This is a genomic window from Kitasatospora sp. NPDC101157 (assembly GCF_044768255.1).
Taxonomy (GTDB): Bacteria; Actinomycetota; Actinomycetes; order Streptomycetales; family Streptomycetaceae; genus Kitasatospora.
Window position 1 is genome coordinate 461 of sequence record NZ_JBIWPL010000040.1, and the last position, 53,709, is coordinate 54,169.

Genomic DNA, 53,709 nt, shown 5'->3' on the forward strand with positions numbered 1-53,709 from the left:
GGGGGGGGGGGGGGGGGGGGGGGCGGCCCCCGGGGGGGGGGGGGGGGGGCCGGGGGGGCCGGGGGGGGGGGCCCCCCCCCCCCCCCCCGGGGGGGGGGGGGGGGCCGGCGAGGGGGTGGGGAGAGGGGGCGGATCAGGCGTGCTTGACCAGGAGGAGGCGGTGCATGGGGGTGTCGAGCAGGGCGACGCGGCGCAGGCCGGCGTCGGCGAGCCACTGGTCGTAGTCCTGGACGGTGAAGGCGTCGCCACCGCCGGTGGCGAGCATGGAGGCGGCGAAGAGGCGGAAGAAGCGGTTCTGGGTGTTGCCGTCGGTGCTGTCCTCGTCGACGATGTGGTCGGCGATGGCGATCACGCCGTCCTCGGTGAGGGCCTTGGCGGAGCGGAGGAGGAGCTCGCGGGCGGACTCCGGGGTCTGCAGGTGGAAGATGTTGACGAAGAGGGCGACGTCGACACCGGTGCCCCAGTCGTCGGCCCAGAAGTCGACGACCTCGGGGCTGAAGCGGTCGGCCACGCCGAGGCGGTGGGCCTGGGCGTTGGCGATCGGGATGATCCGCTCGGCGTCCAGGGCGCGGGCGTTGAGGCCGCTGAACTCCTGGAGGAGGAGCTGGCTGTAGATGCCGGTGCCGCAGCCGACGTCCAGCAGAGTGCGGCCGGTGCCGTCGGTCCAGCCCTGCTCGCGCAGGGCCGTGGCGAGGGTGGAGGCGATCGGCGGGGCCCAGAAGTTGATGCCGCGGACGAGGGAGGTGTAGTCCTCCTCGGAGATCTGGTTGAGCTGCTGGGAGCCCTCGGAGTTGCGGGCGCCGGTGCGGACGTTGGTGGCGAGGTTGCGCCAGGCGTTCCAGGCGACGTTGCGGTCGTGCCGGATCTTGCCGACCAGGCTGTACAGGCCCTCGGGGGCGAATATGTCGTGCATCTCCGGGGGCAGGGTGTAGACGGCCTGGCCGTCCGCCGCGCGGCTGCGCTCGACCACGTCGTAGGCGGCCAGGCCGTCGAGCAGGACGCGGGTGGCGCGCAGGTCGGTGCCGAGCTTGCTGGACAGCTCGCCGGCGGTGGCCGGGCCGCTGATCAGGGCGGTGAAGGCGCCGAGGTCGTGGGCGGCCTCGATGACGCCGGTGGCCCAGATGCCGATGAGGTGCTCGTACATCCGGTGGGCGGCGTTGACGCCGGTGCCGCGGCCGGGGAGCAGCTCGGTGTCGACGAGCGGGGTGTGGTTGTCGAAGGTGCGCACGGCGGGAATGGTCATGGTCGTTTCTCCTAGTCGAAGTTGACGGCACGTCTGGTGCGTCGGATCACAGGACGATGCCGCCGTCGATCTGCAGGACCGAGCCGGTGAAGTAGGCGGACTGCGGGCCCGCCAGGAAGGCGACCGAGTCGGCCACCTCGTCCGCCGTGCCGAACCGGCCGAGCGGGATGTTCTTGAGGGCCTCGGTGCGCTGGGCGTCGGTGAGCACCGAGGTCATGTCGGTCTCGATCATGCCAGGGGCCACCGCGTTGACCCGGACGCCGTAGCGGCCGACCTCCTTGGCCAGGGCGCGGGTGAGCGCGATGATGCCGGCCTTGGAGGCCGCGTAGTTGCTCTGGCCGGGGTTCCCGTAGACACCGGAGACCGAGGAGAGCGTGATGATCGAGCCCGCGCGGCGCTTGACCATCGGGAAGGCCACCGCACGGCAGACGTTGGCGGTGCCGGTGAGGTTGGTGTCGGTGACGGCCCGCCAGTCCTCGTCGGCCATCAGGAGGAGCGGCTTGTCGCGGGTGATCCCGGCGCTGGCGACGGCGACGGTGATCGGGCCGAGTTCCTGCTCGGTGCGGGCGACCCAGGCGCGGACGGCGGGGGCGTCGGTGACGTCCACCCGTTCGGCCAGGGCGCCCACGCCGAGGGCGTCGAGCTCCTTGGTGAGGAGGTCGGCGGCCTGCTGGTCGGACTGGTAGCAGAAGCTGATCGCGTAGCCCTCGGCGGCCAGCCGCAGGGCGGCCGCCTTGCCGATGCCGCGGGAGCCGCCGCTGATCAGGGCGGTGCCGGGGGCGCTCATCGGTCACCGCCGGTGAGGCGCAGGACGGCGCAGGCGGCCAGGCCCTGGTGGTCCAGCGAGGCGATCACGGCGACCCGGCCGGTAGCGGTGGGGTCGTTCTCGGCCAGGGACAGCACGGTGGTGAGGGAGAAGACGGTCCCGGCGGAGCCGGTGTCGCCGAGCAGGGCGGGGACCCGGTCGACGGCCTCGGCGCCGACCAGCTCGGCGAGCCGGTCGCGGGCCGGCTGCCCGGTGACGGCCGCGGCCCAGACCTCGTCGGGGGTCGCGCCGGCCTGGTCGAGGGCCTCGCGGACGACGTCGGCGAGGGCCTGTGCCGGGTCGTCGTCGAGGTCCAGCCGGACGTCCAGGGAGAGCAGTTCGGCCAGTACCCGGCGGCCGGGCGGCAGCGTCCTGGCGGTCTCCATCAGCAGGACGACGCTGCCCTCGCCGAGGGGCTGCGCGGTGTCGCCGGCCAGCCACTCGCGGGTGGTCGACTGCTCCTCCACCGCGCCGACCACGGCGCGTTCGGCGCGGTCGGCCGCCAGCAGGCGGCGGGCGTAGCCGAGGGCGAGCAGGCCACCCGCGGCGCCTCCGGCCAGGGTGGTGTTGGGGCCCTTGAGGTCGAAGCGGATGGCGGTGGCCGCGGCCGGTCCGTTCATCAGCACGTTCGGCATCAGCTGGGCCGGCACGTCGTAGGGCTTGTCGCCCTCGAAGGAGGCCCGGCTGAACCCGGCGGAGCTGTGGGCGCTGCCGAGGGTGGTGCCGAGGACGAGGGCGGTGCCGCCGCCGGTGGCGATCGGGCTCTGCGCGGCCTCGGCCTCGTCGAGCAGCTCGCGGACGGCGGTGACGGCCAGGCCGGTGGCCCGGTCGAAGGTACGGGTGCCGGCCTTGCCGAGCACCTTGCGGGTGTCGAAGTCGGGCACCTCGTGGGCCGGCTCCCCCCGGCCGACCCCGGCCGCGAACGCGTCGCGGCCGAGGCCGAACGGGGAGACGGCGGACCACGCGGTGATCAGCGGCGCATCCCGGTGGATGGTGCTGGGACTCATGCGCCCGCCTCGCTGTGCTCGGCGAGGGCATTCGCCCACGCGCTCCTCTTGATGATTCGCTCGCTGCGCTCGCTCATGCGCCCGCCTCGCTGTGCTCGGCGAGGGCATTCGCCCGCGCGCTCCTCTTGATGACTCGCTCGCTCATCGGCTGTGCTCCTCGTCGTGGCGCCCCAGGACGACGGAGGCGTTGTTGCCGCCGAAGGCCAGGCCGTTGTTGACCACCACCCGGAGGTCCGCGGGGACGGAGTGGTTGGGCACGCAGTCGATCTGGCACTGGGGGTCGGTGGTGCGGTGGTTGACCGTGGGCGGGATGAACCCGTGGGCCAGCGCGAGCGCCGAGGCGGCCGCGCCGAGCGCGCTCGCCGCGCCCATCGAGTGGCCGAGCATCGCCTTGAGGGCGACGGTGCGCGGCGGGGTGTCGCCGAAGACCTCGCGGATGGCGCGGGTCTCGGTGATGTCGTTGGTGGGGGTGCCGGTGCCGTGGGCGGAGACCAGGTCCACCTCGTTCGCCTTGACCCCGGCGTCGGCGAGCGCCAGCTCCATGCAGCGGGCGACGCTGGCCTGGTCGGGTGCGGTCGGGTGGTGGGCGTCGCAGTTGAGCCCGTAGCCGAGCAGCTCGGCGTAGATGCGGGCGCCGCGGCGCCGGGCGGACTCCAGGGTCTCCAGGACGAGGACCCCCGCGCCCTCGGCCGTGAGCAGTCCCTCCCGGTCGGCGTCGAACGGACGGCAGAAGTCGGAGGAGACCAGGCCGAGCCGGCTGAACCCGGCGAAGGTGCGGCGGCAGATCGCGTCCGCGCCGCCGACGACGGCGATGTCCGCCTCGCCGCCGCGGACGGCGTCGAAGCCGTCGCCGATCGCGTAGTTGCCGGCCGCGCAGGCGGTCCCCAGGACGGTCGGGACCGCCCGGGGGAGCCGGAGCTCCCGGGCGATGGCCAGGGCCAGCTGGTGGGACGGCAGTCGACCGGCCATCAGCTGGTCCGCCGGGTGGTCCGGTCCCTTCCCCACCGACTCGGCCATCATCTTGTCGAGTTCGGCGGCCTCGCCGTCGGTGGTGCCGACGGTGACCTGGGCGCGCAGCCCGGCGAGCTCCTGCTCGCCGAGGCCGGCGTCCTGGACGGCCATCCGGGCCGCCGCGACGGCGAACTGGGTGGCGCGGCCGAGCTGTTCGACCGGGAGGTGGTGGATCCACTTCTCCGGCTCGAAGCCGTCGACCTCGTGGCCGAAGGTCCGCAGGAAGCCGGTGGTGTCGAAGCTGGTGATCGGCCCGGCGCCGCAGCGGCCTTCGCGCAGGGCCGAGGTGAACTCCTCGACGCCGTTGCCGATGCTCGACAGGACGCCGATGCCGGTCACCACCACGCGCTGGGGCTCGGTCATCGCGCGTTCGCCCGGGACAGGACCTCCAGCACGGCGGACAGGTTGACCATGTTGGCCAGCTCCTCCTGCGGGATGGTGACGTTGAACTCCTTCTCCAGGCGGGCGAGGACCTCGATGGCGTTCAGCGAGTCGGCGCCGTAGTGGTCGATGAAGTGGTCGGTCAGGGTCAGCTCCTCGACTTCGAGGTCGAGGCAGTCGGCGACGATCTCGCGGACCTTGGCCTCGTCGATGGCGACAGCGCTCATGGTGTGCTCCTCAGTGGTGTTGGGTGGGTGGTGCTCAGGCGGTTGCGTCGATCAGGCTCTGCGGCCGCAGGTCGGTCCAGGTGCGCTCGATGTGGTCGAGCGCCTCCTGCCGGGTGCTCGCGCCCTTCACGGTCCGCCAGCCGGCCGGGACCTCGGCGAAGGCGGGCCACAGGCTGTGCTGGTTCTCGTGGTTGGCGAGCACGATGAAGGTGCCCTGCTCGTCGTCGAACGGGTTGCTCATGATTCTGGTCCTTTCGGAATTCCCGGGAATTGGCTTCTCGCCGGGCGCGGCGGCCCCGGGGCGGAATTGTCCGGGGCGGTCGCCGCCTGTTTTCAGTCCGACTTTCGCAGGGTGGCCGACAGGGTCTTTCCGATGAATGCGGCCGGGGCCGGTTCGAGCATCGAGTCGTGGTCGCTGTCGACCGGGTGCCGGAATATCCGGCCGGTCACGTGCTCCCGCCAGGACTCCTCGTCCGGGTCGCCCGGGGCGACGCCGCGGGTGGCCGCGAACAGGAGCAGGTCGCCCTGGTAGCGGCCGGGGCGGTGGGCCTCGCCCAGCAGGCTGTGGGTGCGGATCACCCCGAGCAGCCTGGTCAGCTCGGTCTCGTCCAGCTCCGCGAGCGCGTTGCCGGCCTCGGCGAGGCGCTCGCGGGCGGCGCCCGGGTCGACCGGGCCCTCGCCGGGGAGGCCGGCCCGCTGGAGCAGTTCGGCCAGGACGGCCCGGTCGTCCGGCACGTCCTCGGCGGGCGAGCCGCTGCCGGGGTAGCCGTCCAGGTCGGCGAGCAGTTCGACCTGTTCGCCGCGGGCCTGCAGCTGGACCGCGATCTCGTGGGCGACGAGCCCTCCGAACGACCAGCCGAGAATACGATAGGGCCCCTGCGGCTGGATTTCCAGCATTTCGCCGAGGTATTTTCCGGCGATTTCCCGGACGGACTCCGGGAGCTTTTCCGGGGAGCGCACGCCGCCCGACTGGAAAGCGTACACGGGAATGTCCGCGTCAATTTCCGCGGCGAGGGTCAGGAAGGGCCAGCCGAGCCCGACCGCGCCGTGCACGCAGAACAGCGGACGGCGGGTGCCGGTCGGCCGGATCGCCAGGACGGGCGCGAACGGGTCCTCCGGCACGCCGGTGCCCTCGGCGGTGCCGGCCACCAGGGCCAGCCCGGCCACGGTGCGGTGCGCGAAGACGTCGGCCGGGGTGAGCTCCAGCCCGGCCGCGCGGGCCCGGCTGACCAGCTGGATGGACTTCAGGCTGTCGCCGCCCAGCTCGAAGAAGCCGTCCTCGGCACCGACCCGGTCCAGGCCGAGCACCTCGGCGAACACCCGGCTGAGCGCGAGCTCCACCGGTCCGCTGGGCGCGCGGCCGTCCGATCGGGCCACCGCCCGGTCGTCGGCCCCCGGTGCGGGCAGCGCCTTGCGGTCCACCTTGCCGTTCGGGGTGAGCGGCAGGGCCTCCAGCGGGACGTACGCGGCCGGGAGCATGTACTCCGGCAGTACGGCCGCCACGTGGGCGCGCAGCGCCGCGGGTTCGGGCCGCTCGGGGCCGGCGGGCACCAGGTAGGCGACCAGCCGGCGCTCGCCGGGGGAGTCCTCCCGGTCGGTCACCGAGGCGCGTTCGACCAGCGGATGGTCCGTCAGCACCGCCTCGACCTCGCCGAGTTCGATCCGGAAGCCGCGGATCTTCACCTGGTGGTCGACCCGGCCGAGGTAGTCGATCGAGCCGTCCGGCCGCCAGCGGGCGAGGTCCCCGGTGCGGTACATCCGCGAGCCGGGCGGCCCGTACGGGTCGGCGGTGAAGCGTTCGGCGGTCAGGCCGGGGCGGTCCAGGTAGCCCCGGGCGAGGCCTGCGCCGGCCAGGTAGAGCTCGCCGACCACGCCCGGCGGCACCGGGCGCAGCTCGGAGTCCAGCAGCAGGGCCTGGTTGCCGGCCAGCGGGCGGCCGATCGGCGGGGTGCCGGTGTGGTCGGGCGCCAGGTCGACGCCGACCGAGTAGATGGTGGTCTCGGTCGGGCCGTACAGGTTGCTGACCTTCGCCGCGGCGCCGGTCAGCGCCGCCGCCAGGGCCGGGCTGAGGGCCTCGCCGCCGGTCATCACGTGCACCCCGGCCAGCGCGTCGGGCCGGGCGGTGACCAGCGCGTGCCACAGCGTCGGGGTGGCCTGCATGACGTCCGCCCCGGTGGCGAGGGTCAGCTCGGCCAGCAGCTCCGGGTCGCGGACGGTGTCGTGCGGGGCGAGCACCAGCCGGGCGCCGCTGAGCAGCGGGCCGAACAGCTCCAGGTTGGCGATGTCGAACCCGAAGGTCGTGACGGCCAGCAGGGTGCGCCCGGGGGCCAGGCCGACCCGCTCGGTGAGGTCGTACAGGTGGTTGACCAGGGCTCCGCGCGGGACCACGACGCCCTTGGGGCGGCCGGTGGAGCCCGAGGTGTAGATGACGTACCCGCTGTGCTCGGGCCTTACCGGCGCGGCCAGTTCGGCCGGGCGCAGGTGGTCCGCGGCCTGGCCGTCGACCAGCGCTCGGGTGGCCGGGTCGTCCAGCAGCAGGAGTCGGCCGTTGTCGAGGCCGGGGACGGCCGCGGCCACCCCGGTCAGGGTCACGGTCAGTACCGGCCGGGCGTCCTTGGCCATCCCGGCGATCCGGTCGGCCGGGTAGGACGGGTCGATCGGCAGGTAGGCGGCCCCGGACTTGACCGCCGCGAGGGCGGCCACCACCAGGTCGACCGAGCGCGGCAGCGCGATCGCCACGAGCCGGTCCGGCGCCGCGCCCTGGTCGACCAGGACGCGGGCGAGCCGGTTGGCCCGGCGGTGCAGCTCGGCGAAGTCGAGCCGCTGGTCGGCGTGTTCGAGCGCGGTCGCGTCCGGGTGGGCGTCCGCGGTGGCCTCCAGCAGGGCGGCGAGCGGCTGCCCGTCGCCCCGGGCGGGGGCGCCGGCCCCGAGGGCCAGCAGCTCCTCCTGCTCGCCGGGCAGCAGCACCGGGGCGGTGCCGATCGGCCGGTCCGGCTGGTCGACCAGGACGCCCAGCAGGTGCACCAGCCGGTCGGCGAGCCGCTGGGCGCCGGCCGCGCTGAACAGGTCGGTGCTGTACTCCAGCCGCCCCTCCAGCCCGCCGGGGCCGTCCGGTCCGGAGACCTCGGCGAGTTCGAAGCAGAGGTCGAGCCGGGCCACGCCCAGCTCGGCAGCGCCCGCCTCGGCGGTGATCCCGGGCAGCTCCAGCCGGGCGGAGGCGTTGTTGTGCAGCGCCAGCAGGGTCTGGAACAGCGGGTTGCGGGCCGGGGCGCGCTCGGGGCCGAGGGCGTCGACCAGCTTCTCGAACGGCAGGTCCTGGTGGGCGTACGCGGCCAGGTCGGTGGCCTTGACCCGGTCCAGCAGTTCGCGGAAGGTCGGCGCGCCGGACAGGTCGGTGCGCAGCACCAGGGTGTTGACGAACATGCCGACCAGGTCGTCCAGCGCGTCGTCGGTGCGACCGGCGATCGGGGTGCCGAGCGGGATGTCCTCGCCCGCGCCGAGCTTGCCGTACAGGGTGGCCAGAGCGGCCTGGAGCACCATGAACAGGCTCGCCCCGCTCTGCCGGGCCAGCGCGACCGCCCGGTGGTGCAGTTCGGCCGGGACGGCGAAGCGGACGCTGTCGCCGCGGTAGCCGGCGGTGGCCCGCCGGGGGCTCTCCACCGGCAGCTGCAGCTCCTCCGGCAGACCGGCCAACTGCTCCTTCCAGTAGGTGATCTGGCGCGCGATGACGGACTCCTGGTCGCCCTCCTCGCCGAGCAGCTCGCGCTGCCAGAGCGCGTAGTCGGCGTACTGCACGGGCAGCGGCGTCCAGGCGGGCGCGCGGCCGGCCAGCCGGGCGGCGTAGGCGGTGGAGAGGTCGCGGGCGAGCGGGCCGTTGGACCAGCCGTCACCGGCGATGTGGTGGATCACCACGACCAGCAGGTGGTCCTCCGGGCCGGCCGCGAGCAGCGTGGCCCGGATCGGCGGCCGGTTCGCCAGGTCGAAGCTGCCGGTGGCGAACTCCTCCGCGGCAGAGGTGAGTTCGGACTCGTCGAGCTCGCGGACCGGCAGTCCGACGGCGGCCTGCTCGACCGGCAGGACCTGCTGGTACGGCAGTCCGTCGCGGTCCGGGAAGACGGTGCGCAGGCTCTCGTGCCGCTCGACCACGTCGGTCAGCGCGGCGGTCAGCGCCGCACGGTCCAGCGGGCCGCGCAGCCGCAGCGTCCAGGGCAGGTTGTAGGTGGCGGACGGGCCCTCCAGCCGGTCCAGGAACCAGAGCCGCTGCTGGGCGTAGGACAGCGGCAGCAGCTCCGGGCGCTCCCCGGCGGTCAGCGCGGGGCGGTCGGCGTCCTGGGTGAGCCGCCCGGCCAGCGCGGCCACGGTGGGCGCGTCGAACAGGGCGCGGATCGGCAGTTCGGCGCCGAGCAGCGTGCGCACCCGGCTGACCAGCCGGGTGGCGAGCAGCGAGTGGCCGCCGAGCTGGAAGAAGTCCTCGTCGATGCCGACCTTCGGAAGGTCCAGCACCTCGGCGAAGGCGGCGCACAGCACCTCCTCCTGCGGCGTCCGCGGGCCCCGGCCGGACGACGCGGCGAGGTCGACCTCGGGCAGCGCCTTGCGGTCCACCTTGCCGTTGGGGGTCAGCGGCAGGGCGTCCAGCACCACCAGGGCGGAGGGCACCATGTACTCGGGCAGGATCGCGGCGGCCGCCGCCCGGCCCCAGGCCGGGTCGAGGTCGCCGGTGACGTAGCCGACCAGCCGGGCGTCGCCGGCCCCGCCGTGGCGGACCACCACCACCGCGTCGCCGATCCGCTCGATCGAGCGCAGCGCGGCCTCGACCTCGCCGGGCTCGATCCGGTGGCCGCGGATCTTGACCTGGTGGTCGACCCGCTCCAGGAACTCCAGCTGGCCGTCCGGCCGGCGGATCACCCGGTCGCCGGTGCGGTACATCCGGGCGCCCGGCAGCGGGCTGAACGGGTCGGCGACGAACACCGAGGCGGTGCGGCCGGGCTGGTCCAGGTAGCCGCGGCCGACGCCGCGCCCGCCCACGTACAGCTCGCCGGGGACGCCGTCCGGCACCGGGCGCAGCGCGTCGTCCAGGACGTACAGTCCGGTGCCGCGCACCGCCCGGCCGATCGGGGCGCGCACCGAGTCCAGCTCCGCGGGGGAGCCGATCACGGCGTGCGTCACGTCGTCCGAGCACTCGGTCGGGCCGTACGCGTTGACCAGCGGGATCGCCGGGTAGCGGGCGAACCAGCGGTGGGCCAGATCGGCGGGCAGTGCCTCGCCGGTGACCACCAGCTTGCGCAGGCCGTCCAGCACGGGCGGCTCGGCGCCGTCGTCCCAGCTGTCCAGGGCGGCCCGGAGCAGCGAGGGGACGACCTCCAGCACGGTGACGCCCTCGGGGGCGACCAGGCCGAAGAGCGCCTGCGGGTCGGCGGCGAGCTCCCGGCCGGTGACCCGCAGCCGTCCGCCGACGACCAGTGCGGAGAGCATCTGCCAGACCGAGATGTCGAAGGTGACCGGGGCGTTGTGGACCAGCACGGTCCGCCCGTCCAGCTCCAGGTCGTCGATCTTGGCGAACAGGTGGTTGACCATGCCCGCCCGGTGCACCATGGCGCCCTTGGGGCGGCCGGTGGAGCCCGAGGTGAAGATGACGTACGCCAGGTCGTCGCCGGCGCCGCGCGGGGCCGGAGGCTCCTCGGCGACGGCCGTGCCCAGCTCCAGCACCGGGACGTCCAGCCCGGCCCCGGCCAGCAGCTCGGCGGCCGTGGCGCGCTCGTCCGGGCCGACCAGCAGGGCGCTGACGTGCGCCTCGGCGGCCAGCACGGCACCGCGCCTGACCGGCGCGGCGACGTCCAGCGGCAGCCAGGCCGCGCCCGCGCCGAGCACGCCGAGGACGGCGGTGACGAAGCCGCAGCCGGGCCGGGCCAGCACGCCGACCGGTCCGGTCCCGGCGCCCGCGTCGAGCAGCGCCCGGGACACGGCGCCGGCCCGGCCGGCCAGCTCGCGGTAGGTCAGCCGCTCCGTGCCGTCGGAGACGGCGACGGCGTCCGGGACGGTGCGGGCGAACTCCTGGACCCGCGCCACCACGTCCGTCCAGGGGTCGGTCTCGGCCGGCTCCGGGGCGGTGACGGCCAGCCGGCTGCGCTCGCCGGGCAGCAGCAGGTCCAGCTGCCCGAGCGGGCGGTCCGGCTCGGCCTGGGCGGTGCGCAGCACGTGCAGCAGCCGCTCGGCGACGACGGCGGCCTCGGCCGGGGTGAACCGGGCGGTGTCGTAGCCGACCTGGAGCCGCAGCCGCTCGCCGGGCAGGGCCATCAGGCTGAGCGGGTAGTGGTTGGCGTCGCCGGCCCGCAGGCCGGTCAGCCGCAGCCCGGCGACCTCGCCGGCCAGCGCCTTCGGGTCGAGCGGGTAGTTCTCGAAGACCAGCACGCTGTCGAAGAGGTCGCCGACCCCGGCCAGGCGCTGGATGGTGTTGAGGCCCAGGTGCTGGTGCGGCAGCAGGACGGACTGGCGGTCCTGCAGGGCGGACAGCAGCTCGGTGAAGCTCTGCGCCGGGTTCAGGTCGACCCGCACCGGGAGGGTGTTGATGAACAGCCCGACCATGCCCTCGACCCCGGGCAGCTCCGGGGGGCGGCCCGAGACGGTGCCGCCGAAGACGATGTCGCGCAGTCCGGTCAGGGTGCCCAGCACGGTGGCCCAGGCGCCCTGCACCACGGTGTTGACGGTCAGGCCGCGGCTGCGGGCCCAGCCGGTGAGCGCGGCGAACTCCCGTTCGTCCAGCTCGACGGCGTGCTCACCGGGCATGCCGCGCCGGGCGGACTCGCCGCCGGCGGTCGCGCCGGACAGCCGGGTGGGCTCGGTGAAGCCGTCGAGCGCGGCCGTCCAGGCCGCCTCGGCCGCCGCCTTGTCCTGCCGGGCCAGGTGGGCCAGGTAGGACTTGTACGGGGCGGGGCGCGGCAGCGAGACACCGCGGTCGGCGTAGCAGGCGAACAGCTCGCGCACCACGATCGGCATCGACCAGCCGTCGAAGAGGATCTGGTGGGCGGTCAGCACCAGGCGGTGCTCCCGCTCGCCGAGCCGCAGCAGGCTGAAGCGCAGCAGCGGCGGGCGGGCCAGGTCGAAGGGCCGCAGCCGGTCGTGCTCGGAAAGGGCCTCGCTCTCCCGGGCGGCGTCGGCGGCGTCCCGCAGGTCCAGCTCCCGCCAGTCGAGCGCGACCTCGCGCGGCACGACCTGCACCGGGTCGCCGTTCTTGCGGTAGCGGAAGGCCGCCCGCAGGTTGGGGTGGCGCTCCAGCAGGGCGGTGACCGCGGCGCGCAGCCGCGCCGGGGCCAGCTCTCCGGCCAGGTCCATCACCAACTGCACGGTGTAGACGTCGAGTTCCTCGCGGTGGTACTGCGCGTGGAACATCAGCCCTTCCTGCAGCGGTGCCACCGGCAGGATGTCGCTCAGATTGGAGCTCCGTCCGGGTCGTCGCCCGGCGCGGGGCTCGGCCGAGGCCGTGGTCACAGCTCGTCCCCCCAGTCGTCCATCTCGTCCTCGAATTCGTCGATCTCGTCCTGGCTGAGTGCCACCAGGTCGAGGTCGGACGGCGTCCAGCCGCCGGCGCCGGGCTCCCGGGTGTGCCGCACCAGGGCCCGCAGGGCCTGGAACCAGCTCTCGGCCAGGTCCTCGGCGTCGGCCTGCGCCAGCGCCTGGCCGGCCCAGGTCCAGCGGGCGCTGAGCCGCGGGCCGTCCGGGCCGTCCTCGGTCACCGCGTTGACGTCCAGGACGTGCGGCAGCGGCATCTCCGGATCGGCCCCGGCGGCCAGGGCGGCGGACTGCTCGGTCAGCGACCAGTCCTCGCCGGTGGGCGCGGGCATCCGGCCCAGGTAGTTGAAGCCCAGCTGCGGCCGGGCCGTCCCGGACAGCGTCTCCGCGCCGGCCAGGTACCGCAGTTGGCCCCAGCCGAGCCCGTGCGCGGGCACCATCCGCAGGTGCTCCTTGACCAGCTTGAGGCTGTGTCCGGCGGCCGGGCCGCCGGCCAGTGCCTCGGCCAGGTCCACCGGGCCGGGGTGCAGCCGCAGCGGGTAGGCGGTGGTGAACCAGCCGACCGTGCGGGACAGGTCCACGCCGGGCGCGAACTCCTCGCGCCCGTGGCCCTCCAGCTCGACCGGCACCGGCCCCTGCGGCCGTCCGGTGCGCCGCCGCCAGTCCGCGACGGCGAGGGCCAGGGCGGTCAGCAGTACGTCGTTCACCTCGGCGTGGAACGCCCCGGTGACCTCGGTGAGCAGCGCCGCCGTGGTGTCGCCGTCCAGGGTGCGGTGCAGCGTACGGGCGGTGGCGAAGGTGTCCACCGCCGGGTCGGCGGGCCGGTGGCCCAACGGGGCCTCCTCGCCGGCCGACTCGGTGCGCCACCAGTCGAGTTGGGCCTGCAGTTCGGGCGTGCCCGCGGTCCGCTCCAGCAGTCCGGACCAGTGCCGCAGCGAGGTGCCGACCGGCTGCAGCCGGACCGGCTCGCCCGCCAGGACGGACGCGTGCGCCGCGGCCAGGTCGGGCAGCAGCACCCGCCAGGACACCCCGTCCACCACCAGGTGGTGCAGGGTGAGCAGCAGCTCGCTGCCGGCGGGGTGCCACAACGCCTGGACCATGACCCCCTCGCCGGGCGCCAGCCGCTGCCGGGCGGCGACCGCTTCGGCGGGCCAGTCGGCGGCCGGGCCGTCGAGGGTCCGCAGCAGCGCCGCGGCCTCGACCGTGCCGGGCTCGGTGACCAGCAGCGACCAGTCCGGCAGCAGCCGCATCCGCAGCCCGTCGTGGTGGTCCAGCAGCGCCTGGAGGGCCGCGGTGAGCGATTCCCGGGTGGCGTCGGCCGGGGTGCGGACCAGGACGGCCTGGTGGAAGCCGTCCACCGGTCCGCCGAGTTCGCGCAGCCAGTGCCCGATCGGCAGCTGCCCCATCGGGCCGACGCCGTCCTCGGTGCCGACCGTGGCGACGCCCCCCTCGTCCCCGCCGTCGCGGGCCACCACGGCCAGCGCCGCCGGGGTCCGGTGGGTGAAGACGTCCTGCGCGGTGACCACCAGCCCGGCCGCGCGGGCCCGGCTGACCAGCTGGATGGAGACGATGCTGTCGCCGCCCAGGTCGAAGAACCCGTTGTCGGCGCCGACCTCCGGCAGTCCGAGCACCTCGGCGAAGACCGCGCAGAACGCGGCCTCCCGGGCGTCGGCCGGGGCCCGGCCGGTGGAGGCGGCGGCGTAGTCGGGCGCGGGCAGCGCCCGGCGGTCCAGCTTGCCGTTGCCGGTCAGCGGCAGGGTCTCCAGCGGGACGAACGCGGAGGGCACCAGGTAGTCGGGCAGCTCCGCCGCGAGCGCCGCCCGCAGCTCGCCGACCGGCAGGTCGGCCGGGGTCACGTAGGCGACCAGCCGCTTGTCGCCGGGGCGGTCCTCGCGGACCACCGCGGCGGCCTGCTCCACGCCGGGCCGGGCGAGCAGCGCGGTCTCGATCTCGCCGAGCTCGATCCGGAAGCCGCGCAGCTTGACCTGCTCGTCGACCCGGCCCACGTAGTCCAGCTGGCCGTCGGCCGTCCAGCGCACCAGGTCGCCGGTGCGGTACATCCGGTCGTCCTCGGCGCCGTACGGGTCGGCGGTGAAGCGCTGGGCGGTGAGCTCCGGCCGGTGCAGGTAGCCCAGGGCCACCCCGGCGCCGGCCACGTACAGCTCGCCGGTCACGCCGGGCGGGGTGGGCCGCAGCGCCTCGTCCAACACGTACACCCGGGCGCCGGCCAGCGGCCGGCCGATCGGCGGCTTGACCGCTCCGGCCAGCGGCTCGCTGACCGTGGCGCAGACCGTGGTCTCGGTCGGGCCGTACGCGTTGAGCATCCGACGGCCCGCGGACCAGCGCTCCACCAGCTCGGGCGGGCAGGCCTCGCCGGCCGTGATGAGGGTCAGCCCCTCGGGCATCGGCAGCCCGACCGGCCAGGCGGCGAGCACCGTCGGCGGCAGGCAGACCACCTCGATGCCGGCCTCGGCGACCAGCTGGGCGAGCGGCTCGCCGGGCGCCCGGTCGGCCTCCGCGGCCAGCACCAGGACGGCGCCGTTGAGCAGCGCGGTGAGCAGCTCCCAGGCGGCGGCGTCGAAGCTGAACGAGGCGAACTGGAGCAGCCGGGTGCCCTCGCCGACGCCGAAGCGGTCGTGCTCGGCGGCCAGCGCCGCCACCGCCCGGTGCGGCACCAGCACGCCCTTGGGGCGGCCGGTGGAGCCCGAGGTGTAGATCACGTACGCCGGGTGGTCCGGGCCCAGCGGGGTGGTCCGCTCGGCGTCCTCGGGGTCGTGCGCGGGGGCGTCGGCGATCGCGGCGGCGGTCGCCGGGTCGTCCAGCAGCAGCACCGGCGCGGTCGCCTGCTCCGGAAGCCGTCCGGCCACCGAGCCGTGGCTGAGCACCGCCAGCGGACCGGAGTCCTCCAGCAGGTAGGCGATCCGCTCGCGCGGGTACGCCGGGTCGACGGGCAGGTAGGCCGCGCCCGTCTTGAGGACCGCGAGCACCGCGACGACCGCGTCGACCGTGCGCGGCAGCGCCAGGGCGACGATCCGTCCGGGGCCCGCGCCCAGGGCGATCAGGTGGTGGGCGAGCCGGTTGGCGCGCTCGTTCAGCTCGCCGTAGCCGACCTCGGCGCGCACCGCGCCGTCCTCGAACCAGCGCAGCGCGGGCCGCTCGGGCGCGCGGTGCGCCTGGGCCTGGAACAGCGCGGGCAGCTGGACGGCACCGACGGTGGTCGGCGTCGCGGCCCCGCTCCAGGAGCCGAGCAGCAGCTCGCGCTCCTCGGGCAGCAGGGCGTCGAGCCCGCTGAGCGGCCGGTCGGGCCGGCCGGTGAGCAGGCCGATCAGGTGGGCCAGCCGGTCCGCCAGGCCGCGGGCGGTCCGCTCGGTGAACAGGTCGGTGCTGTACTCCAGGGTGCCGGTGAGGCCGTCCGGCTCACCCGAACCGTCGTACTGCTCGACGAGTTCGAAGGCCAGGTCGAACTTGGCCGTCCCGGTGCCGACCGGGCTGACCTCGGCGGTCAGGCCGGGCAGCTCGGGGCGGGCCCCGGCGTTGTTCTGGAAGGCCAGCATCACCTGGAAGAGCGGCTGGCGGGCCAGCGAGCGGCCTGCGCCGAGCCGGTCGACCAGCTTCTCGAACGGCACGTCCTGGTGGGCCAGTGCGGCCAGGACGGTCTCCCGGGCCCGGCCGACCAGGGTGCGGAAGGACGGGTCGCCGGAGAGGTCGGTGCGCAGCACCAGGGTGTTGACGAAGAAGCCGACCAGGCTGTCCAGGGCCTGGGCGGTGCGCCCGGCGACCGGGGTGCCGAGCGGGATGTCCGTACCGGCGCCGAGCTTGCCGAGCAGCACGGCCAGCGCCGCCTGCACCACCATGAACGGACTGGCGCCGGACTCCCGGGCCAGCGCGGCCAGGGCGCGGTGCGCCCGGGCGTCCAGCCGCAGCGGCACGGTGGCGCCCCGGTAGCTGGGCACCGCCGGGCGCGGGAAGTCGACGGGCAGCGCCAGTTCCTCCGGCAGGCCGGCCAACTGGTCGGCCCAGTAGTCGAGCTGGCGTGACATCAGCGATCCGGGGTCGTCCTGCTCGCCGAGCAGTCGGCGCTGCCAGAGGGTGTAGTCGGCGTACTGGACGGGAAGTTCGGCCCAGTCCGGGGCGCCGCCGGCCAGCCGGGCGCGGTAGGCGGCCCGGAGGTCCTCGACCAGCGGGCGCACCGACCAGCCGTCCGCCGCGATGTGGTGCTGCACCAGGAGCAGCACGTGCTCCTCGACGCCGGTCTCGAACAGCACCGCGCGCAGCGGCGGTTCGGAGGCCAGGTCGAAGGGCGTGCCGGCCCGGGCGGCCAGCTCGGCGTCCAGCTCCTCGGCCGGGCGGCCGGCGAACGGCACGACCGGCAGCTCCGGCCCGGCCTCGCCGACCGGCAGCACCCGCTGGTGCGGGCGCCCGTCCTCGGCGGGGAAGACCGTGCGCAGGCTCTCGTGCCGGGCGACCACGTCGGCCAGCGCCTCGGCGAGCGCCGCCCGCTCCAGGGCGCCGGTCAGCCGGACCGCGTGCGAGAGGTGGTAGGTGGCGCCGGCGGCGTCCAACTGGGAGAGGAACCAGAGCCGTTGCTGCCCGGGGGAGAGCGGGATCCGCTCCGGCCGCGGGCCGGCCGCCAGCTCCTCCCGGGCCGGCTCGGCGCCGTCCAGGGCGAGCGCCAGGGCGAACGGGGTGGGCGCCTCGAACAGGGTGCGGATCGGCAGCTCGACGCCGAGCCGGGCACGCAGCCCGGTGACCACCCGGCCGGCCAGCAGCGAGTGTCCGCCGAGCGCGAAGAAGTCCTCGTCGGCGCCGACCTCGTCCAGCTCCAGCACCTCGGCGAACAGCGCGCACAGCAGCGCCTCGCGCTCGGTGGCCGGGGCCCGCCGCTCGCGGCGCAGCGCGCCGAAGTCCGGCACCGGAAGGGCCTTGCGGTCCACCTTGCCGTTGGGGGTCAGCGGCAGCGCCGCCATCGGCACCAGTACGGCCGGGACCATGTAGTCGGGCAGTGCCCGGGCCAGTTCGGCGCGGACGGCGGCCGGGTCGGCGTCACCGGCGAGGTGGGCGACCAGCCGGGCGCCGCCGGAGGGGTCCCGGGCGACGGTGACCACCGCGTCGGCGACGCCGGGAACGGCGCGCAGCGCGGCCTCGACCTCGCCGGGCTCGATCCGGTGGCCGCGGATCTTGACCTGGTGGTCGACCCGCTCCAGGAACTCCAGTTGGCCGTCCGCCCGGTGCACCACCCGGTCGCCGGTGCGGTACATCCGGGCGCCCGGCAGCGGGCTGAAGGGGTCGGCGAGGAAGGCCCCGGCGGTGCGCCGGGGGTCGTTCAGGTAGCCGCGGCCGACACCGCGCCCGCCGACGTACAGCTCGCCGGGCTGGCCCATCGGGACGGGCTGCAGCGAGTCGCCGAGGACGTAGAGCCGGGTGTCGCGGACCGGGCGGCCGATCGGGGCACGCACCGAGTCCAGCTCCGCGGGGGAGCCGATCAGGGCGTGGGTGACGTCGTCCGAGCACTCGGTCGGCCCGAAGGCGTTGACCAGCGGGATGCCGGGGCGCAGCGCGAACCAGCGCCGGGCCAGGTCGGCGGGCATCGCCTCGCCGGTGACCACCAGCTTGCGAAGTCCGGACAGCGGGGGCATCGGCGCGCCGGACTCCCAGGAGTCCAGGGCGGCGCGCAGCAGCGAGGGGACGACCTCCAGCACGGTGACGCCCTCGGCGTCGGCGAGCGCGAACAGCGCGCCCGGGTCGGCGGCGAGCTCGCGGGAGACCACCCGCAGCCGTCCGCCCGCGACCAGCGGGCTCAGCATCTGCCAGACCGAGATGTCGAAGGTCACCGGGGCGTTGTGCACCACGGTGTCGGCCTCGGACAGCTCCAGGTCGGCGTGCTTGGCGAGCAGGTGGTTGACCATGCCGTCGCGGTGCACCATGGCGCCCTTGGGGCGGCCGGTGGAGCCCGAGGTGTAGATGACGTAGGCCAGCTCGGCGGGGCCGCCGGCGGTCGGCAGCAGTTCCTCGTCGCGGGCGTCGTCGAGCACCAGGACGGACGGGACCGGCCCGGGCAGCGCGCCGAGGAGGGCGTCGACGTACGGCCGCTGGTCCTCGCCGTGCAGCAGGACGGCGGCGCCCGCCGCCTCGACCAGCGCCGCGCCGCGGGCGGCCGGGGCCTGGACGTCCAGCGGCAGCCAGGCCGCGCCCGCGCCGAGCACGCCGAGGACGGCGGTCACGAAGCCGGTCCCGGGGGCGGCGGCGACGGCCACCAGCCGGTCCGGCCCGGCGCCCGCGGCGACCAGCCGGCGGGACAGGGCGCTGGCCCGGGCGACCAGTTCGGCGTAGTCGAGCCGGCCGTCGTCGTCCTGGACGGCGGTCGCACCGGGCCGGACCAGGGCGAGTTCGCGGATCCGGGGCAGCACGTCGGTGAAGACCTCGGGCTGCCGGCCGTAGCCGTTCCCCTCGGCCAGGACGCGCTCGCGCTCGGCCGCCGGCAGGGCGGCGATCCGGCCGACCGGCAGCTCGGTGGAGACGGTGGCGAACTCGGTGAGGTAGCCGAGCAGGGCGTCGCGGAAGAGGTCCAGGCGCTCCTGGGGGTAGCGGTCGGCGTCCCCGTCGATCCGCAGCTCGCAGCCCTCGTCGCCGCTGTCCAGGAACAGGATCTGCAGGTCCGGGACGGGGCCGGTGGACAGGTTGCGGACCCGGGCGCGGCAGTCGCCGAGGGCGAACTCGCCGCCGGTCTGCAGCACGTTGACGGTCGGGCCGAAGGTGCGGCCGGCGTCGCCGGTCAGTCCGAGCTCGCGGCGGATCTCGTCGTGGCGGTGGCGCTGGTGGCGCAGCGTTCCGCGCAGGGTGGCCGCGACCTGGGTGAGCAGGCCGTCGCGACCGAGCGCGGGGTGGGTGGCGACCGGCAGCGGCAGGAAGTTGGCGCGCATGCCGGGGACGGACTGCGCCAGCGGGGTGGTCCGGGCGGCGACCGGGAGGGTCAGCACGACCCGGTCGGTGCCGGCCAGCTGGGCCAGGCAGCCGGCGGTGGCGCCGATCAGCAGGGTCTGCCAGGTGACCCGCTCGGCCCAGGCGGCGTCCTGCAGCCTGGTGACGGTGTCGGCCGGGATCAGGCCGGTGCTGCGCAGGGTGCTGCGGGCGGGCGCGCCGAGGTGGGCGGAGAGCACGGTGGGCTCGATGCCGTCGGCCAACTGCTCGGCCCAGTAGGCGCGGTCGCGCTGGTGGGCGGGGGAGGCGAGGTACTCGCCCTCCTCGGCGAGCAGCTCGGCGAGGGTCGGGTCGGCGGCCGGCTCGGCGTCGGGCAGGTCGTACTCGGCGGCGAGACGCGCGTAGACCAGGGACCTGCTGAAGCCGTCCACCAGGATGTGGTTGGCCTTCACGTGCAGCCAGGCCAGTCGGGGGCCGATCAGCAGCAGGGTGGCGGCGAAGGCGTCGGGGCCGAGCGAGGACGGGAGCCGCCGGTCGGCGTCCAGGAACGCCTCGGCGGCGGCGAGCGGGTCCGGCTCACCGGTCAGGTCGAGCACCGGGAGGGGGCGCTCGTGGGGCGGCTCGACGAGCTGCACCGGCTGCCCGTCGCGCTCGACGAAGCGCACCCGCAGCGCCTCGGTGCGGTTCTGCACGCGCTGCCAGGCGGCCCGTAACCGCTCGTGGTCCAGCGGGCCGGTCAGCTCCAGGCAGTCCGCCATGGTGAACACCGGATTGCCCGGGTCGAGCTGCTGGGCGAACCACATCTCGCGCTGGGCGGCGGACAGCGGAAGCTCTTCGGGACGCACTGTTTCGAACGGACGCGCGTCATGACGTATCGTCATCTTACCCCCGTGACAATGGCGTTGGGCGGCGTGAGGCGCTCGACCGCGTCCAGCGCGTCGGCTCCGTAGATGTCGCGCACCCAGGCGCTCTGATAGATGGTGTCGAGGTAGCGGTCGCCCAGGTCGGGCGAGACGGCGACGGCGACGACGTCCTTGCCGCCGCGGTGCTTCGCCAGCCAGGCCGCGGCGCCGCTGACCACCGTGCCGGTGGAGCCGCCGAACAGGAAGCCACCGCGGGCGAGCCGGTGACAGGTCCGGACGGTGTCGATCTCGGGCACGTGCACCACGTCGTCGACGAAGTCCTCGTCCAGCAGGGCCGGCCGGACGCCGGCGCCCAGGCCGGGGATCATCCGCGGGCCGGGCTCGCCGCCGAAGGTGACGGAGCCGATGCTGTCCACCGCGACGATCCGGGTGTCCGGCCGGTGCTCCTTGAAGTAACGGGCGCAGCCCATCAGCGTTCCGGTGGTCCCGGCTCCGATGAACAGCACGTCCACGTCGGGGAACTGCCGGTGGATCGAGGGAGCGGTGGTGCGGTAGTGGGCCCGCCAGTTGTCCGGGTTGGCGTGCTGGTTGAGCCACACGTACCGCGGCGAGGACGCGCACAGGTCGCGGACGTAGTCCAACCGGGCGCCCAGGAACCCGGTTTCGGGCGACGGCTCGGTGATCATGTGGATCTGGCCGCCGAGGGTTTCGATGAGCTGACGGGTGGACAGATTGGTACGTGGGTCGACAACGCAGATGAACTGGTAGCCCCGGACGGAGGCGATCATGCTGAGCGCCATCCCGAGGTTGCCCGAGGAGGACTCCACCAGGATGGAGTCGCGGGTCAGCCGCCCGTCGCGCTCGGCGGCGTCGACCATGCTGAGGGCGGCCTTGAGCTTGACGGATCCAGCGAAGTTGAAGCCCTCGCACTTGAGGTACAGCGGGTAGTCGAACATCGCCCGCAGGTCGACGAAGAGTTCGTCCTCGTTGAACTCCTGCGGTGTTCTGATGATGGGCATCGGCCCGTCCCCCTTCGCGTCGAGTGACGGGACGTCAGTCCCAGATGATGTCGTCGCCGTGCACGGTGGCGGTGCGGGCGCCGGCCGGGGCGGCGGCGGTGGTGGTGACGGCGCCGGCGGCCGGCGCGCTGAGGGTGATGCCGGCGGCCAGCAGGCCGAGGAGGGCGGCGGCGCGGCCGGCGAAAACGGTGATGCTGCTCATGGTGAACCCCCGGTGGCAAAGACGTCGCGGGCCGCGGAATAAGCGGCGGCGAAACAGCTGAAACGGATGAGCGCTCCGCCGGGTTCAAATCCTGCGCTGAATGGCTAGGCGAACCCGGCTCTCTAATCCTGCGGGAAGGGGGTTCCGGCCCCCTTCGGCATGACCAAGTCTGTCTCGCACACACGTTCCGTGCCATGGTTCACGGCTGTCAGGGTCCTGCTATGGCAGCACCCTGCACAGTTCCGAGCCCCGCCGTCACTCCTCCAGCAACGGCAGCCGGTCGTCGCTGAATTGGGCCGCCAGCCGCCATCCGCGCAGTTCAGGCGCATCCCGTAGGCAGCGGCTGGTGATTCGCCGCGCAGCGGAATCCAGGTCTCCGGATTTCGGTGGTCCGAGAAAGAAGACGAGATCGGCACCGAGGGGATCGATCTCGACATACACGTGCTCAAGTCCCTCGTGCGGAAGGGCGGCCTTCCGGAGCAGTTCGACGAGTTTGTCGGGCGAGACCTGTTCCGGTCCGACCATACCCCGAACCAGACGTCCGACAGTGATATACATGTCAAATCCTCTCGTGGGTGGACCCGCTCGAAGCCCGCAGGAAAGGGCCCTGTCCTGAAACCTCGGGTGGCCCCGGGTCGGGTGTCGTAGCATGCCCCCGAGATCCGGCAATGACGTGGCACTTTCATCAGGTTCGAAATATTCGGGGGGCAGGCGGTGCTGTCAGTGTTAGGACTGGATCCCGACGCCGAGGCCGTGTACCGGACGGTGCTGGCCCGGCCGGAGCTCGGAATCGCGGGGGTCGCCCAGGACCTCAACTGGCCGGAACAACGCGTCCGGGACGCCCTGGACGGACTCGCCCGGCTCACCCTGATCAGGCACTCCGAGCTGGAGCCCGGACACCTCCTCCTGGTGAACCCGGAGGTCAGCCTGGCGATGCTGATCGGCCGGCAGGAGGCCGAACTCGCCGAGCGGCAGCGCCAGATCGCGCAGAGCCGGCTGGAGGCCGCCAAGCTCGTCGCCCAGTACGCCGAGAACCGCAAGGGCGAACGGGGCCTGGGCGTCGAACAGTTGGAGGGCGTCGACCAGATCCGGCTGAGACTGGAGGAGCTCTCGCACTCCTGCACCAGCGAGATCATGGGCTTCGCGACCGGCGGCGGGCAGTCCCAGGCCGCCCGGAAGGCGAGCCAGGCCGCCGACCAGGCGGTCTTCGACCGCGGCGTGCAGATGCGCAGCATCTACCTGGAGAGCGCGGCCAACGACGGCGGCACCATCGCCCACCTGGACTGGCTCACGGAGAGGGGCGCCCGGGTACGGGTCGCGCCCGCGCTCCCGATGCGCCTGGTGATCTTCGACCGCACGGTGGCGGTCGTCCCGACCGATCCGGACGACACCAGCGTGGGGGCTCTGGTGCTGTCCGGTCCGGGACTGGTCTCCGCGCTCTGCGCGCTGTTCGAGTACGTCTGGGAGAACGCCGCCCCGTACGGGAAGGCCCCGGCCAAGGGGGCCGAGGGCCTCAACCCGCAGACGATGGCGGTGCTCAGCCTGCTCGCGCAGGGCCACACCGACGAGGTGGTGGCCCGCAAGCTCGGCGTCTCGGTGCGCACCTCGCGCCGGATCACCGCGGAGCTGATGGCCTGGCTCGGCGGCCGGAGCCGCTTCCAGGCCGGGGTGATCGCCGGCGAGCGCGGTCTGCTGCAGGGCGGCGCGCCGGAGCGCGAGGGCCAGGGCCTGGCCGGCTCCTGAGCCCACGCGCCCACGCGAACGGCCGGTCCGGGCGGGACACCTACCGCCTCGCCCGAACCGGCCTGCCCCGTGCATCATCAACGCGTCACCGCGGTGCGGTAGACCCGCAGGTTCACCGGGATCAGCACCGCGAGCAGGGCCGCCACCACGATCACCGAGAGCAGCACCGGGTGCCGGTCCGGCAGGCTGGAACCGACCACCGTCGGAGCGTTGCCCCACAGCTCGCGGCAGGCCGCGGCCACCAGGCTCACCGGGTTCCACTCGGCCACCGCGCCCAGCCAGGCGGGCAGCCCGGACAGCGGCATGAACGAGTTGGACAGGAACGACAGCACGACCAGGAAGAGCGCCGAAATGCCGTTGATCGCCTCGGCGTTGCGCATCAGCATGCCGACCAGCGCGCCCAGCCAGAGCATCGCGTAGGCGAAGGCCAGCACCAGCACGAAGCCCAGCGCCGCGGAGCCGGCGTCCTTGTGGATCCGCCAGCCGACGCCGAGGCCGGCCAGGGTGACCGCGAAGGTGGCGGCCGCGGCGGTCAGCAGGTCGGCCGCGGTGTGGCTGACCAGCACGGCGGAGCGGCCCATCGGCAGCGAGCGGAAGCGGTCGATCAGGCCGGTGCGCAGGTCGGTGGCCACGCCCAGCGCGGCCACGCCGACGCAGGTCAGGCCGACCTGGGCGAACACCCCGGCCATCACGTAGTCGTGGTACTCCCCGGAGCCGGCCACGGTCACCACGCTGGCGAACAGGTAGCCCAGCACGACCACCATGGTCACCGGGGTCAGGGTGATCGCGATGACCTTCTCGGGGGTGCGGCGCAGGTGCCGCAGGTGGCGGCCGATCAGGGCGGCGGTGTCGCCGATGGCCGTGCCGAGGCCGGCCGAGGCGCCGATGTCACTCACTGCTCGTCTCCCGTCCGTGCGGTGGCGGCGGCCACCGGATCCCGCTCGGCCTTCCCGGTCTGCCCGGCCTCGCTCTCCGAGCCCTCCGAGCGCTCCGAGCCCTCCGAGCGCTCAGGGCCTTCCGAGCGCTCAGGGCCTTCCGAGCCCTCCGCGCCCGGTTCGAGCCGCTGGGCACCCTCCTCCGGGGCCCGGCCCACCTGGGTGCCGCGCCCGGTCAGGTGGAAGAACACGTCGTCCAGCGACGGGCGGCGCAGCGCGAAGTCGGTCACCGGCACGCCGGCCGACTCCAGCGCGACCGCCGCCGCGGCGATCGTGCCGATGCCGTCGGCCAGCTGGACGGTGATCCGGCGCCCGGTGCGGTCCACCTCGGGCTGGGCGGCGGCCACCGGGCCCAGCACGGCCAGGGCCTGCGGCAGGGCGGCGTCGGTGGCGACGCCCACTTCCAGCCACTCCTCGCCGACCTTGCGCTTGAGCTCGTCGGGCGTGCCCTCGGCGATCACCTGGCCGGTGTCGATCACCAGGATCCGGTCGGCCAGGAAGTCGGCCTCCTCCAGGTACTGGGTGGTGAGCAGTACGGTCACGCCCTGGGCGACCTGCTCGCGGACCATCTCCCAGAGCACCAGCCGGCTCGCCGGGTCCAGCCCGGTGGTCGGCTCGTCCAGGAACAGCACCTCGGGCCGTCCGATCAGCGCGGCGGCCAGGTCCAGCCGGCGGCGCATGCCGCCGGAGTAGGTCTGGGCGGGCTTCTCGGCGGCGTCCTCCAGCTCGAACCGGGCGAGCAGCTCGGCCGCCCGCTCGCGGGCGCCCTTGCGGCCCAGGTGCAGGAGCCGACCGAGGAGTTCGAGGTTCTCGCGGCCGGTGAGCAGCCCGTCCACGGCGGCGTACTGGCCGGCCAGGCCGATCCGGCGGCGCACCTGGCGCTGCTGGCGGACCACGTCGAAACCGGCCACCTCGGCGCGTCCCTGGTCCGGCTCCAGCAGCGTCGCCAGCAGCCGGACGGTGGTGGTCTTGCCGGCCCCGTTGGGCCCGAGCAGACCGAGCACGGTTCCGGCCGCCACCTCCAGGTCGACGCCTCTCAGCGCGTGGTGCTCCCCGTATCTCTTGCCGAGACCGGTCGCCCGAATGGCGGTGTCCATCATTCATTCCCCCTTTCACGGAGGTAGGTGGATCGTTCGGAAAGCAGACGCCGGAACGCATTCCGGCGCGGAATCAGGGAATTCGGTGGAATCGTTCGTGGCCGGTGGGCGTTCCCGCGTCTTCGGCCGGGCTTCACTCGAATGTGGTCCGCTCGAATGGTTGTCCCTCAACGGGAACCGACCGTAGCACCGGGGAAACGGACGCGGTAAGGGGCTTCGGCCGGGCTCGGCTGGCAGCAGCTTGCCACCGCAGGTTGCTGCAACTCCCCGCGGCCCCGCGGCGGTTCGGGAGGGCCTACGGTCGTGGGTATTCCTCCGGTCCCCCTCATGCCGGTGAGGACACATCCGAACCCGACTGTCGCCACTGCGGCTTGATCATGCCGCCTATCGCAGGAGAGGTAATGGCACGTCAAAGCAACTTCGCGGCCAGGCTGGGCGAGTGGAGTGCCCACCACCGCAAGACCGCCGTCATCGGCTGGGTTGTTCTGGTCGTCCTGGTCACCGTGCTCGGTGGCATGGTCGGCCAGAAGAGCCTGACCCAGGCCGACTACGGGACCGGGGATTCCGGCCGCGCCGCCCAGGTGCTCAAGGACGCCGGGATCAACGACCCGGTCAACGAACTGATCCTGATCCACAGCGACGGTCTGACCGCGGACTCCCCCGAGTTCCGCGGCGCCGTCCAGGCCACCTCCGACGCGGTCAACAAGACCGGTCTCGCGGAGAACCTGCGCGACCCGTACGCCACCCAGGCCTTCTCGGCCGACAAGCACTCCGCGCTGATCATGTTCGCCGTCACCGGTGACCCGGACACCGCTGCCGACCGGATCGACCCGGTGATCACCGCGGTGAACGACACCGCCAAGGCCCACCCCCAGGTGACCATCGGCGAGTTCGGCGGCGCGACCGCCCTCAAGGGCATCAACGACAGCCTCGGCGACGACTTCACCCGCGCCGAACTGACCGCTCTGCCGGTCGCGTTGGGCATCCTGCTGGTGGTCTTCGGTGCCTTCGTGGCGGCCGTTCTGCCGGTCGCCCTGGCGGTCACCGCCTGCATCGGCGCGCTCGGTCTGCTCTCGCTGAGCAGCCAGCTGGTGCCGGTGGACGCCATGACCAACTCGGTGATGTTCCTGATGGGTCTGGCCGTCGGCGTCGACTACTGCCTGTTCTACCTGCGCCGTGAGCGCGAGGAGCGGGCGCTCGGCCGGGACAAGGCGACCGCGCTGCGGATCGCCGCCCACACCTCGGGCCACTCGGTGATGGTCTCCGGCTTCACCGTCATGGTCGCGATGGCCGGCATGTTCCTCTCCGGGCTGACCGTCTTCGAGGGCTTCGCGATGGCCACCATCGAGGTCGTCGCGGTCGCGGTGGTCGGCTCGATGACCGTGCTCCCGGCCCTGATGTCGATGCTCGGCGACAAGGTCGCGTCCGGCCGGATCCCGTGGATCAGCAAGCGCCGCCAGGCCGCCGCGGCCAGCGTCAAGCCCGCCAACGCGCTGCTGCGCGGCGTGCTCGCCCGCCCCGGCATCTTCGCCGTGCTGTCCGCCGCGGTGCTCGTCGTGCTGGCCGTTCCGGCGCTCGGCATGAAGACCGAGAAGCTCGGCATGGACAAGCTGCTGCCCTCGGACAACCCGCTGGTCTCGGTCTCGCAGCGGATCGACCGCGAGTTCCCCGGCTCGCCCTCGCCCGCCACCGTGGTGGTCAAGGCCGACAACATCGACTCGCCGCAGGTCACCAAGAGCATCGAGGACTTCAAGCAGGCCGCACTGGCTTCCGGCAAGACCGGCAACCAGATCGACGTGCGGTACTGGAAGGACAAGAACATCGCGGAGATCAACGTTCCGCTGGCCGGCAACGGCACCGACGCCACCTCCAAGGCGGCTCTGGCGGCGCTGCGCGGGCAGCTGGTGCCGCAGACGCTGAAGACCGTCCCGGGCACCACCGCGCTGGTCGCCGGTGACCTCGCCTTCTCGGTCGACTACAACGACCAGCTGCACCGCAGCATCGTCCCGGTGTTCGCCTTCGTCATGGGCGTCACCTTCCTGCTGATGCTGTTCTCCTTCCGCTCGCTGACCATCTCGATCACCTCGATCCTGCTCAACCTGCTCTCGGTGGCGGCCGCGTACGGCGTGATGACCGCGGTGTTCGTGCACGGCTGGGGCGCCTCGATCGTCGGCACCAAGGCGCCGGGAGCGATCGAGTCCTGGATGCCGCTGTTCGTCTTCGTGGTGCTCTTCGGCCTCTCGATGGACTACCACGTGTTCGTGGTCTCCCGGATCCGCGAGGCGCACCTGGAGGGCAAGCCCAGCCGGGAGGCGGTCGGCCTCGGCATCCGCAACACCGCCGGGGTGGTCACCAGCGCCGGTCTGATCATGGTCGCGGTGTTCGCGGTCTTCGGCACCCTGGGCATGCAGGACTTCAAGCAGCTCGGCATCGGCCTGGCGGTCGCGGTCCTGCTGGACGCCACCCTGGTCCGCGCGGTGCTGCTGCCCGCGGTGATGGCCCTGCTCGGTGACCGCAACTGGTACCTGCCGCGCTGGCTGGGCGGCGGCCGCGGCACCCGCGCCCACGCCGGTGGCGCGCACGCGGCCAACGGCCACCACGAGCCGGCCGGCACCGCCTACGTCGGCTGATCACCTCGCCCGCAATTCCCATCCCCGCCCGCGCAGGGCGGCCTCGACTGGAGCCACCACCGTGTTCGAGTTCAGAGTCATCGACGGCACCACCGCCCGCGAGGTCATCGCGGGAGCCCGTCAGCGCATCGTCCAGGAGGTCCGGGAGACCTACCTGACCCACGGCGCCGGCGAGTCGGTCAACCCCGACAGCTACTTCCTGCGGTTCCCGGCCAAGCCGGACGCCCGGATCATCGCCCTGCCGGCCTACCTCGGCGGCGGCGTCGGTCTGGCCGGCATCAAGTGGATCAGCAGCTTCCCGGCCAACATCGAGCGTGGCTTCCCGCGCGCCTCGGCCGCCCTGCTGCTGAACGACTACGAGACCGGCTACCCGTTCGCCGTCCTGGAGGCCTCGCAGATCAGCGCGGCCCGCACCGCGGCCTCCGCGGTGCTCGCCGCCGAGGTGCTCAGCGGTGGCCGTACGGCGGGCCGGCTCGCGGTGGTCGGCGCCGGCATCATCGCCCGCAACATCCTGGAGTTCTTCGGCGCCCAGGAGTGGGCGATCGACGAGCTGGTGGTGCACGACCGCGAGACGAAGTACGCCCAGGCGCTGGTCGACCACGCCGACGCCGAACTCGGCTACCCGGCGCGCGTGGTCGAGGACCTCGGCGAGGCGCTCAAGGGCGCCGACGTGGTGGTGCTGGCCACCACCGCGGGCGAGCCGTACATCCTCGCCCCGGAGACCTTCGCCCCCGGCCAGCTGGTGCTCAACATCTCGCTGCGCGACCTCGCCCCGGAGATCATCGGCGGCGCGTACAACGTGCTCGACGACGTGGAGCACTGCATGAAGGCGAACACCTCGCCGCACCTGGCCGAACAGCTCTACGGCAACCGGGAGTTCGTCACCGGCACGCTCGCCCAGGTGATCGAGGGCGAGGTCGCCGTCGGCACCGACCGCCCGGTGGTCTTCTCGCCGTTCGGCCTCGGCGTGCTCGACCTGGCGGTCGGCGCGCTGGTGCACGACGAGGCGGTGGCCGCCGGCAGGGCGACCGAGATCCCCGGCTTCTTCGCGGAGACCACCCGCTGGTAGCCCAGACCACCGGCCCGCCCCCACCGACCCGCCCCCACCGACCCGCGTCACCGACCCGCGTCACCGACCCGCGCCGTCGGGCCGACCCGAGGGCCCGCCCCCACGGGCCCGGCACCACCTACGAGGACCCCGACCGTTCGCCACGGTCGGGGTCCTCGGGGCGTTCCGTCGGCCGGATCAGCCCTCGGTGCCGCCGAAGCGGGCCGTCCAGGCCGCCAGGTCCTCGTCCGTGATCTTCGCGAACAGCACCGGCGGCACGGTGAACGGCGTCCCGGCCGGCACCAGGCCCAGCGACCGGGCCTCGTCCCCGGTGATCCAGGTGCGCTCGTCCGAGGGCAGCGCGAAGGCGCGGCGCATCGCCGCCGCCGCGGTCGGGATGAACGGCTCGGACACCACCGCGTACAGGTGGATCAGGTTCATCGCCGTGCGCAGCGTCAGCGCCGCCGCCTCCGGGTCGGTCTTCACCTGCTGCCAGGGCGCCTTCTCGTCCAGGTACGCGTTGCCCGCGCTCCACAGCGCGCGCAGCGCCTGCGCCGCCTTGCGGAAGTTCAGCGCGTCCAGCTGGGCCTCGTACTCGGCCAGCAGCCCGGCGATCTGCTCGCCGAGCCGGGCCTCCGCCTCGCCGGCCGCGGCCCCGGCGGGGACGTCGTCGCCGAAGCGCTTGCGGCTGAAGGAGAGCACCCGGTTGACGAAGTTGCCGAGGGTGTCGGCGAGGTCCTTGTTGACCACCGAGGCGAAGAGGTCCCAGGTGAAGCTGGAGTCGTCCGACTCGGGGGCGTGCGCCATCAGGAAGTAGCGCCAGTAGTCGGCGGGAAGCAGCTCCAGCGCGACGTCCGTGAAGATGCCGCGCTTCTGGCTGGTGGAGAACTTCCCGCCGTAGTACGTCAGCCAGTTGAAGGCCTTGACGTAGTCGACCTTCTTCCACGGGCGGCGCGAGCCGAGGATCGTCGCCGGGAACATCACGGTGTGGAACGGGACGTTGTCCTTGGCCATGAACTCGGTGTAGCGGACGCTCTCGTCGGCGTCGTACCACCAGGACTTCCAGTCCCGCCGCTCGGCCGGGGCCGCGTCCGCCCACTCCTTGGTGGCGCCGATGTACTCGATCGGGGCGTCGAACCAGACGTAGAACACCTTGCCCTCGGCGGCCAGTTCGGGCCACACGTCGGCCGGCACCGGGACTCCCCACTCCAGGTCACGGGTGATCGAGCGGTCCTGCAGGCCCTCGGTCAGCCACTTGCGGGCGATCGAGGAGGCCAGCACCGGCCAGTCGTCGCCGTGGTCGGCGATCCAGCGCTCGACCTCCTCGGTCAGCTTCGACTGGAGCAGGAACAGGTGCCGGGTCTCCCGGACCTCCAGGTCGGCGCTGCCGCTGATCGCCGAGCGCGGCTCCAGCAGGTCGGTCGGGTCCAGCACCCGGGTGCAGTTCTCGCACTGGTCGCCGCGCGCCTTGTCGTAGCCGCAGTGCGGGCAGGTGCCGACGATGTAGCGGTCCGGCAGGAAGCGGCCGTCGGCGTTGGAGTACACCTGGCGGATCGAGCGCTCCTCGATGAAGCCGTTGCGCTGCAGCTCACGGGCGATCTCCTGGGTGATCTCCCGGTTCTGCGGCGAGGAGCTGCGGCCGAAGTGGTCGAAGGACAGCCCGAAGCCGTCGTACACCGCCCTCTGGGCCTCGTGCGCCTGGGCGCAGAACTCCGCGACCGGCAGTCCGGCCTCCTGCGCGGCCAGTTCGGCGGGCGTGCCGTGCTCGTCGGTGGCGCAGATGTACAGCACCTCGTGGCCGGTCTGGCGCAGGTAGCGGGAGTAGACGTCCGCCGGGAGCATCGACCCGACCATGTTGCCCAGGTGCTTGATCCCGTTGATGTACGGAAGGGCGCTGGTGATCAGGTGCCGAGCCATCCTCGGATGCTCCGATTTCTCCCGCACGCGCACCCCGACCCGGAGTGCTGTGCCAGGCGCAGGGGTCCACTGTGGGCTGCCAAGCCTACCGCCGTCCCAGCGGGGTCACGGCCGGGTCCACAGCCGGGTTGACCGCCCGGTTCACGGCCGGGCCCGGGTGAAGTCGGCGTACCGGTCGAACTCCCCGGCCTTCACCCCGCGGACGAACGCCGCCCACTTGCGCGGCGTCGTGCGCACCACCACCTCGGGCAGGTCCGACTCCCGGATCTCCACCAGGCCGCCCGCCGATCTGACCTCCACGCAGTCGGTGCTCTCGCCGCTGGCTGACGCCTTGCGCCACGTACTCATACGAAGTCTTTCAGTAAGGCCCGGATGAAGTCCCGGGACTCCGCCGTCCCGAGCGCGATCGCCGCGGTCTTCTCCTTGATCCTGCGGTAGGAGGCCAATTCCGCCTCGGAGTGCACGAACTTCGGCCCGTGAGAGAGATCGATCTGCACGGTGTCGAGCTCCGGGACCGGCCCGCGGGCGAGATACAGGCTCTCCCCGGACCCCGTGTAGGTGGGCACGCTGAACGGGATCACCCGGATCTCCACACCCGGCCGCTCGGAATTCTCCAGCAGGCTCCGCAACTGCTCGCGCAGCACTTCCGGACCGCCGAACTGCATCCGCAGTGCGGATTCGTGCAGGATTGCGCTGTACGGCTTCGGGTGGTCGACGAAGATCTGCTGGCGCCGAATCCGGAATGCCTTCCGGACCTCCGCCTCCTGCCGGTAGTGCGCGGGAAGCCGCTCGAACACCGCGGCGGCGTAGTCCGAGGTCTGCAGCAGCCCGGGGATGAAAGTGCTGTTCAGGATCGACAGCGACGCCGCGTGGTGCTCCATCTCCGCGATGTCGACGATCCCGCTGGGCATCCGCCCCCGGTAACCGTCCCACCAGTACTTACGGCGGTCCTGCGTCATCGCGAGCAGCGCGTCGAGGTACGGGCCCTCGGGGCAGCCGCAGGTGCGCGCCCAGGTCCGGAGCCGCTCGGCGCTGATGCCCGACTTCCCGTTCTCCATCTGCGAGATCTTGGGCAGGTCGGTGCCGATCGTGGCGGCCAGGCTCTTGGGCGTCACCCCCACGCGCTCGCGCATCTTGCGCAGTTCGATTCCCAGGCGCTGCTGGCGCACGGTCGGCGACAAGCGGGGTGGCATGACTCTCTTCTCCGGATCGCGGCTACGGTCGATGCTTCCGGTGAAGTGTGCCGTGGACACCGGGCACTAGCTAGCGAAATGGGGGATACCCCACGATGGAGTGAACGTCCAGTCCCTCGGTAGCAACTCTGGCACCCTGACTCTATGGTCATCCGTGTCACTCGCTGACTTGTTGCCCCGTAAACAGTCGCCAAGTCGCCAATCAGCTGCACGTACACATCAGATGCATGGTCAGGGCGTTCGACATCACCGACCGGAGACAGCCGTGCCCCTTCCGCCGCCCCTCCGTCTTCCTCCCCGTAATTCCCCGTCCTGGTGAACGCCCTTCTCGTCGCCGGATTGTCCACCCTCCTCCTCGCCGTCCTTTTCGTCGGCTGGCTGGTCTGGCTGGTCAATGGCCAGCCCCGCGAACTCCGCCCCCTGAAACGCGAGTTCACCCCCCGCCGTCCCACCCCGGTCGACCGCGACTAGCCCACCCCGCGTCTGACCGCCCGGTCCCGCGCACAGGAGGCCGGGCGGACTTGGGCGGAAGACTCAGGAGAGGAGCCGGCGGAAGGACGAGCCATGCCGGGTGCAGCAGCACTAGCCGCGCGAGGCCTGCCAGTCGAAGAACCCGCCCGGAGCATCGTCCGGCGGGACCAGATCGGAGCGCCGGACCACCCGCTCCAGCCCACCGCGAAGTGGACGGACGTAGACGGCCGCCTTGTCGATCTCCATGATCTCCACGGCGACCCCCGTGCGGCGCTCGTGGACGCGCTCGCCGACCACCGGCACCCACTGCTCGGCCACGGTCATCCCCACAGCCCGATGCGGGTGGTCAACTGGCCGGCGGGCACCTGACGCACAGGACCGTCCGGTTCGAACAACGGTCGCACCAGGGCCCGCCCGTCCTCCGCCCCCACCACCTCGACCAGCCGCCCGGTCGTCAGGTCCTTCCGCACCGGGTTGTTCTCAACGCGCTCCATGAGCTCCGCGTGGCTGCGGCGACGCTTCATGCCGGTCGGACTTGCGAAATCCGCAGTGGACATGGATGACTCCCAGGACTCTCGAATTGCTCCGGCGGGCCACTAACCTACGGGGGAGTCGAGGTGATCGCTATGCGCTTTACTGTTCGCGAAAGTACTCGTCTCGGATTCCTTCGACCAGCGTGCGCATGTCGTCTCCGTGAAGCGCGGCGGCATCGAATCTGGCGAACGTCGAAAGATAGAGGCTGACGTCCCTGGGGTCGCGCGTGGTGATCTCTGAATGGAATGTCTCCATCATGACCAGGCGATCGTCGTGCATGCTGAAGCACGTCATCGGAAAGTCTGGCATCAGCCCGGTGAGGGGCAGGACCCCGATGGTCACATTGGGGAGCCGGGACAGTGAAACCAGGCGATCGAGCCGAGTGGCCATGACGCCAGGCGGGCAGATCCGCCACCGCAGCACATGCTCACAAATAACGAAATGGAACTCGCGGTGGCGGTCATACAGGACGGCCTGGCGCTCAAGTCGAGCTCCGATCGTTTTTGCTCTCGATTCCTCCGGCAATACCGGAGGAATCGAGAATACAGCGGAGACGTATTCGGCAGTTTGCAGTAGCCCGGGGACAAGTTGCCCCTGGAACAGCCGGAGAACGGTCGTCCGGGCCTCGATAGCCTTGATGGCCTGCTGATGTTTCCAGTGCCCCATGCGGCGGAGTTCCCGCCAGGCGGTCTGTTCGGTGGCCGCGCCGCGGGCTGCATCCAGGAACTCGGCCTTGGCCTCGCCGGATATGCCGAGTGCGGACAGGATGAGGTCCACGTCCTGCACGCTCGGTAGGGTCTTGCCGTTCTCGATCTTCGAGAGTTTGGCCGGAGACATGGAAGCCCTGCGGGCGACGGTCTCGGCTGTCCTGTCCGAGGCGATCCGCAGCGCCCGCAGGGCTCTTCCCAGGTCGTTGTGCTGGTCCCCGCTCAAGCTGCCGTGTACTCCCCGAAGGGCACGGCGTTCGCCAGGGCGATGTCCCGGTACAGGCGGTACTCGTTCAAGCGGTCGCCCGGCAGAAGTTCGGCGCCGAGGAACTGCCCTGCGTCGGTGTAGTGCATCCGGTAGACCAGGGAGTCGTCGAACAGCCAGAAGTCGTGGTCGGGCAGACCGGCGACCTCCTGTCGAGCCGTGTCGATGATGCCGATCGATTCGCCGGCCTTGATGTTGCCGGGGTACGACGCCAACTCGTACCGGAGGTAGTCGGACAGCGGGGACTGGAGGACGTGTACTCGGGCCACCCGCTTGCCCAGGTTCGTCATGGAGCGGACCCAGGGGTTGTCGGAGGACTCCGGTGGCAACCCCTTCCCCGCGAGGAAATCGGCGAATTCCTCACGTTCCTCGTCCACGTCGTAGACGGCCAGCGTTTCGAGACGGAAGGCCGTTCGTTCGAACGTCTCGAAGAGACGGCCGAAATCCTCACCTTTGAGCACTGAAGTATCCTTCCAGGACCGAAGCGGGGATCACAACCGCAGATTCGCCAGCAGGCAGGTTCAACTCTGCCAGGCGTCGAGGATCGGTGATCACGTATCCCTGGACGACGTAGTCCCCATTCTCGCTGCCCCACAGAGTGGGGCAGTTTCCGTTCTTGCAGGACCCGTCTCCAGCCAGCCAACGCAGCATCAAGTGCCCCCAGTTGTGGGTGGTTGCTGTCTCGTCGATGATCCTGGCTTCCAAAGCGCAGGGTCAAGGATCTGATATTTCCAGAACGGGAAAGCTGTTCGGCCACGGACGGGCGGTCGAGAATCCGGACCCTGTGCCTCAGGCTCGGGGGTCCGAGCCGCGGCTTCTGGCCGGTGGCCCCTTGCGAGGCGCAAGGGGCCACCGGAACGAACCTCCATCCGTGCCGGTCAGACGGTGAACTCTCCCTTGGCTATGCCGTCGAGGAGGTCCCCCCACTCCTGGTGCGTGAAGCGAACCGGGGGCGTGTCGCGGGCGAGGCTGCTGCGAACGAAGACGGAGTCACCGGTGATCGCCACCTCGGGACAGTTGTTGCCCGCGCCGCAGATGCTGGGGGTGCGCCAGTCGAGGTCTTCCATGGTCTTTCCCCTTTCAGGACGACTTCAGAAGATCATCCATGAAGGTGATCGAGTCGGCCGGGCTGAGTGCCGACCTCTCCATGGCGTCGAGCGTCTCGCGGTAGTTCCGTAGCTGGTTGGCGTCGTCGAGGAAGATCGGGCCGTGCACGGAGTCGATCTGCACGGTGTCCAGTCGAGGGACTGCACCGCCGACGTAGAGGACCGCGTTCCCGGCGCCGGAGAAGCCCGGGGCGTCGAAGGTGATGACCCGCACGGTGATGTTGGCGCGCTCGGCCATCGAGCGGAGGTGTTCGAGCTGGGCGCGGGCCACGTCCTTCCCGCCGAACCTCATCCGCAGGGCCGCCTCGTGGACGATCGCGTCGTACTCGACGGCGGCTGCCCCGGTGAGGACCCGGGTGCGCTCCACGCGGTGGGCGATTCGCGCCCAGAGGTCCCGGGCGGGTAGGCGTGGATGTACCAGCTCGAAGATCGCGCGAGCGGTGTCCTCGGTCTGTAGCAGGCCTGGAGGGTGGCCGATCTGAAAGGTCCGTATCCGGCCCTCGGCTCGGTGTTCGAGTTCCGAGATGTCCAGAAGGCTGGCGGGCAGGACGCCCCGGAACTCCTCCCACCACCCCTTGCCGCGCTCCGCCGCGATGGTGGCGAGCGCTTCGACGTAGGGCGAATCGCCTTCCTGGTACTCGCAGGCAAGGGTCCGGATGCGATCGGGCGAGACGGGGTAGAGGCCCTTCTCGATCTGGGTGATCTTCGTCCGGTCCAGGCCGAGAGTTGAGGCCGCGTCAGCGGTGGTCTTCCTGGCGGAGTCACGCATCTTTCGCAGCTCCAGGCCAACGCGCAACTGGCGGGCGGTTGGTGTGGTCCTCGGCGGCATGCGGAGAGTCTCCCGCGTCCGGTGTTGACAGTCCACTTCGTGCGGGCTGCGCCTTGTCCATTGGGGCATATGTTCCCCGGCCTGGTGGGGCATCAATGCCACGTAATGGGTGGCGCAACTGCCAGGCAATGGCCTACCGTGTGTAGCAAGTCGCTTACGCGAAGTCGCGAAAGTGCACCCGAAGGGCACCCCGGGGGTGGGCGTGCAGGCTGCCGACGCCTGCCCTCTCACGCCGTCGGCGGGGGCAGGCCACGGGTTTCCACTTCTCTCCCAGATGCCTTCACTCGACTCAGGGCTGGTGAAAGCCATGTGCCTTCCACAGTTCGGCCCCTCCCGGGGCCCGCTCGTCTCCGAGTTCCGGCTCGATCTCTCCCCGCCGGCCCTTCCCGGGATGGTCGGGCCGATCCGCCGACTCCTCCGGGACGTCCTCCACGCCATGGGACTGGACCCGGATTCGGCCTGCCTCATCCTCTCCGAGCTGGTGACCAACGCCCTGCTCCACGGGGAGGGTCGACCGGGCGTCACCCTCGAACTCCTCGGCGGCGAGCTGCACATCACCGTTTCCGATGCCTCGGCGAACCCGCTCCAACGACCGGCCCGGGACGACGCGCGGGCGAGCGGTCGAGGCCTGGAGATCGTCGAAGCCCTCTCCACGGCGTGGGGTGTCGAACTGATCGGCAGCCACGGCAAAGCGGTGTGGGCCGTGGCCAAGTTGGCCGACCGGTGACGACGACGCGTGCTCAGCCGCGCGAAAGCCGCTCCTGCAGCCGGGACTTGGCGGCGGGCCACTCCTCGGCGAGCATCGAGAAGTAGGCGCTGTCGCGCCAGGTGCCGGTGGGGCGGAGGCGGTGGCGGCGGAAGGTGCCCTCGTACTGGGCGCCGAGGCGCTGGATGGCGTTGCGGGAGCGCTCGTTGAGGGCGTCGGTCTTCCAGAAGACGCGGCCCATGCCGAGGTCCTCGAAGGCGTGGGTGAGCAGCAGCAGCTTGGCCTCGGTGTTGACCGCGGTGCGCCAGACCGAACGGGCGTACAGGGTGCCGCCGATCTCCAGGTACTCGTCCTTGGCGTTGAGGTCGTAGTAGCCGGTGACGCCGACGGCGGTGCCGCTGGTGAGGTCGACGACCGCGAACTGCACCGACTCGCCCCTCTCGGCCTCGGCGATGCGGTCGTCGAGGATCCGGCCGAGCTCCTCCTCGGTGGCGGGCGGGAGGTTCATGGTCCAGCGCCAGACCTCCGGCTCGGAGCCGACGGTGGCCCAGAGGTCGGCGAGGTGGCGGCGGTCCAGCGGCTCCAGGCGGATGTGGTTGCCGGTGAGGGTGACGGGTGAGGGCAGCTTCGCGGTCATGGCTTCGAACGTAGCGCGGTTCTGCACTAGAGGCAATGGCCGTATGAACTAGTGCAAACTCGGTACCCCAAGCGAAGGGCCCCGCGGGACGCAACCGTCCCGCGGGGCCCTCGAAGGCCGTCAGGCTCAGATGAACGAGTTGATCTGGATCGTCTCGTCGCGGCCCGGGCCGACGCCGATGGCGGAGATCGGCGCGCCGGACATCTCCTCCAGCGCCTTCACGTACGCCTGGGCGTTCTTCGGCAGCTCGGCGAAGGTCTTGGCCTTGCTGATGTCCTCGGTCCAGCCGGGCAGCGTCTCGTAGATCGGCTTGGCGTGGTGGAAGTCCGACTGGTTGTAGGGGAGTTCCTCGACCCTGCGGCCGTCGATCTCGTAGGCGACGCAGACCGGGATCTGCTCCCAGCCGGTGAGCACGTCGAGCTTGGTGAGGAAGAAGTCGGTGAGGCCGTTGACCCGGGTCGCGTAGCGCGCGATGACGGCGTCGAACCAGCCGCAGCGGCGGTCGCGCCCGGTGGTGACACCGCGCTCGCCACCGATCCGGCGCAGCGCCTCGCCGTCCTCGTCGAGCAGCTCGGTCGGGAACGGGCCGGAGCCGACGCGGGTGGTGTAGGCCTTGAGGATGCCGATGACCCGGTCGATCTTGGTGGGGCCGATGCCGGCGCCGGTGCAGGCGCCGCCCGCGGTCGGGTTCGACGAGGTCACGAAGGGGTACGTGCCGTGGTCGACGTCGAGCAGGGTGCCCTGGCCGCCCTCCAGCAGGACGACCTTGTCCGCCTTGAGCGCCTCGTCCAGGACGAGGGTGGTGTCGGCGAGGAAGGGCTTGATCTTCTCCGCGTAGCCCAGGTACTCCTCGACCACCAGGTCGGCCGGGATGGCGCGGCGGTTGTAGAGCTTGACCAGGATCTGGTTCTTGTCGTGCAGCGCCGCCTCGATCTTCTGGCGCAGGATCGACTCGTCGAACAGGTCCTGGACCCGGATGCCGACGCGGTTGATCTTGTCGGCGTAGGTCGGGCCGATGCCGCGGCCGGTGGTGCCGATCCGGCGCTTGCCGAGGAAGCGCTCCGCGACCTTGTCGATGGTGCGGTGGTACGGGGTGATCAGGTGGGCGTTGCCCGAGATCAGCAGCTTGGAGGTGTCGATGCCGCGCTCGTTCAGGCCGTTGAGCTCGGAGAGCAGCACGCCCGGGTCGATGACCACGCCGTTGCCGATGACCGGCGTCACGTTCGGGCTGAGGATGCCGGAGGGGAGCAGGTGCAGGGCGTACTTCTGGTCGCCGATGACCACCGTGTGACCGGCGTTGTTGCCGCCCTGGTAGCGGACGACGTAGTCGACGGAGCCGCCGAGGAGGTCGGTGGCCTTCCCCTTGCCCTCGTCCCCCCACTGAGCGCCAACGAGCACGAGTGCCGGCACAGGCGTACACCCCTTCCGGTTGGGGCATCCTGCGTAGGCCGCAGTCTGCCCCGAGATAGACGAAGCCCCTGGCGCAATGGCGCAAGGGGCTCTTGCACCGAGAGATTACCTGAGGAAGGACCGGTCGTGTCGTCCCTGTCCACGCCTGGAACCGGCGGTCCCGAGCCCCTTCTACTACTGCTCGACCCGGCGGCCCGGCAGACCGACGGGGAGTCGGTGCGGATCGCGAAGGACGTGCTGTGCGGGGGTGCGGACGTCAAGGTGGCCTATCCGGAGAGCCCGTCGGAACTCGACCGGATGCTTTCGCACCGGGGCCGTCGGCGACCGGTGGTGATCGGTTCCGATCTCGCCCTTCAGCGGGTGCTCCAGGCGCTGCACCGGCAGCGTGAGCTGGGCGCCGATCCGGTGGGCATGGTTCCGGTCGGCCGGGCGGAGGAGCTGGCGACGGCCCGGGCGCTCGGTGTACCGGGCGAGCCGGTGCGGGCGGCACGGGCCGTGCTGTCGGGCGCGCCGCGCACCTTCGACCTCCTGGTGGACGACGGCGGCGGGGTGGCGCTGGGCGGGGTGCGGATCACCGGCGGCGGCGCGCGGCGGCCGGTGGGCCGGACGGGTGGCTGGCGTTCGCTATGGGCGAAACTGGCTGCGGCCGAGCAGGCGAACGCACTCACCCCGGACACGGCGGACCACAGCCCCCGGGTCCGGGTCGAGGCGGACGGCCGGCTGCTCGCGGACGTGCACCGGCCGGTCCGCCTGGTGCAGCTGACCCTCCCGGGCGCCGGACGGGCCGACCCGGCCGGCACGGGGGTGCTCGAAGTGGTGGTCAGCGCGCAGGGTGCGCTGGTGCGGGTGCGGGCGGCGAGCGTCTCGGTGGTCGGGCGCGGCTTCGGCTACGAGGCGGACGGCCACTCCGTCGGCCCGGTCCGCGCCCGGACCTGGACGGTCCACCCGGGCGCCTGGGGCCTGTTGCTGCCCGCCGCATGACCGTCGGATGAACCCCGGGTGAGCAGGCTCACGTCGGCGCCGCCCCGGTGGCCACCGTTCCGCACACGGAGAGCCCCAACAGGCGCGAACCGCAAGGCCAACCGCCGTCCGCCGGAATTCCCCCACCCGAATTCCCGGCCCCGTAAGGGGTTTTGTCTACGCGCGTTACTCGGTGATCGCCGATCCAACCGGACGTCCCGGGGTCCGGAAGCCCTGGTCAACTGCCCTAGACTCGAAGGCGTGCCACGTGGTGACGGAAGACTCAACCACGATCTTCTTCCCGGCGAGAAAGGCCCCCAGGACGCTTGTGGCGTCTTCGGTGTCTGGGCTCCCGGCGAGGAGGTCGCCAAGCTCACGTTCTTCGGCCTTTACGCCCTGCAGCACCGCGGTCAGGAATCCGCGGGCATCGCAGTGAGCAACGGCTCCCAGATTCTCGTCTTCAAGGACATGGGACTCGTCTCCCAGGTCTTCGACGAGGCCTCGCTGGGGTCGTTGCACGGGCATATCGCCGTCGGACACGCCCGCTACTCGACCACCGGTTCCTCGGTCTGGGAGAACGCCCAGCCGACCTTCCGGGCGACCGTGCACGGTTCGCTGGCCCTCGGGCACAACGGAAACCTGGTGAACACCGCCGAACTGGCGGCCATGGTCGCCGAACTGCCCGGCGAGGAGCACGTCTCGCGCTCCGGCCGGACCGCCGCGACCAACGACACCGACCTGGTGACCGCCCTGCTGGCCGGCCACCCGGACCTCTCCATCGAGGAGACGGCCAAGGTCGTGCTGCCCAAGGTCAAGGGCGCCTTCTCGCTCGTCTTCATGGACGAGCACACCCTCTACGCCGCCCGCGACCCCCAGGGCATCCGCCCGCTGGTGCTCGGCCGGCTGGAGCGCGGCTGGGTGGTCGCCTCCGAGACGGCGGCGCTGGACATCTGCGGCGCCTCCTTCATCCGCGAGGTCGAGCCCGGCGAGCTCATCGCCATCGACGAGAACGGCATCCGTACCTCCCGCTTCGCCGAGGCGAAGCCCAAGGGCTGCGTGTTCGAGTACGTCTACCTGGCCCGCCCCGACACCTCCATCGCCGGCCGCAACGTGCACCTCTCCCGGGTGGAGATGGGCCGCCGGCTGGCGAAGGAGGCCCCCGTCGAGGCCGACCTGGTGATAGCCACGCCCGAGTCCGGCACCCCCGCCGCGATCGGCTACGCCGAGGCCAGCGGCATCCCGTACGGCTCCGGCCTGGTGAAGAACGCCTACGTGGGCCGCACCTTCATCCAGCCCAGCCAGACCATCCGCCAGCTCGGCATCCGGCTCAAGCTCAACCCGCTGCGCGAGGTCATCGCCGGCAAGCGCCTGGTGGTCGTGGACGACTCGATCGTGCGCGGCAACACCCAGCGCGCGCTGGTGAAGATGCTGCGCGAGGCGGGCGCCGCCGAGGTGCACATCCGGATCTCCTCGCCGCCGGTGAAGTGGCCCTGCTTCTTCGGCATCGACTTCGCCACCCGCGCGGAGCTGATCGCCAACGGCATGACCATCGAGGAGATCGGCCGCACGCTCGGTGCCGACTCGCTCGCCTACATCTCGATCGACGGCATGATCGAGGCCACCAAGCAGCCCAAGGACAAGCTCTGCCGGGCCTGCTTCGACGGCGAGTACCCGATGGAGCTGCCGGACCCGGCGCTGCTCGGCAAGCTCCTGCTGGAGGCCGAGATCAAGGGCGGCCAGCAGCAGCCGGCCGTCCGCGGCAAGCCGACCAGCGGCAGCGACCTGGACGGCGTCCAGTCGCTGCTCGGCGGGGCGGGCGCGGCCGACGCGCTGCGCCGCCCGTAACGAACGCACGGTGGGGTCCCGCGAACCGGGGCCCCACCGCTGTTTCCGAACCACCCCCACCTGACCCGAAAGGGCCGCACGCAGTGACCAGCAACCAGAACGGCGCCACCTACGCCGCCGCCGGTGTCGACATCGAGGCGGGCGACCGCGCCGTCGAGCTCATGAAGCAGTGGGTGAAGAAGGCCAACCGCCCCGAGGTGGTCGGCGGTCTCGGCGGCTTCGCCGGCCTGTTCGACGTGTCCGCCTTCAAGAACTACGAGCGGCCGCTGCTGGCCTCGGCCACCGACGGCGTGGGGACCAAGGTGGCCATCGCGGCCGCCATGGACAAGCACGACACCATCGGCCACGACCTGGTCGGCATGGTCGTGGACGACATCGTGGTGTGCGGCGCCGAGCCGCTGTTCATGACCGACTACATCTGCGTCGGCAAGGTCGTCCCGGAGCGGGTCGCCTCGATCGTCAAGGGCATCGCCGAGGGCTGCGCGCTGGCCGGCTGCGCCCTGGTCGGCGGCGAGACCGCCGAGCACCCGGGCCTGCTCGGCCCGGACGAGTACGACGTCGCGGGCGCCGGCACCGGCGTGGTCGAGGCCGACGCGCTGCTGGGCCCGGAGCGGGTCCGGGCCGGCGACGTGGTGATCGCGATGGCCGCCTCCGGCCTGCACTCCAACGGCTACTCGCTGGTCCGCCACGTGCTGCTGAACCAGGCCGGCTGGAAGCTGGACCGCAAGGTCGAGGAGTTCGGCCGCACCCTGGGCGAGGAGCTGCTGGAGCCGACCCGGATCTACTCGCTGGACTGCCTGGCGCTCACCCGCGCGACCGAGGTGCACGCCTTCTCGCACGTGACCGGCGGCGGCCTGGCGGCCAACCTGGCCCGGGTCATCCCGGACGGCCTGCACGCCCGCCTTGACCGCGGCACCTGGACCCCGCTGCCGGTCTTCCGGACCGTCGCCGAGGTCGGCAAGGTGGCCACCCTGGAGCTGGAGAAGACGCTCAACATGGGCGTCGGCATGGTCGCCGTCGTCCCGCCGGACTCGGTGGACGTGGTGCTGTCGATCCTGGAGGACCGCGGCGTCGAGGCCTGGCTGCTCGGTGACATCGTCGAGCGCACCGGCGAGCACGCGGAGGGCGCGGCCCTCTACAACGCCTACGAGGGCTTCACGGCGGGCTGACCGGCCCCCGTCCCGGCCCCGTCGCCCCGTCGACGACAGAGGGCCCCTCCGGTGCACCGGAGGGGCCCTCTCGCACGTCCGTGGTCATCGGCCGTCAGCTGTCAGCCGTCAGCCGTCAGCCGTCAGCCGTCAGCCGTCGGCCGGCACCGGGCGCGGTCGGCGCGCCGGCACCGGTCCGCGCGCGGGATCGCGGGAACGCGGGAACGCCGAAGACCGGTCCGGCACCCAGGGGTGCGCGGACCGGTCCGGCGAAGCTGTGGGTTACGAGCGGCGGGAGGCCTGCGACGGCCCGGTGCCCGGCTCGTTGTCGTCCTCGTCGTCGAGGTCGGCGTAGCGGGCGGCGTACTCCGCGTACGGGTCGTCGTCCTCCTCCTCCTCGATCGGCTCCGGGTCGATCGAAGCGGTGGACGGCGATACGCCCAGCTCGTTGGACAGACGGTTAGCGTCGAACCCGCCGCTGTTGTACTTCAGCTCGCGGGCGACCTTCGTCTGCTTGGCCTTGGCCCGGCCGCGCCCCATGGGTCGACCCCCTCAACGATGGGGCTCACGGCCCCGAGTCTGACACGTGTTCATGATCAGGACCGGCCTGCCCGAATGGGAGGACCGTCCCTTGGAGCATTAACGGTACCTGTTTCCGCCGCTGGACGGTACGTCGTCGGTGTGACGTGGCGCGCACCGACCGCACCCGCGACGAGGTCTTCCCAGGTCAGGGGAGGTTTTGCGGCGATTTGCACGCTGTCCGGAGGTGTTCGGGGTCCGTCGTTCCAGGACCGATTATCCCCCCTAGGGGGACCTCGGATCACCCGTTCGGGCGGAGAAGTGAGAATCCGGTTCCACATCGTGATGCGCGGGGGGCCGAAGGTGACGGCCCCCCGCGCACCGGCTCACCGGAACGGCCGCGATCAGCCGCGGCGGGCGCCCGGCAGCAGCACCGTGCGCAGCGCGCTGATCTCGCGCATCCGCTTCTCGGCCAGGCGGTCGGCGGCGACGGCCGGCGGGATGCCGTCGGCGGCGGCCCGGGTGAAGATCTCCAGGGTGGTGTCGAAGATCTTGGTGGCCTTGTTCTTGGCCCGCTCGAAGTTGAAGCCGTCGATCTCGTCGGCGACCTGGATCACGCCGCCGGAGTTCACCAGGTAGTCGGGGGCGTAGAGGATGCCGCGGTCGGCCAGGTCCTTCTCGACGCCCGGGTGGGCCAGCTGGTTGTTGGCCGCGCCGCAGACGATCGAGGTGCCGAACTCGCCGAGCGCCGCGACCACCGGGTCGGTCAGCGCGCCGCCGAGGGCGCAGGGGGCGTAGACGTCCAGCTTCGCCTGGAGCAGGGCGGTGGTGTCGGCGACGACCTCCACCTCCGGGTGGGCGGCGCGCACGCGGTTGACGGCGGCCTCGAAGGGGTCGGTGACGACGACGGTGGCGCCGTCCGCGACCAGGTGGCCGACCAGGTAGTGGCCGACCTTGCCGACGCCGGCGACGCCGACCCGCTTGCCGCGCAGGGTGGGCTGGCCCCAGCGGGCCTGGGCGCTGGCGCGCATGCCCTGGAAGACGCCGAAGGCGGTCAGGATGGACGAGTCCCCGGCGCCGCCGTGCTCGGGCGAGCGGCCGGTCACGAACTCGGTCTCGCGCGCGATGACGTCCATGTCCTGGACGTAGGTGCCCACGTCGCAGGCGGTGATGTAGCGGCCGCGCAGGGACTCGACGAAGCGGCCGTAGGCCCGGAGCATCGCCTCGTTCTTGTCCTGGTTCGGGTCGCCGATGATGACGGCCTTGCCGCCGCCGAGGTCGAGGCCGGCCAGCGCGTTCTTGTAGGACATCCCGCGCGACAGGTTCAGCGCGTCCTCCAGGGCCGCCTCCTCGGAGGCGTACGGGAAGAAGCGGGTGCCGCCGAGGGCGGGGCCGAGGGCGGTGGAGTGGATGGCGATGATCGCCTTGAGCCCGGAGCTGCGGTCGTGGCAGAGGACGACCTGCTCGTGGCCGTCGCCGGGGGCGCCGTCCTGCTCGGTGCGGAAGATCCTGCTGAGCACGCCGGGTGCGGGGTGCGTGGCCGGGGTCTGTACGTCGGTCACGGTGGTGACTCCAGTATGGAAAGGCCCGCTGCTGTGGTGCGGGCGCCTAGGGCGAAGAGTAGCCGGGCGGGGGCCGCCGATCCGCCGTCTTGTCCGAGCTTGTGCCGGTTGTCCGAAGGGTGAGACGGCGAGGGATCAGCGGTGCGGGCGCGAACGGTTCGGGGGCGCGCCCTCCCGGGGTCGCGCGGCGCGTGCGACCATGCAGGACGTGACCGTCGTGCGTACCTCCGTACTGCCGCCCTACGCCGCCCACCTGCGCGTCTACGAGCCGTTGGCGGCGTACCCGGAGCCCGAGCGGGCGGGCTGGCAGGCCTATGCGGCGGAGCACGGGCCGGACGCGGTGGCGGCCGAGCAGTCGGTGGCCGCGGCGGTGCTGGAGGAGCAGCGGGAGGCGCTCGCGGAGCTGGCCGCCCGCACGCCCAGGGCGCTGCCGGAGAGGGAGAGCGGGCGGGCGTACCTGCGGATCGTGGACGGCGTACTGTACGTGTGCCCGTGGGCGACCAGGCTGCGCAGTTGGCAGGCGCTGGAGGAGCTGCGGGCGGGGGCTCCGGTGGCGCTGCTGGACACCGCCGTGCCGCCGGCGACGCGGGCGGCCGCCGAGGCGGACCGGGAGCGCTGGCTGTCCGGGCACCCGGACGCCCGGCCGTGGATCCTCACCAGCCGGTGGGAGGTGCCGGTGCGCTGGTTCCTCCCGTTCGGGGACGAGGACCGGTGTTTCGTGCCGGGGAGCACGGGCGGTGAGCGGGCGGACGGGGAAGGGACGGAGGGGGAGCGGGGGAGGGCGGCGGCGCTGTTCTACCTGGTGCCGATGGCCCAGGCGCGGCGCCGGGTGGCGCGGGCCCTGCGGGCGCTGCGCGAGGCGGTGCCGGAGGGGGAGTTGGTGCGCGGGGCGGAGCAGGTCGGGCGGTGGCTGGAGGAGTTCCACCCGCGCTCGCTGGTGGAGCTGGACTACGGGGGGCTGGTGCATCTGCTGGGGCCGGAGCGGCTGTTGGCGGACCGTTCGGCGGGGGAGCTGGAGGACGGGCTGCGGGCGCTGCGGGCGGGGGACACCGCGGAGGCGCTGCGCGCGTACGGGGAACTGACGGTGCGGTGGCGGCGGGTGCTCGCGCTGCGGCAGGCGAACTGACGTCCGACCGCCCGTGTATGACTGTGAGGGGTCTTTGGTCCGCAACGGGGCCGACCAAGGTCCTGGTTCGGGTCAATAGCTGCCGAACGTGACACTACTCACCGTTGACGCGAACTTACCCCTATGTGCAAAAATGGGACAACCAGCCCAACTTCACGTGAGCGTGCCCACTTTTGGGTGGTTCTGGAGTCGATGCGTGCTTTGCGGGGAAACGGAGGGTCTGGTCCCCTCGTAACCGGACGTCACTGTGGCGTGACTGTCCGTTATGGGGTGGTCCATCGCCATCCGTCGGCCTTGAACCCGTGAGGGGTCAATTTTGGCGGTTTGGTCGATAGGGCTGGACGGATGGTGTAGTTGTAGACACCAGGACAAGCCGTTCGTCCTATAACCGACTCGGCCCGTCTATGCCATTTCGGGCATCGCGGGCCAAGGTGCAGAATTTGAAGGATAGAACCGCCCTGGTTCGGTTCTCCCGAGGAGGCCGCTCATGACCGCTCGTACCCCTGATGCTGAGCCGCTGCTGACGCCGGCAGAGGTTGCCACCATGTTCCGCGTTGACCCGAAGACGGTCACCCGCTGGGCCAAGGCGGGCAAGCTGACGTCGATCCGCACGCTCGGCGGTCACCGCCGTTACCGTGAGGCGGAGGTGCGCGCCCTGCTGGCCGGGATTCCCGCCCAGCGCACTGAGGCCTGATAGGCCAAAGGCTCTTTGAAAGGGGCCGCCAACCGGACTCCGCCGGGTCCGGTTGGCGGTCCCTTTGTCGTGCTCGGCGCCGCGCTTCCAGGGGGTCGGAATGCTGAACTCCGGATAACGATTTGGTGCGCAAGATGCGGGGGGGATTTACAGTGAATAAAAGTGCAATTTTACATATTAAATTAGTGGTATCTAGAACGGGCCGTTCCGGGGGTGCCTCCCGGAGGGGGTGAGTGGCGACGATCACAGGGCCTGCCGCTTGCGGTCCGGGCCTGGGTGCGGTAGGAGCCGGACGACCAAAAGCGAGAGGCCCGGAACCTGACGGTTCCGGGCCTCTCGCGCTACGGCGATCCCGACGGGACTTGAACCCGCGACCTCCACCTTGACAGGGTGGCGAGCTAACCAACTGCTCCACGGGACCAGAGTTTTCTGATCTCGTTCACTCGCTTGCCGCGCTGCGAACAAGACAGATCGTAGCCCATGGTGGGCCTCCAGGTCGAACTGGCTCCTGAAGGCCCACCGCGCACCCGCAGCTCAGGGCGCCGCCCGGGTCGCGGGGCCGCCCGGGGGACCTCACAGCGACGCCCGGGCCGCCTCCATCGCCTTCATGATCCGCTTCTCCGAGACCGGGCTCGGCGTGCCCAGCGACTGGGCGAAGAAGCTGACCCGGAGCTCCTCGATCATCCAGCGGATCGCCCGCACCTCCTCGGAGGGCTGCCGCCCGGCCGGCACCGCCGCCAGCAGCTCCCCGTACGCCTGCTGCACCTGCTGGACCTTCAGCAGCTGCTGGGCGTCCCGCTGCGGGTGGTTGGGCAGCGCCTCCAGGCGGCGGTCGACCGCCAGCAGGTAGCGCTTGAGGTCGGGCAGCCGCTGCCAGCCGGTGTCCGTCACGAAGCCCGGGTGCACCAGCGAGGCCAGGTGCAGCCGGACGTCGTTCACGGCGTTCAGCAGCACCGGGCTGCTCACCGACTTCAGCCGGGTCGAGGCCTTGTGGAAGGCGATCAGGGCGGTGGCCGTCTTCAGCGTGGTGTCCGCGGACAGGTCGTACAGGTCCGCCCGCACCTTGTCGTGCAGCTTGCCGAAGGCCGCCTCGTCCCAGGCCGGGCCGCCGGCCAGGGACATCAGCCGGTCCGTCGCGGCCGAGACGACGTCCTCGAACAGGGCGTTGATCGAGCCGTGCGGGCTGTGCGAGAGCGCCAGCTTCGCCTGGTTGCCCAGTCGGCCCTGGATCGACTTGGCCGGGGAGGTCGTCGTCAGCATCAGCAGCCGGCGCGTCCCCTCCCACATCGCCCGGGCCTGGGCCTCCGGGGTGTCGAACAGCTTCACGCCGACCGAGGCGCCCTCGTCCACCAGCGCCGGGTAGGCACGCAGCGAGTGGCCGCGCGAGCGCTGCTCGAAGGTGCGCTGGAGCACCGGCAGCCCGGCCGGCCAGGCGGTCAGCCCGCTCTGCTCGATGCCCTTGCCGGAGGCCGCCGAGGAGAGCGTCTCCTTGAGCTTGGGCTTGAGCTTCAGCCGCAGCTCCTCCAGGTCCTTGGACTCGGCGAGCCTGCGCTTGCCGTCCACCACCCGGAAGGTCACCTTGAGGTGCTCCGGCACCCGTTCGTCGTCCCAGGCCTCCGGGGGCACCGTGACGGCCGTCAGGCGCTTCAGGGCGTGCTCCAGGGACGGCAGCAGGGGCTCCTGGCGGTCCTTCACCTGGCGCAGGGCCGCCCTGGCGAAGTCCGGGGCCGGCACGAAGTTGCGCCGGATCGCCTTGGGCAGCGACTTGATGTACGCGGTGACCAGCTCCTCCCGCAGACCGGGGATCTGCCAGTCGAAGCCCTCCGCGGTGACCTGGTTGAGCACCGGCAGCGGGATGTGGACGGTCACGCCGTCCGCGTCGCTGCCCGGCTCGAACTGGTAGGTCAGCTTGAAGCGCAGCTTGCCCTGCTGCCAGTAGTCCGGGTAGTCGGCCTCGGTGACGCCGTCCGCGGCGTCGTTGATCAGCATCGACTTCTCGAAGTTCAGCAGGTCCGGCTGCTCGTGCCGGGCCTTCTTCCACCAGGCGTCGAAGTGCCGGGTGGAGACGACCTCCTCGGGCAGCCGAGCGTCGTAGAAGTCGAACAGGGTCTGGTCGTCCACCAGGATGTCCCGGCGGCGGGCCCGGTTCTCCAGCTCCTCGACCTCGCCGAGCAGCTTGCGGTTCTCGGCGAAGAACCTGTGGTGGGTCTCCCAGTCGCCCTCGACCAGCGCGTTGCGGATGAACAGCTCGCGGCAGAGCTCCGGGTCGATCCGGCCGTAGTTGACCTTGCGCTGGGCGACGATCGGCATCCCGTAGAGGGTCACCTTCTCGTACGCCAGCACGGCGCCGGCCTTCTTCTCCCAGTGGGGCTCGCTGTAGCTGCGCTTGATCAGGTGCCCGGCCAGCGGCTCGACCCACTCGGGCTCGATCTTCGCGTTGATCCGGGCCCACAGCCGGGAGGTCTCCACCAGCTCGGCGGACATCACCCAGCGCGGGGGCTTCTTGAACAGACCGGAACCCGGGAAGACCGCGAAGCGGGCGCCGCGGGCGCCGCCGTACTCGCGCTTCTCCACGTCGAACAGGCCGATGTGGGAGAGCAGCCCGGCCAGCAGCGACTGGTGGATCCGGTCGGCGTCCGGCTCGGCGTCCGGACGGGGCTCCTCGATCGTCACGCCCAACTGCTTGGCGACCGTGCGCAGCTGGGTGTAGACGTCCTGCCACTCCCGTATCCGCAGGTAGTTGAGGAACTCGGACTTGCACATCCGGCGGAACGCCGAGGAGGAGAGCTCCTTCTGCTGCTCCCGGACGTAGCGCCACATCGCCAGGTAGGAGAGGAAGTCGGAGGTCTCCGAGGAGAACCGGCGGTGCCGCTCGTCGGCGGCCTGGCGCTTCTCGGCGGGGCGCTCGCGCGGGTCCTGGATGGACAGCGCGGCGGCGATCACCATGACGTCGCGCACGCAGCCGTTGCGGTCCGCCTCCAGCACCATGCGGGCCATCCGGGGGTCCACCGGCAGCTGGGCGAGCTTGCGGCCGAGCGCGGTCAGGCGCTTGCGCGGGTCCTTCTCGTCCGGGTCCAGCGCGCCCAGCTCGTGCAGCAGGTGGACGCCGTCCTTGATGTTGCGCGAGTCCGGCGGGTCCAGGAACGGGAAGGCGGAGATGTCGCCCAGGCCGGCCGCGGTCATCTGGAGGATCACCGAGGCCAGGTTGGTGCGCAGGATCTCGGCGTCGGTGAACTCGGGGCGGGAGAGGAAGTCCTCCTCCGAGTACAGCCGGATGCAGATGCCGTCCGAGGTGCGGCCGCAGCGGCCCTTGCGCTGGTTGGCGCTGGCCTGGCTGATCGCCTCGATCGGCAGCCGCTGCACCTTGGTGCGGTGGCTGTAGCGGGAGATCCGGGCGGTGCCCGGATCGATCACGTACTTGATGCCGGGGACGGTCAGCGAGGTCTCGGCCACGTTGGTGGCCAGCACGATCCGGCGCAGGTTGGAGCGCTGGAAGACCCGGTGCTGCTCGGCCGAGCTGAGCCGGGCGTAGAGCGGGAGGACCTCGGTGTTCCTCAGTTTCAGCTTGGTGAGGGCGTCGGCGGTGTCGCGGATCTCGCGCTCGCCGGAGAGGAAGACCAGGATGTCGCCCGGGCCCTCGTCCTGCAGTTCCTGGGCGGCGTCACAGATCGCCTGGATCTGGTCGCGGTCGCGGTCCGCCTCGTCGGCCTCGTCCTCGCCGTCGTCGATCACCGGGCGGTAGCGGACCTCGACGGGGTACGTCCGGCCGGAGACCTCGATGATCGGGGCGTCGCCGAAGTGCCGGGAGAAGCGCTCGGGGTCGATCGTCGCGGAGGTGATCACGACCTTGAGGTCGGGGCGGCGGGGGAGCAGCTGCTTGAGGTAGCCGAGCAGGAAGTCGATGTTGAGGCTGCGCTCGTGCGCCTCGTCGATGATCAGGGTGTCGTACTGGCGCAGATCGCGGTCGGTCTGGATCTCCGCGAGCAGGATGCCGTCCGTCATCAGCTTGACCAGGGTGTCCTGGCCGACCTGGTCGGTGAACCGGACCTTCCAGCCGACGGCCTCGCCGAGCGGGGTGTCCAGCTCCTCCGCGACGCGCTCGGCCACGGTACGGGCGGCGATCCGGCGCGGCTGGGTGTGGCCGACCAGACCGCGCACACCGCGGCCCAGCTCCAGGCAGATCTTCGGGATCTGGGTGGTCTTGCCGGAGCCGGTCTCGCCTGCGACGATCACCACCTGGTGGTCCCGGATCGCCTCCAGGATGTCGTCCTTCTTCTGGCTGACCGGGAGCTCGGCCGGGTAGGTGATCTTCGGCACCGCGTTCCGGCGCTGCTCGACCAGCAGCTCGGCGCGGTCGATGTCGGCGGCGATCTCGGTGGCGATCTTCTGCCGGGCCTCGGGCTTGCGGACCCTGCGGGCCCCCTCCAGCCGGCGTCCGATCCGCACCTCGTCGCGCAGGGTCAGCTCGGGCAGGCGGGCGGCCAGCTCACCGATTCCGGGGCCCTCGGCGGGCACGGGGGCGGACTGGACTGCGGGAGAACTCACTGCGGGCATCCCTCTAGGTTCGCAAGGAGGCACGGCGGAGCGCACCTCGGTTTTCGAGCCCCTCCAGTGTCACAGCCGCCGGCGGCCGATCGCGAACGGCGAATCGCGGGCGCCGAGCAACGGTCGGGGGGGATCTCGGGCTCTGGTGGACGGAGGGGGTGTTCATGGGAGACCAGAAGGTCGCCCGGGACGAGGAGTTCCGGGAGTTCATCGGCGGCGCGTGGTCACGGCTGCTGCGGACGGCGTACCTGCTGGCGGGGGACCGCCACGGCGCCGAGGACCTGGTCCAGCAGGCGCTGGAGCGCGCCTACGTCCACTGGACCAAGGTCCGCGCCGCGGACGACCCGAACGCCTACGTGCGCCGGATCCTGATCAACGAGCACGCCCGGCGGTTCCGCCGCAGACCGGCCGAGTACCTGGTCGAGGCCTTTCCGGACCGGCCCGCCCCGACCGCGCCCGACCCGGATGCCCGGGCCGTGCTGCTCGCCGCGCTCGCCGCCCTGCCGCCCCGGCAGCGCGAGGCCGTGGTGCTGCGGTACTGGGAGGACCTCAGCGAGTCCCAGACCGCGGCGGCCATGGGCTGCTCGGTCGGCACGGTGAAGAGCCAGGCGGCCAGGGGGCTGGCCAAACTCCGGGACACCGCCTCACTCAGCGGACTGATCAGTGTCGGAGTCGGAAGATGAGCGAGGAGCCCGTGACGGGGGACCGGATCGCATGGGTGTGGTCGGCCGTGGAGCCGCTCGACGACGAGCTGACCAGCGACGAGGCGGCGGCCGCGCGGGGTCTGAGCGAGCTCGCGGAGAGCGTGCATCTCGGGGCCGTGCCGTACGAGCGGCTGCTCCTGGCCGGACGGCGCCGGCTGTGGCGCCGACGGCTGCTGACCGGGGTGGGGGCCCTGGTGTTCGTGGCGGTGGCGGGGGCCGGCGCGGTGCTCAGCGAGTGGCGGCCGGGTGGTTCGGCGGTGACGCCCGCAGCCGTCGTCACACCGATCGCCACGGCCACGCCGACCCCCACGGCCACTCGGCCCGGCAGGGACCCGTTCACCCCCGTCCGGGTCAAGATCCACGAGAGCGTCTCGAAGGGCCACGCCCTGGAGGCCTGGGTGGCCCTGTGGCCGGCGGCCCCGACCTCGGAGGACGGCGCCAAGCAGGCCGAGTTGATCTGGGCGGAGCGGCACGCCGCCGATCCGACCCTGACGCCGGGCTCCTCGCGGAGCGCGTACCCGAGCTGGGATCCGTCCATGGACCGGGTCGACATCTACCTCGTCTCGGACGGAAAGCGGCAGCCCATGGACCGCGTGCAGTCGGCCGCCGCCCCCGGCGGGCCGAAGAAGGTGGGCCTGGGGGGCGTCTCCGACGGAGTGCCGCTCGACCGCGTGGTCGGGACGGCCAGCGTTACGGAAATGGCGGTGATCCAGGCGGATGCCGCGGTCGCGAAGGTCGTGGTCGGCTGGAAGGGCGGCGGCTCCACCGAGGTGGTGCCGGTCGGGGTCGGGGACTCGCCGTCCCGTTGGTACGCCGTCGTCCACAAGCCGAACTCCTCCGACAGCACCGTGACCTCCTACGCCGCCGACGGATCGGTGCTGGGGACCGAGACCTCGTGGTGGTGATCCGGCGCCGGGCACGGGCCGAGCAGCCGCTGTGCCCGGTTGTCGGTGCCGTGGCGGCAGAGTCGACGCCGGACACCTCCAGGCATCGACGGGGCGGAGGCGACGGCCGGGGAACGGGGGCGAAGGGTCTGCCGGAGGAAAGGCCGGACGGGTGCACGACGTCGTGAGCCGGCACGTCGAGCGGGGCGCGGCTTCACGGCTGGAGGGCGGCCTCGTCGGCGTCCGGGAGCCAGTCCCGGGACGGGTCGTACTCCAGCCACCGGCTGCGGGCGGCCTCGGCGGTGAACGCCCGCAGCAGGCGGTCCAGTTGGCCGTTGTCCTCGGCGCCGCCGTCGGTACGCCAGAGCAGTGACCAGGCGTACAGCGGGGTCGGGTCGGCCAGCGGGACGGTGCGCACGCCGGGGCGGTCCGGCAGCGGGCCGTCGGCGGGGACGAGGGAGAAGCAGCTCGGGTCGGCGGCGACCTGGTCGAGGAAGTGCTCCAGACCCAGATTGGTCGAGCCGACCCGGGCGGTGATGTCGAACCTCGCGGCGAAGCGGGTCAGGAAGTCCAGCCGGTCCACCGCCGCCGGATAGCGCAGCACACTGCGGCGCAACTGCACCGGGCTCAGGGTGTCCCGGTCGGCCAGTGGGTGGTCCGCGCTGAGCAGCGCGTCGACCGGCTCCAGTCGGACCAGCCGGTGCGTCAGCCCGGCGTCGGCGCCGTCCGGCAGGGCGTGCACCCGGCCGAACCCGGCATCCGCCTCCCCGCGCAGCAGCGCCGCCGCCACCGACGGCAGGTCCCGACCCGGCACCGGCTCCACCTCCAGGCCGGGCGCCGCGTCCACGGCTTGTGCGAGGGTGCGCATCGGGGCGTAGAGGTGTCCCCACACGTCGATCCGCAGTGGTCGTCCGGTCTGCTGGACGGCGGCCACGGCCAGGTCTCCCTGCGTGAGCACTCGCCGGGCCGGGGCCAGGAAACGGGTGCCGGCCGCGGTGAGGCTGACGCCGCGGGCGTCGCGTTCCAGGAGGCGGAGGCCGAGGGTGGCTTCCAGGCGGGCGATGCGTTTGGAGAGGCCCTGTTGGCTGATGCCGAGCCGGGCTGCCGCCCGGCCGAAGTGCAGGGTCTCGGCGGTGGTGACGAAGGCTCGTACCTGTCCCAGATCCAGATCCACCTGGGGAACCCTAGTGGGGGGTTGCTGTTGGGGGGGTGTTGGTTGTTCGGGGGGCTTTCGGGAGGGTGGGTGACGCCGGGGGCGGTTGAGGGGGGGGGGGCGGAGGGGGCGGGGTTGTTTTTGGTCGGGGCCAGAGAT

40 protein-coding genes and 1 tRNA gene are annotated in these 53,709 nt (G+C 72.2%); 12 read left to right on the forward strand and 29 right to left on the reverse strand.

The genetic code is table 11. The features are described from left to right. Window positions 1-133: 133 nt before the first annotated feature. The 11 genes from ACIRVF_RS40300 to ACIRVF_RS40350 form a co-directional block, all read right to left on the reverse strand. A complete protein-coding gene (locus ACIRVF_RS40300) occupies window positions 134-1,243 on the reverse strand; it encodes a methyltransferase (RefSeq protein ID WP_402829558.1) in 1,110 nt (369 codons plus the stop codon). A gap of 46 nt (window positions 1,244-1,289) precedes the next feature. After that, complete coding sequence (gene fabG / locus ACIRVF_RS40305) at window positions 1,290-2,030, reverse strand: 3-oxoacyl-ACP reductase FabG (protein WP_402829560.1); 741 nt, start codon at window positions 2,028-2,030, stop codon at window positions 1,290-1,292. Further along, window positions 2,027-3,055 (reverse strand): beta-ketoacyl synthase N-terminal-like domain-containing protein, encoded by a 1,029-nt coding sequence (locus ACIRVF_RS40310; protein WP_402829562.1) that lies wholly within the window; start codon window positions 3,053-3,055, stop codon window positions 2,027-2,029. The genes fabG and ACIRVF_RS40310 overlap by 4 nt, the downstream gene beginning before the upstream one ends. Window positions 3,056-3,196: 141 nt before the next feature. Further along, entirely contained in the window at window positions 3,197-4,429 is a 1,233-nt protein-coding gene (locus ACIRVF_RS40315; protein WP_402829564.1) for a beta-ketoacyl-[acyl-carrier-protein] synthase family protein, read from the reverse strand. Then, window positions 4,426-4,674: an acyl carrier protein gene (locus ACIRVF_RS40320; protein WP_396238202.1), complete on the reverse strand. Its 249-nt coding sequence runs from the start codon at window positions 4,672-4,674 to the stop codon at window positions 4,426-4,428. Before ACIRVF_RS40320 ends, ACIRVF_RS40315 begins: the two co-directional genes overlap by 4 nt. A 34-nt stretch (window positions 4,675-4,708) precedes the next feature. Continuing rightward, window positions 4,709-4,915: an MbtH family protein gene (locus tag ACIRVF_RS40325; protein ID WP_402829566.1), complete on the reverse strand. Its 207-nt coding sequence runs from the start codon at window positions 4,913-4,915 to the stop codon at window positions 4,709-4,711. 92 nt (window positions 4,916-5,007) lie between these two features. Beyond that, complete coding sequence (locus ACIRVF_RS40330; protein ID WP_402829568.1) at window positions 5,008-12,159, reverse strand: amino acid adenylation domain-containing protein; 7,152 nt, start codon at window positions 12,157-12,159, stop codon at window positions 5,008-5,010. Beyond that, a complete protein-coding gene (locus ACIRVF_RS40335; protein ID WP_402829570.1) occupies window positions 12,156-19,943 on the reverse strand; it encodes an amino acid adenylation domain-containing protein in 7,788 nt (2,595 codons plus the stop codon). Before ACIRVF_RS40335 ends, ACIRVF_RS40330 begins: the two co-directional genes overlap by 4 nt. A gap of 32 nt (window positions 19,944-19,975) precedes the next feature. Further along, on the reverse strand, window positions 19,976-20,980 hold the full coding sequence (gene sbnA, locus ACIRVF_RS40340) for a 2,3-diaminopropionate biosynthesis protein SbnA (protein ID WP_402829571.1): 1,005 nt from the start codon (window positions 20,978-20,980) through the stop codon (window positions 19,976-19,978). Between the two features lie 34 nt (window positions 20,981-21,014). Continuing rightward, window positions 21,015-21,182, reverse strand: coding sequence for a hypothetical protein (locus ACIRVF_RS40345; RefSeq protein WP_402829572.1), 168 nt, complete (start codon window positions 21,180-21,182; stop codon window positions 21,015-21,017). Window positions 21,183-21,437: 255 nt separating this feature from the next. After that, window positions 21,438-21,740 carry a hypothetical protein gene (locus ACIRVF_RS40350; RefSeq protein ID WP_402829574.1) on the reverse strand — a complete coding sequence of 101 codons (303 nt, stop codon included), beginning with the start codon at window positions 21,738-21,740 and terminating at the stop codon, window positions 21,438-21,440. Window positions 21,741-21,905: 165 nt separating this feature from the next. Between ACIRVF_RS40350 and ACIRVF_RS40355 the strand changes: the two genes are divergently transcribed. Then, complete coding sequence (locus ACIRVF_RS40355) at window positions 21,906-22,925, forward strand: LuxR family transcriptional regulator (protein ID WP_402829576.1); 1,020 nt, start codon at window positions 21,906-21,908, stop codon at window positions 22,923-22,925. Between the two features lie 77 nt (window positions 22,926-23,002). Here ACIRVF_RS40355 and ACIRVF_RS40360 read toward each other — a convergent pair whose 3' ends face one another. Both ACIRVF_RS40360 and ACIRVF_RS40365 read right to left on the reverse strand, forming a co-directional pair. Continuing rightward, the gene (locus ACIRVF_RS40360) at window positions 23,003-23,821 is read right to left on the reverse strand and encodes an ABC transporter permease (protein ID WP_402829578.1); all 819 of its coding nucleotides are present in this window, start codon (window positions 23,819-23,821) and stop codon (window positions 23,003-23,005) included. Then, window positions 23,818-24,957 (reverse strand): ATP-binding cassette domain-containing protein, encoded by a 1,140-nt coding sequence (locus ACIRVF_RS40365; protein ID WP_402829624.1) that lies wholly within the window; start codon window positions 24,955-24,957, stop codon window positions 23,818-23,820. Before ACIRVF_RS40365 ends, ACIRVF_RS40360 begins: the two co-directional genes overlap by 4 nt. A gap of 401 nt (window positions 24,958-25,358) precedes the next feature. Here ACIRVF_RS40365 and ACIRVF_RS40370 point away from each other — a divergent pair, with 401 nt between their 5' ends. Both ACIRVF_RS40370 and sbnB read left to right on the forward strand, forming a co-directional pair. Next, the gene (locus ACIRVF_RS40370; protein WP_402829580.1) at window positions 25,359-27,587 is read left to right on the forward strand and encodes an MMPL family transporter; all 2,229 of its coding nucleotides are present in this window, start codon (window positions 25,359-25,361) and stop codon (window positions 27,585-27,587) included. Between the two features lie 61 nt (window positions 27,588-27,648). Beyond that, window positions 27,649-28,656: a 2,3-diaminopropionate biosynthesis protein SbnB gene (gene sbnB / locus ACIRVF_RS40375; RefSeq protein ID WP_402829581.1), complete on the forward strand. Its 1,008-nt coding sequence runs from the start codon at window positions 27,649-27,651 to the stop codon at window positions 28,654-28,656. 177 nt (window positions 28,657-28,833) lie between these two features. Here the strand turns inward: sbnB and metG are convergent, their stop codons facing one another. The 3 genes from metG to ACIRVF_RS40390 all read right to left on the reverse strand — a co-directional run bounded on the left by metG (window position 28,834) and on the right by ACIRVF_RS40390 (window position 31,805). Continuing rightward, a complete protein-coding gene (metG, locus tag ACIRVF_RS40380) occupies window positions 28,834-30,552 on the reverse strand; it encodes a methionine--tRNA ligase (RefSeq protein WP_402829583.1) in 1,719 nt (572 codons plus the stop codon). Between the two features lie 141 nt (window positions 30,553-30,693). After that, entirely contained in the window at window positions 30,694-30,900 is a 207-nt protein-coding gene (locus tag ACIRVF_RS40385) for a DUF397 domain-containing protein (protein WP_030289510.1), read from the reverse strand. Further along, window positions 30,897-31,805 (reverse strand): helix-turn-helix domain-containing protein, encoded by a 909-nt coding sequence (locus ACIRVF_RS40390; protein WP_402829585.1) that lies wholly within the window; start codon window positions 31,803-31,805, stop codon window positions 30,897-30,899. Before ACIRVF_RS40390 ends, ACIRVF_RS40385 begins: the two co-directional genes overlap by 4 nt. A gap of 255 nt (window positions 31,806-32,060) precedes the next feature. Between ACIRVF_RS40390 and ACIRVF_RS40395 the strand changes: the two genes are divergently transcribed. Then, window positions 32,061-32,216, forward strand: a complete 156-nt coding sequence (locus ACIRVF_RS40395; RefSeq protein WP_157846581.1) for a hypothetical protein — start codon at window positions 32,061-32,063, stop codon at window positions 32,214-32,216. A 111-nt stretch (window positions 32,217-32,327) separates the two neighbouring features. Here ACIRVF_RS40395 and ACIRVF_RS40400 read toward each other — a convergent pair whose 3' ends face one another. The 6 genes from ACIRVF_RS40400 to ACIRVF_RS40425 all read right to left on the reverse strand — a co-directional run bounded on the left by ACIRVF_RS40400 (window position 32,328) and on the right by ACIRVF_RS40425 (window position 35,597). Continuing rightward, window positions 32,328-32,540, reverse strand: a complete 213-nt coding sequence (locus tag ACIRVF_RS40400) for a hypothetical protein (protein WP_402829586.1) — start codon at window positions 32,538-32,540, stop codon at window positions 32,328-32,330. Beyond that, complete coding sequence (locus tag ACIRVF_RS40405) at window positions 32,537-32,773, reverse strand: hypothetical protein (RefSeq protein WP_402829588.1); 237 nt, start codon at window positions 32,771-32,773, stop codon at window positions 32,537-32,539. Before ACIRVF_RS40405 ends, ACIRVF_RS40400 begins: the two co-directional genes overlap by 4 nt. Before the next feature lie 76 nt (window positions 32,774-32,849). Further along, complete coding sequence (locus tag ACIRVF_RS40410) at window positions 32,850-33,683, reverse strand: helix-turn-helix domain-containing protein (protein WP_402829590.1); 834 nt, start codon at window positions 33,681-33,683, stop codon at window positions 32,850-32,852. Next, entirely contained in the window at window positions 33,680-34,183 is a 504-nt protein-coding gene (locus tag ACIRVF_RS40415; protein ID WP_402829592.1) for a DUF6879 family protein, read from the reverse strand. The genes ACIRVF_RS40410 and ACIRVF_RS40415 overlap by 4 nt, the downstream gene beginning before the upstream one ends. Before the next feature lie 417 nt (window positions 34,184-34,600). Then, complete coding sequence (locus ACIRVF_RS40420) at window positions 34,601-34,789, reverse strand: DUF397 domain-containing protein (protein ID WP_402829594.1); 189 nt, start codon at window positions 34,787-34,789, stop codon at window positions 34,601-34,603. Window positions 34,790-34,802: 13 nt separating this feature from the next. Continuing rightward, window positions 34,803-35,597, reverse strand: a complete 795-nt coding sequence (locus ACIRVF_RS40425; RefSeq protein ID WP_402829596.1) for a DUF5753 domain-containing protein — start codon at window positions 35,595-35,597, stop codon at window positions 34,803-34,805. 367 nt (window positions 35,598-35,964) lie between these two features. Between ACIRVF_RS40425 and ACIRVF_RS40430 the strand changes: the two genes are divergently transcribed. Continuing rightward, a complete protein-coding gene (locus ACIRVF_RS40430; protein ID WP_402829598.1) occupies window positions 35,965-36,384 on the forward strand; it encodes an ATP-binding protein in 420 nt (139 codons plus the stop codon). A gap of 13 nt (window positions 36,385-36,397) precedes the next feature. Here the strand turns inward: ACIRVF_RS40430 and ACIRVF_RS40435 are convergent, their stop codons facing one another. Continuing rightward, window positions 36,398-37,000: a GNAT family N-acetyltransferase gene (locus tag ACIRVF_RS40435; protein WP_402829600.1), complete on the reverse strand. Its 603-nt coding sequence runs from the start codon at window positions 36,998-37,000 to the stop codon at window positions 36,398-36,400. 126 nt (window positions 37,001-37,126) lie between these two features. Continuing rightward, a complete protein-coding gene (locus ACIRVF_RS40440; protein ID WP_402829602.1) occupies window positions 37,127-38,410 on the reverse strand; it encodes an adenylosuccinate synthase in 1,284 nt (427 codons plus the stop codon). Window positions 38,411-38,536: 126 nt separating this feature from the next. On the opposite strand from ACIRVF_RS40440, the gene ACIRVF_RS40445 reads away from it, so the two are divergent. The 3 genes from ACIRVF_RS40445 (at window position 38,537) to purM (ending at window position 42,384) form a co-directional block, all read left to right on the forward strand. Then, window positions 38,537-39,391, forward strand: a complete 855-nt coding sequence (locus tag ACIRVF_RS40445; protein WP_402829604.1) for a diacylglycerol kinase — start codon at window positions 38,537-38,539, stop codon at window positions 39,389-39,391. Between the two features lie 240 nt (window positions 39,392-39,631). Further along, the gene (gene purF, locus ACIRVF_RS40450; RefSeq protein ID WP_402829606.1) at window positions 39,632-41,215 is read left to right on the forward strand and encodes an amidophosphoribosyltransferase; all 1,584 of its coding nucleotides are present in this window, start codon (window positions 39,632-39,634) and stop codon (window positions 41,213-41,215) included. 83 nt (window positions 41,216-41,298) lie between these two features. Beyond that, a complete protein-coding gene (gene purM / locus ACIRVF_RS40455; RefSeq protein WP_402829608.1) occupies window positions 41,299-42,384 on the forward strand; it encodes a phosphoribosylformylglycinamidine cyclo-ligase in 1,086 nt (361 codons plus the stop codon). Between the two features lie 261 nt (window positions 42,385-42,645). Here purM and ACIRVF_RS40460 read toward each other — a convergent pair whose 3' ends face one another. Both ACIRVF_RS40460 and ACIRVF_RS40465 read right to left on the reverse strand, forming a co-directional pair. Beyond that, window positions 42,646-42,903: a DUF3073 domain-containing protein gene (locus ACIRVF_RS40460; protein ID WP_380420125.1), complete on the reverse strand. Its 258-nt coding sequence runs from the start codon at window positions 42,901-42,903 to the stop codon at window positions 42,646-42,648. Window positions 42,904-43,286: 383 nt separating this feature from the next. Then, entirely contained in the window at window positions 43,287-44,444 is a 1,158-nt protein-coding gene (locus ACIRVF_RS40465) for a Glu/Leu/Phe/Val dehydrogenase dimerization domain-containing protein (RefSeq protein ID WP_402829610.1), read from the reverse strand. Window positions 44,445-44,643: 199 nt separating this feature from the next. Between ACIRVF_RS40465 and ACIRVF_RS40470 the strand changes: the two genes are divergently transcribed. Both ACIRVF_RS40470 and bldC read left to right on the forward strand, forming a co-directional pair. Further along, complete coding sequence (locus ACIRVF_RS40470; RefSeq protein ID WP_402829612.1) at window positions 44,644-45,570, forward strand: hypothetical protein; 927 nt, start codon at window positions 44,644-44,646, stop codon at window positions 45,568-45,570. Between the two features lie 487 nt (window positions 45,571-46,057). Further along, window positions 46,058-46,264: a developmental transcriptional regulator BldC gene (gene bldC, locus ACIRVF_RS40475; RefSeq protein ID WP_014137253.1), complete on the forward strand. Its 207-nt coding sequence runs from the start codon at window positions 46,058-46,060 to the stop codon at window positions 46,262-46,264. Between the two features lie 347 nt (window positions 46,265-46,611). On the opposite strand, the gene ACIRVF_RS40480 is transcribed toward bldC, so the two are convergent. Together ACIRVF_RS40480 and hrpA are read right to left on the reverse strand one after the other, a co-directional pair. Continuing rightward, window positions 46,612-46,685 (reverse strand) — tRNA-Asp (locus ACIRVF_RS40480). A gap of 152 nt (window positions 46,686-46,837) precedes the next feature. Then, a complete protein-coding gene (hrpA, locus tag ACIRVF_RS40485) occupies window positions 46,838-50,818 on the reverse strand; it encodes an ATP-dependent RNA helicase HrpA (RefSeq protein WP_402829615.1) in 3,981 nt (1,326 codons plus the stop codon). A 155-nt stretch (window positions 50,819-50,973) separates the two neighbouring features. Here hrpA and ACIRVF_RS40490 point away from each other — a divergent pair, with 155 nt between their 5' ends. Together ACIRVF_RS40490 and ACIRVF_RS40495 are read left to right on the forward strand one after the other, a co-directional pair. Further along, entirely contained in the window at window positions 50,974-51,492 is a 519-nt protein-coding gene (locus tag ACIRVF_RS40490) for a SigE family RNA polymerase sigma factor (RefSeq protein ID WP_402829617.1), read from the forward strand. Continuing rightward, complete coding sequence (locus tag ACIRVF_RS40495) at window positions 51,489-52,418, forward strand: hypothetical protein (protein WP_402829620.1); 930 nt, start codon at window positions 51,489-51,491, stop codon at window positions 52,416-52,418. The genes ACIRVF_RS40490 and ACIRVF_RS40495 overlap by 4 nt, the downstream gene beginning before the upstream one ends. Window positions 52,419-52,611: 193 nt before the next feature. On the opposite strand, the gene ACIRVF_RS40500 is transcribed toward ACIRVF_RS40495, so the two are convergent. Then, complete coding sequence (locus ACIRVF_RS40500; RefSeq protein WP_402829622.1) at window positions 52,612-53,571, reverse strand: LysR family transcriptional regulator; 960 nt, start codon at window positions 53,569-53,571, stop codon at window positions 52,612-52,614. Between the last annotated feature and the right edge of the window lie 138 nt (window positions 53,572-53,709).

Bases quoted from the DNA above. Each gene is read 5' to 3' on its own strand.
- ACIRVF_RS40385 (WP_030289510.1), bottom strand. From the start codon at position 30,900: ATGAGTACGTGGCGCAAGGCGTCAGCCAGCGGCGAGAGCACCGACTGC.
- ACIRVF_RS40495 (WP_402829620.1), top strand. From the start codon at position 51,489: ATGAGCGAGGAGCCCGTGACGGGGGACCGGATCGCATGGGTGTGGTCG.
- ACIRVF_RS40310 (WP_402829562.1), bottom strand. From the start codon at position 3,055: ATGAGTCCCAGCACCATCCACCGGGATGCGCCGCTGATCACCGCGTGG.
- bldC (WP_014137253.1), top strand. From the start codon at position 46,058: ATGACCGCTCGTACCCCTGATGCTGAGCCGCTGCTGACGCCGGCAGAG.
- ACIRVF_RS40315 (WP_402829564.1), bottom strand. From the start codon at position 4,429: ATGACCGAGCCCCAGCGCGTGGTGGTGACCGGCATCGGCGTCCTGTCG.
- ACIRVF_RS40325 (WP_402829566.1), bottom strand. From the start codon at position 4,915: ATGAGCAACCCGTTCGACGACGAGCAGGGCACCTTCATCGTGCTCGCC.
- ACIRVF_RS40435 (WP_402829600.1), bottom strand. From the start codon at position 37,000: ATGACCGCGAAGCTGCCCTCACCCGTCACCCTCACCGGCAACCACATC.
- hrpA (WP_402829615.1), bottom strand. From the start codon at position 50,818: ATGCCCGCAGTGAGTTCTCCCGCAGTCCAGTCCGCCCCCGTGCCCGCC.
- ACIRVF_RS40425 (WP_402829596.1), bottom strand. From the start codon at position 35,597: ATGCGTGACTCCGCCAGGAAGACCACCGCTGACGCGGCCTCAACTCTC.
- ACIRVF_RS40430 (WP_402829598.1), top strand. From the start codon at position 35,965: ATGTGCCTTCCACAGTTCGGCCCCTCCCGGGGCCCGCTCGTCTCCGAG.
- metG (WP_402829583.1), bottom strand. From the start codon at position 30,552: ATGGCTCGGCACCTGATCACCAGCGCCCTTCCGTACATCAACGGGATC.
- ACIRVF_RS40470 (WP_402829612.1), top strand. From the start codon at position 44,644: ATGCAGGACGTGACCGTCGTGCGTACCTCCGTACTGCCGCCCTACGCC.
- ACIRVF_RS40320 (WP_396238202.1), bottom strand. From the start codon at position 4,674: ATGAGCGCTGTCGCCATCGACGAGGCCAAGGTCCGCGAGATCGTCGCC.
- ACIRVF_RS40365 (WP_402829624.1), bottom strand. From the start codon at position 24,957: ATGGACACCGCCATTCGGGCGACCGGTCTCGGCAAGAGATACGGGGAG.
- ACIRVF_RS40460 (WP_380420125.1), bottom strand. From the start codon at position 42,903: ATGGGGCGCGGCCGGGCCAAGGCCAAGCAGACGAAGGTCGCCCGCGAG.
- ACIRVF_RS40405 (WP_402829588.1), bottom strand. From the start codon at position 32,773: ATGTCCACTGCGGATTTCGCAAGTCCGACCGGCATGAAGCGTCGCCGC.
- ACIRVF_RS40345 (WP_402829572.1), bottom strand. From the start codon at position 21,182: ATGAGCAGCATCACCGTTTTCGCCGGCCGCGCCGCCGCCCTCCTCGGC.
- ACIRVF_RS40490 (WP_402829617.1), top strand. From the start codon at position 50,974: ATGGGAGACCAGAAGGTCGCCCGGGACGAGGAGTTCCGGGAGTTCATC.
- ACIRVF_RS40370 (WP_402829580.1), top strand. From the start codon at position 25,359: ATGGCACGTCAAAGCAACTTCGCGGCCAGGCTGGGCGAGTGGAGTGCC.
- sbnA (WP_402829571.1), bottom strand. From the start codon at position 20,980: ATGCCCATCATCAGAACACCGCAGGAGTTCAACGAGGACGAACTCTTC.
- ACIRVF_RS40420 (WP_402829594.1), bottom strand. From the start codon at position 34,789: ATGGAAGACCTCGACTGGCGCACCCCCAGCATCTGCGGCGCGGGCAAC.
- ACIRVF_RS40400 (WP_402829586.1), bottom strand. From the start codon at position 32,540: ATGACCGTGGCCGAGCAGTGGGTGCCGGTGGTCGGCGAGCGCGTCCAC.
- ACIRVF_RS40300 (WP_402829558.1), bottom strand. From the start codon at position 1,243: ATGACCATTCCCGCCGTGCGCACCTTCGACAACCACACCCCGCTCGTC.
- ACIRVF_RS40350 (WP_402829574.1), bottom strand. From the start codon at position 21,740: ATGTATATCACTGTCGGACGTCTGGTTCGGGGTATGGTCGGACCGGAA.
- fabG (WP_402829560.1), bottom strand. From the start codon at position 2,030: ATGAGCGCCCCCGGCACCGCCCTGATCAGCGGCGGCTCCCGCGGCATC.